Source organism: Microbacterium sp. Beta (assembly GCF_005502545.1).
Taxonomy (GTDB): domain Bacteria; phylum Actinomycetota; class Actinomycetes; order Actinomycetales; family Microbacteriaceae; genus Microbacterium; species Microbacterium oxydans.
The window spans coordinates 109924-167345 of sequence record NZ_SCOG01000001.1; the positions used below are offsets into that span (position 1 = coordinate 109924).

The window sequence follows — 57422 nt, forward strand, 5'->3', positions numbered from 1 at the left end:
GCAGCGGTGAACATCCACACGCCTCTACCGGTGTTCGCGGGCGTCCCGACGCCGGAGTTCCCCTGGCCCTGGTCGATCGTGCCCTGGCTGCCGGGGAGGCAGGCGCTCGGGCTCCCCCGCCGCGACAACACCTCGTGGGCCTCCCAACTCGCGACAGCCCTCCTCCTGCTCCACCGCGAAGCGCCCGCCGACGCACCCGTGAACCCTGTTCGCGGCGTCCCGCTGGCGGCACGCGACCAGAGCATCAGAGATCGACTCGCCGAACTGACCGCAGCGATCGCCACGCCTCTCGGGGAACTCTGGTCAGCGGGACTCGAGGCCGAGCCCGGCACGGAGCCCGTCTGGATCCACGGCGACCTGCATCCCGGAAACATCCTGATCGACGGCGACAGGCTGTCCGCCGTGATCGACTTCGGCGATGTAACCTCCGGCGACCCCGCCTACGACCTCGCAGCAGGGTGGCTCGCCTTCGACGCCGAAGGTCGACATGTCTTCCGCCGAGCCACCGGCGGAAGGTACGACGACGCGACCTGGGTCAGGGCACGAGCCTGGGCTGCGGCCATGGCCGCGATCCTCTGCCACTCGAGCGATGATCGCGCGGATCTGCGCGCGCTCGGTCATCAGACGGCCGCCGAACTGATCAGCTGACCGAAGCTGCACGCACACGGAGATCGCGCGCGAGATGGTCCCGCTGCTCCATCACGAGCCGCCGGAGGGCGGCAGGCGCTGCCGGATTCGCGGCCAGCCACGCATCCACCGGCTCCACCGACTCCGACGCGGGGAAGAGCCCGATGACCAGGCGCCGCGCGATCTCGATGCTGCGCTCTGACCAGGCTCGGCCGATCCGCAAGAAATACTCGTCGTCGAACTCGGAGATGAGATCACGGCGTCCCCCTGCACGGAAGCCGCCGATCACCGCATCGAGATGATCATTGCTGAGCGAGAGGTCGTTCCACGCGGAGTCCCATGCGTCGCGCCGCACATCCGCGTCGGGCCGTGAGGCACGGGCGCGCCGTGCAGCCGTGCGTCCGTCGCCGGTGTCGTCCCGCTCCTGCTCCGCCGTCACGTCTTCGTCATCAGCCTGCCCCACGGTCACGAGCGCGGTGAGGAGCTGCCAGCGCAGGTCGGGGTCGATCACGAGCCCCTCCGGGACATTCCCCTCCAGCAGCGCGCGCACCTCTTCGTGACGATGATCGTCGAAAGCGGACGCGGTCGCGAACGCTCGGGCCCAGGAGAGCTGCGCGTCGCTGCCGGCATCGGCGGCCTCCAGTGCGCTCCACACCGTTTCGGTCCAGCGGCGCTGCTCCTCGTCGCGACTCGCGTCCGGCAGGAAGTGACGGATCGTGTAGATCGCGTTCGGCAGCACGCCCGTCAACAGCCCGATGTTGGACTCGTCCGCCGCATGGCTGCGCACGATTCGGAGGTAGCGCAGCGCGTCGAGCTCGCCGTCGCGGGTCGCGTTCCACAGCGAGGACCACACGAGGGCACGTGCCAGCGGATCATCGATCGCGGACAGGGACTCCTCGACCGTGCGGAGGGAGCGTGCGTCCAGACGCGCCTTCACATAAGTGAGGTCGTCGTCGTTGAGCAGCACCAGATCGGCGTCGGGCAGCTCGATCGCGGTGCGCTCACCGATCACGTCGAGCTCCTGCTGCTCGCGACGGAGCACACGACCGTCGAGACGTTCGTACATGCCGATGCGGAGCCGGTGGGGCCTCGGGTCCGTCTGCACCAGGACGGAGCGTCCCTCCTCGTCCGTCTCCGTCGACAGCGTCGACACTCCGGAGGTCTGCAGCCATGCCGCCGACCAGTCGCTCATGTCGCGGCCCGAGACCGCGCTCAGCTGCACCAGGAAGTCGTTCAGCGTCGTGTTGCCGAACGCGTTGGCGGCGAAGTACCGGCGGGCGCCCTCGAAGAACGCGTCATCGCCGACGAATGCCACGAGCTGCTTCAGAACAGCCGCACCCTTGGCGTAGGTGATCCCGTCGAAGTTCAGCTTCGCCGCCTCGAGATCGGTGATGTCCGCGACGATCGGGTGGGTCGTGGGCAGCTGATCCTGCTGATAGGCCCAGGCCTTCCGTCGCGCGGCGAACGTCACCCAGGCGTCCTGGTAGCGCGTCGCCACCGCCGACGCGTGCGCGCCCATGTAGTCGGCGAACGACTCCTTCAGCCAGAGGTCGTCCCACCAGGTCATGGTGACCAGGTCTCCGAACCACATGTGCGCCATCTCGTGCAGGATCGTGTTCGCCCGCGCAGCGCGCTGTGCATCCGTGGCCGCCCCGCGGGAGAGATACGCCTCCGTGAAGGTCACGAGACCCGGATTCTCCATCGCGCCCAGGTTGTACTCCGGCACGAAGATCTGGTCGTACTTACCCCACGGGTACGGGTAGGCGAACGCCTCCGTGAAGAAGTCCAGCCCTTGCCTGGTGACCTCGAGGATCTCGTCCGCGTCGAGGTGCGAGGCGAGCGAACGCCGGACGAGCACGCCGAGGGCGATGTGCTGCTCATCGCGCCGCCACTCGCCGTCGACGCGCGAGTACGGACCGGCAGCGACCGCTGTGATGTAGCTCGAGATCGGTAGAGTCGGGGCGAACTCCACACGCTGCACGCCGACACCCAGGTCGGTGTGCGCAGGCGACTGATTCGAGAGCACCTGCCACCCGGTGGGGGCGTCCACGACGAACGTGTACTCGGCCTTCATGTCCGGCTGCTCGAAGCATGCCATCACCCTGCGCGCGTCCGCCGGCTCGTACTGCGTGTAGAGATAGGTCTCGTCGTCCACAGGGTCATGGAAACGGTGCAGTCCCTCACCGGATCGGCTGTACGCCGCGACCGCCTCGACCCGCACGACGTTGGCGGCCGCGAGACCGGAGAGCGAGATGCGCGCGCCGTCGTAGACGACCTCCTGATCGACGCCGTTCACCGAGACACTCCGGACCTCTTCGCCGATGAAGTCGAGCCAGGTGCTCTCCCCCGTCGCATCGAACTCGAGGGTCGTCACCGTCGGGAACCCGGTACGGGCGCGCTCCGGCGCACCGGTCAGGTCGAGCTCGACGCGGATGCGATGCACGGTGACGGCGGCGGATCGCGCGGCCGTCTCCTCGCGGGTGAGGTTGGCTGTGTCCATGCACCCATCCTGTCACCCGGATGCCCGACGGATCGTCCTCACGCTCACGTCGGTCGGAGCCGGTGTCCGATCGCCGAGTACACCTGTGCGGACGCGTGCGACCGGGCCGCTGCTGCGTCGTCGTCGTGACGTGCGAACGCGATGCGCGACAGGATCGCGTCGCTGCGTGCGACTTCGGCGCGGTCTCCGGTCGCCTCCGCGACGCTCCGCGCCTCTTCTGCGTGCCGCTCGGCCTCGGCGAGGAGATGCGGGGACGCGGAGTCGCTCGCCGCAGCGAGGACCAGGATCTCGGCGAGCGAATTCGCAGCCTCGGTGGCGATCAAGGGCGACCCCGCGCGCTCCGCCTCCCGGAGGATCCGCTGCGCCGTCGTCCGCGCGCGGTCGGACTGGCCGTTCCGCCCGTCGATCCGGGCGCCGAGGAGTTCGAGATCGGCCGATGTCGCGAACTCTCCTGCGGACTGCAGGGCGCCCATCGCGTCGGCGCACAGTCCACGGGCCCGCAGGTCGTCACCCCGTGCTTCCGCGATGAGCGCACGCGTCCGGCGGACGAACGGCAGCGGTTCACCGTTCGATTCGTCCATCAGCTCCTGCAGTTCCTCGTCTGCAGCATCGAGGTGTCCGATCGCGAGGAACAGCAGCGGGCGATTGCCGCGCACGACAGCCACGTTCAGCTCGTCCCTCTCCGCCTTCGCCATGCTCAGCGCAGCGGTGTAGCCCTGCAGCGCCTCCGGGTAGCGGGCGAGGATGCGAAGGGTGTCCGCATGGTTGCCGGTTGCCCGCCCTTCGACGACCCTGTCCCCCGCGTCGCGCGCGTGTGCGATCGCCCGTTCATAGGAGACCAGCGCCTGCTCGAGATGACTCATCCAGCGCTGAACGTTGCCGATCTGGTTCCAGGTGCGGGCGAGAGCCGCGCCCGAAGCGATACGACGCACGCGGTGCAGGATGATGAGCGCTTCGTCCAGCCGCCCGAGCTTCTCCGCGCAGTGCGCCACGCCGAGAGCGATGTCGGGCACCAGGTCGAGGCCGTCTCCGCGGGCTGCCAGATCGTGCAGCTGCAGCGATTCGCTCCAGAGCGACCAGCGGGACAGCACCGGGTGCGATGCGATCGCCAGCCGTTCCACTTCGGAATCGAGACCGTGCTCGCGAGCCGCCGACGCCACCGCGAGCACCGTCCCCACCTCACGCGCGGCGAAGTCGGGATCCTCTTCCATCCGGACCAGCACGGCCGACGCGGAGTCGCGGACGAAGTCCCTGCGGACGGATGACGGGCGGAGGGAGCGCGACCGCTCTGCGGCGAAGGAGAACACCGTGTCGTGCATCCGCACCCGTCCCTGGCGCAGCTCCACGAGGTGCCGGGCATACAGACGGTGCAGATCGCGTGCGGCGGCGGGGCCTCCGGCTGCGATGAGCACACCTTCCTCCACCTCTCGGTCGAGCAGCGCGGCGTTCGCGAGGAGATCGGCTTCGCCCGTCGGCAGGGATCGTGTCGCCGCCTCCAGAACAGGTCGGATGCGCACGTCGCGTGGCTCATGCTCGAACCGCGATGCCAGGTCCGCGAACGACCACCCCTCGTGTTCACGGATGATCCCGGCGAGCATCACCAGATCGAGCGGCAGGCCACCCGCCACGGTGACGATGCGCCGCAACGCCGCCGCACGCTCATTGCTCCCTCTGATCACGGTCGAGGAAGCCCCGTCGAGGGAGAGGAGGTGATCGAGCAGGCGCTCGGCTTCTGCGTGCGACATCGGCGGGACGATGACCCTCTCCACGCGCAGAGCCGTCGGGGACAGACGCTCCTCGAGGCCCCCGAGGTCGACGCGCGCCGTCACGATGAACCGCACACCGGGAACCAGCAGCGCAGCCAACCGCACCGGGTCACCCGCGTCCTCGATGACGACCGTCAACTCGCGCGCGCTGATCCGCAGCTGCTCACGAAGACGCGGCAGCTCGTAGGGAAGGGAGCGGACTCCGAGAGCCCCCAGCATCCGCCGCAGGACGTCGATCGGATCCGCCGGAGGGCGTTCGGTGTCGGATTCGCGCAGGTGCACGGTGAGCACCGGCGAACGTCCGGCCAGCGCCGAGGCGAGAGTGGTCTTCCCCGCCCCCGGCAGACCGGTGAGAACCAGCACGTCGGCATCGGGAAGAGCGGTCAGCAGCTCTTCGCGTCCGATCTCCGCGCCCGCGGGATCCCGGATTCCGAGTGCCACCTCGACGTGCACCCCCGATCGCGCACCGTTGAGAAGCCGCGCGGTCTCCCGCCACTGCGCAGCCTCCTCGTCGTCGCCCCCGAGCACGCGGACGATATCGCCCACCAGACGATGGTCCACGCGTCGCCGTCCCGGACGGAAGCAGTCGTAGACGGTCACCTTCGGCGGTTCGGCACCGTGACGCACCCCGCCGATCCGACGGGCGATCTCGGCATACGACGGCGAGCCCGCGTCCACACGCATCCGCCCGAGGCCCAGGCAGAGCTCGTCGAGGGTGCGGGGCACGGGCATGAGTCGAGCCTAGGACACGCGGTCGGCGGGTTCGGCGCCGTGCGTTCGGGCTCGTTCGGACTCCGACGGGCCCGCCCAGCGCACACCTAGGCTCTCTCGACGGAGAGGCCACCCGACCTCCCGGAAGAGGAGAGAATCCCCATGACGACACGTACAGAGATCGCGGCCAAGCTCGACGACTTCTCGTACCAGAAGCTGAATTTCGGCGGGTTCCTGATGAACAAGCGCGCCAAGATCTCGCATGCCCTGTGGACCCGCGCCGCCGACAAGGGCGTCACCGAGCTGGCGCTGCTCGCCACAAGGGACTTCGGCGAGGGGAACGTCTACGACGTCGCCGCCTTCACGCTCGAAGGGGCCATCCCGACCGAGGTCCTCGACGAGCTGAAGCAGCAGGCCGAGGCGCTCGTCGACCGCGTCAATCTGCGTGCACACGGATACGTGTACACCTGCCTGGAGCCGTGGGACGGCGGCGGCACCATCTGGATCTCCAAGAAGCCCGAGTTCCGCGAGCTCAGCCGCCTCGATCAGGGCATCCACGTCGTGCCGATCCAGCGGCTCACCGGTCCGGGCGAGCCCCGGTGGCTCGCCTGGGCGCGCGAGGGCGGACAGCTGAACATCGCCATCGTGTACAAGCCCTGACGTGGCACCCTTCTCGGCCGGTCGGGCCGCCCCACTCGCGACGGCTCGCGGATGGGGCAGCCTGACACTGGTCGCGTCATCGGTCGCAACGCTCGTCATCGCCGGAGCCCTGGCCTTCTATCTCCTGCCGGTCGGATTCGCGCTGTCCGGGACGACGCTCGTGTACGCCCAGGTCGCGACGATGCTGCTCGGCGCCGCACTCGTCGCGTGGTCGACGATGTCCATCAGTCGGCATCGTCGACGGCGCACCGCCCTCGCCGAGACCACCGCGGCTTTGGGCTGGCGGTATCGCGCTGACATCGGCGACCACCCGTGGGGCGGCTCCATCGACGAGCAGGTCGATCGCGGCGACCGCACCGCGCAGGACCACCTGGACGCCCGACACAGCGCCGTCCCCTTCGACAGCGTCGAACGCACCTTCGTGGTCGGCGATGGAGAGGGCGCGACGATGCACACCGTGCGCGCTGTCCGCATCCCGCTGCCGTCCGAGGCTCCGAGGATCATGCTCCGGTCGCGGCGCGGTGGCGGGGCGCTCAGCGTGCTCCCTCGGCGTCCGACCGGCCGAACCCGCATCCGGCTCGAGGGGGACTTCAGCGACGTGTTCGACGTGTCAGTGCCGCCGGGATACGAGACGGACGCGCTCTATGTACTCACTCCCGACCTCATGGCGATCCTCGTCGACGAGAGCGCCGACCTCGACCTGGAGATCGTGGACAGCACGTTGCATGTCTACTTCCCCGCCGTCGATCTGACCGATGGGGAGGAACTGCGGCGCTTCCTCACCGTGATCGCGGCGCTTCACGATCGCGTCGGGCGACGAACCCTGCTGTACCGCGACGAGGCCGCGACGCCTCTCGATCCGGGGACCTACCGGCGTGACGGCGACATGCTCGCCGCTCGCGCACGCCACGTCGACACGCGTACCCGGTGGTGGCCCGTGATCGCAGCCGTGGCCACGCCCCTCGTGCCGATGCTCATCGCCGTCGTCTGGCTCCGGATCGCCGGGTGACCTTCCTCGAGATCTCCGGACCACCGAGGAGTCTCCTGATGGCGCTCTCGGGCGTCACGGAGAGGTCGAGCGTCCGTCCGCGTCCGTATTGGCTGAAGACCCGAGGATCGATGTAGCTCGCTCGTGCCACCGCGGTCGTGTTGCCGAGCGCCGTCGCCGCCGCCTGCACGGCAAGGCGCTCTGCCTGACTCCGGTGGTTCCGGCTGTCGAGCTCGCCGATCCGGGCGAGGGCGTCCGCGGCGATGATCGTGCCGTGCAGCGTGCGGAAGTCCTTCGCCGTGAAGGACTCCCCCGTGACCTCCCGGAGATAGGCGTTGACCTCTGCGGGCGTGAGACGCACGCGACGCCTGCCTCGGCGGTACGCGAGCAAAAAAGCGCCCGACTTGCCCGCGGCGAAGTCGGTCAGGGCATCGGCCAGGGATTCATCCGTGATCTCGATCGACGCCGTGCGGCCGCTCTTGGCGGGGAACGACAATGCGACATCACTCCCCGCCACACGCACATCTCTTCGTCGCAGTGTCGTGAGACCGCGGCTGCCGTGTCGCACCAGGTAACGCTCCGACCCGATACGGAGGGCTGCGTCGTCGAGAAGGCGGAAGGCGATGGCGAGGGCGCGCTCCTTCGTCTGCCCCTCCTGGGCCAATGCCCGGGTCACCTGCGCTCTCGCGCGCGGCAGCGCGGCGGCCAGATCGAGGGCGCGCACGAACTTCTTGCGATCTCGGCTCACCCGCCACAGGGGGTGGTACAGGTACTGCTTGCGGTCGGCGCCGTCCACGCCCACCGCCTGAATGTGAGCGAGCGGGTCCGCGGCGATCCACACATCCCGCCATGCGGGTGGGATGACGAGGTCGTTGATCCGCTCGCGATCGGCCTCGGGCGCCGTGTTCCCTGCCGGATCGACGTACCGGAACCCCGATCCCGATCGCACGCGCCGGAACCCCGGATCCTGTCCGGGGACAACCCGGATGAGTTTCGCCATCGTGAGCCCTTCCTCGACTGCCTGCGCTCGAGGATGCCCCGTGGCACGGATCCGCGGAAGGGAGTGGCGCTGTACCCTGCCCCCGTGCTATTCGCTCCCGGCTTCCGCGCGCGGCGCCGCGAAGGCGCTGCGCATGTGGTCGCTGGTGAGGAAGTCGGCGATGCCGATCATGATCAGGCTGAAGACGATCTGCTCCGACACCATCCAGAGCGGGTAGAGCCCGGGGATCGCCGCCATGACGAGCGTGATGACGGGGAAGATCTGCGCGAACAGACGAAGGCGCTGATACGCCCACCGCCAGCCACGCTGTGCACGCCAGGCGAAGTAGAACAGCGTCGCCGTCATCGCGAGCACCACGAGCGTGCGCATCCAGACGGCGAACGAGACCGACTCGCCGTCGACCGCGAGCACCAGCGCGACGACGACGGCCCCGACGCCGATGACGAGCTCGACGATGAGGAGCCAGATGATCCAGGTGAACGCACGCACCGTCTTGGGATGCGTGCGGTCGGTCTCGCTGATGGCGACGCCGGCCTGCCGCCCACCGGCGATCCGATCCAGTCGGAGGAAGAGGGACTCCAGAGCCATGCTCGGAGCCTATTGGGTCGGGAGCCGGTCCGCCTCGTCCGTTCGATGGATGCCGGTGACGCCGTTGGCGGTCGGGGAGACGACCCGCTCGAGGACGATCGCCAGCACTCCGACGGCGAGACTGCCCGCGATCATGACGCCGATGAATCCGGCACCGAGTCCTCCTCCGAGCATCACACCCGCGACGAGCGGCCCGAGGATCGCCCCTCCCTGGAACGCGGCCGAGTTGATGGCGTTGTACCGACCACGCGTGCGATCGGTAGCCAGATCGTTGTAGATCGCGGGAACCGTCGGCTGGAGCATCGTCTCGCCGAAGGCGAAGACACCCATGTAGGCGATCACGCCGATCGCCGCGGCGAGGGTGCCAGGCACGAATCCGGTCGCCCCGAGGAGCACCCATGACAGCGCCCAGATGAGTGCCATCACCTGCATCACGCGCGTACGACGCTTGCCGGAGATGAGTCTGAGGACGGCGAACTGCAGCAGCACGATCACCGCGGTGTTGACGGCGAACGAGATGCCGACCACCTGCGTCGAGACCTCCGACACCTGTCGGGCGAAGGCAGGGAAGCCCGCCTCCATCTGCCCGTAGCCGATGAACACCGAGAGGAACGTGAGCAGCGTCAGCCAGAGCACGGCGGGGCGACGCAGGATCTCGCGATATCCACCGGCAGGCGGTGCGTCTTCTTCGGCCTCATGCTGAGTGCGCACACGTCGGAGCGGGCCCAGGAGCAGGGCGAGGGGAACGAGGCTGCTCGCGGCGTCGACGAGGAAGATCGTGGTGAACGTCGCGGGGTCGCTGACGTCGACGAAGAAGCCTCCGATCACTCCGCCGGCCCCGATGCCGAGGTTGACGAGAGCGAAGTTGACGCCGAAGTACTGCTGGCGCACCTCGCCCTCCACCACCGACGCGATCAGCGCGTTGAAACCCGGCCACGACACACCGAAGTTCACGCCGATCAGCATGACGGCGATCGCGGCGACGACAGGGTGCGTGGCGAATGCCAGAAGCGCGCACCCCACGATCATCGACAGCAGCCCGACGATCAGCACCCGGCGTGCACCGAACCGATCGATCAGTGTTCCTCCCGGGCCCGTCACCACGAGTCCGGTGATCGCGATGAGGCTCATGAGAGCGCCGGAGACCCCGAGGTCGAACCCACGGACCTCGTGGAAGTAGATGATCGTGAACGGGAGCGTCATGCCGCGTCCGAGTGTCTGGATCGCGACCGTCGACAGCAGCCAGCGCCCCTCCGTTGGCAGGGCGTTCCAGAAGCTCCTCATACCGATCACCTCGACATTCTTCCGGATGCCGGGGACATCGCGATCCACGAGCGGATTGTCCGCCGAGCGTGGTTTCTGCCATCATCGCCAGCATGGCGCTGTCTCTCGACGAATTCCGCACCTCGCTGCAGGACCCCGGTGCCCGGCCGGGCCTTGGCCTCCCCCTCACGGATGCGGAGGCGCAGCAGGTGGCCGCCGACGCGCAGGCGACCCTGAGCTGGTACGAGTACTGGCTGGCCGTGACAGCGCAGGCCGCGCCGCTCGGCACCCACGACTCGGTGCACGCTGCCGCCTTCGCTGCCGCTCCCCCGGCCTATGGCGGCACTCCGCCTGCCACGGGACCGCATGTCACGCCAGGCGTCGGGCCGGAGAAGAAGAGCCGGGTCGGGCTCTGGGTGACGCTGTCGGTGATCGGCGCACTGCTGCTCATCGCCCTCATCGTCGTGGTCGTCACCCTCACCACCGCCCGGCACTGGACGAAGGTGGATTCGCCGGAGAAGCCCGAGACCTTCCACAGCGAGGAGTACGAGACCGGCCTCTACCTCGTGGCCGACGACGGTGTGAGCCCGTGCGCCGTCGATCAGGACTGGACCGACTGCATCAACGCGATGGAGGCCCAGTACGCCGGAGCCTGCGCCGGGGTCGAGCTGGTCCCCGCCGCGGCTACCCTCTGCGGACAGCATCGTGCCGAGATCGACCGTATGCGCGCCGAGGACTCGGAGGGATCGGTCGTGGCCTCGCTCGGCGACTTCGGGCACCTCACGCGCACCCCGGAGATCGCGACGCGGCAGGTGTCCAACAACGACTACGAGGCGGCTGTCACCCACGAAGCCGTGTGCTACCTCGGCTTCCTCGGCGAGTGCGAGTAGGCAGGCGGACCCTCCTGCCTCGCACCGCCGCGCTCAGATCGCCGCGTCCGGCAGACCCACCTTCGCCTTCGCCCAGGAGCGCCCGCGGGTGTCCTTGAGGATGTCGTACTCGACGTCGACGTGCGGCTCGATCGCACTGTACTTGTCGTTCGGCGCGCCGATCACGAGCTGGAAGCCGAGTCCACGCCATGCGCCGATCGCGCGCTTCGTGAAGTGGGCATCCGCCTTGATGAGCGCTTCGTCCATGAAGACGGGGGCGTAGCGCGGCCGGGCAGCGCCCGCATCTCCGAGCTGGTAACGCAGCGCTGCTCCCACGATGAACGCGACGAGCTCCTGCGACTCCCCTCCGGACTTCTCGCCGATGTGGTCGTAGAGCGCGACATGCTCCCGCGTCGTCGCTGTGACCCGCTCGGCACTCACGCGCACGTGGTTGCGCACGTCGATGAGCTCGGCGAAGTCGGGGGCCGTACGGCGCATCCGTCCGATCAGACGGCTCATCTTGCGGTACACGGCCTCGCGCTCGGCGTCGGTCTCGGCAGCGTCGATCATTCCCCGCACCTCGCGGAGCTCGCGGCGGAACCGCTTGCGTGCCTCGCTCTGATTCTCGCGCGGGGTGATCTGCAGACGATGGTCGTCGTCGTAGAACGGCAGCTCCTCCATGATGCGGTTGATCGGGTCGATGCGATCCTTGATCTCGCGGAGCGACCGGCTGAGAGTCGAGTCGAGGCTCGTCAGGTCGTTCCCCGAGAGCTTGAGCAGACTGTCACGCCACTCGGTCTCCAGCTCGTGGAGCCCGTTGGTCTGCAACGCCTCCAGAATGCTCTCGAACTCGCCGACGGACTCGTCGGGGTCCGGCAGGATCGTGAGGTTGTCCCAGCGCTCGAGGAACCCCGTCATCAGTCGCCGCATGCCCTCGCGCTGCTGCTCGTGGGCCTCCGCGGCCTCACGACGGTCCTCGTGCAGGCGCTGAGCGGCGGTCCTGAGCGCGGTGTCCAGGTGTGTGAGCCGCTCCGACGCGGTTACGCTCGCCCCGCTCTCGGCGTGCAGGAACCGGCCGTCCAGGAACGACGCATGTGTCTCGCCGAGCGAGAGGTCCGTGGCTGCCGCGGAATCGATCACTCTCTGACAGGCGTCGACGTCGTCGGTGACCTGTCCCCAGTGCTCCTGGGTCTGGGTGAGTTCGTTGCTGAGGCGCGCCTCCTCGTCCCGGAGCGTGCTCGCGCGGGACCGCAGATCCTCCGCCTGACGCTTGAGCTGCGCGATCTCGGGGCTGGCTGTCGTGACCTCCGCTTCGACGGAGAGCCAACGTTCCCGTTCGGCCTCGACCGCATCGACATCGATTTGCTCCCATGTGAGGTCCTCGATCTTCGCGAATGCGGTCGATCGTGCCTCAATGCGGTCGAGGGCGGCTTCGGCGTCCTGCGCCGTCGATGCGTAGCCGTCGTGACGATCGGTCAGCAGCCGCAGCTGGTCATCGATCTCGCGAAGCCGACGGTCGTTGGTGAAGCCGAGCACGTTGGCGTGTCCCTGACCGCCGTGGGCTCCCCTGCTGCCCTGCGACACCTGGCCGTTGATGGTGAGCGCCTTCTGATGGGCGTCCAACTGGGACGATGAGTCGACGCACACGTATCCGAACCGGTCCTGCAGCCGCTGCTGGAGCCACCCGGTGAAGGGGGTCGGCAGGTAGTCGAGCCTCCCGGGGAGGGTCTGCGGATCGGCGTTGCGCACCTCGAGGAGTCCGGTGGGGACGCCCTCGTAGTTCAGGCGCTCCGGGGTGCGCGTGGAGTTGATCGCCGCCCGGAAGGACGACAGCTTCTCCGCGTCGACGAGGAGCGTCCTGGCGAAGCCGCCGAGGGCGAGGTTGAAGGCCTCGCGCCACGGCTCGAACTCCGTCCGCACCTCGATGAGCTCTCCCACGAAGGGAAGCTCCGAAGGGTCGAGACCAGCCGCCTCCGCGAGCATGGCGCGGGACTCGTCGAGGTGGGAGGGAATGCTGCCGCGCACCAGACCGGTGCGCTCGCGCTCCTGACGCAGGCGTGAGATCTCGAGCTCGGTCGTCCTGCGGGCGGTCTCGGCATCGGCGAAGGCCGCGCGCGCGTCCCGGATCCCCGATCTCGGCGATGAACCCCGACTGTCGGCCACGAGGGCCTCGAACTGGTCGGCGTTCTCCACTTCCGCACCGAGATCCCGCACGATGGCGTCGAACTTCGCGCGTTCCCGCCGCACGTCGTCCAGGCGACGTTCGGCGACGCGGAGCTCCCGTTGCGCTGTCTCGAGGCGGTCACCGCCGGACTGCCGCAGGACATCGAGCAGACCCTCCCGCTCGGCATCGGCGGCGTCGACGAGGGCGCGCTTCTCCCGCACGGCGAGGCTGAGGGCGCGGGAGCGGTCACCCAGCTCGACCTCGACCTCGCGCAGCAGATCCAAGCGGCGCTGAGCGTTCCAGAGCGCGGCGAGGGACGACGGATCGGTGAAGACTCCGACTTCGTCGATGATCCGCACCCGTTCGGCTGAAGCCGCGATGCGCTCCTTGATTCCGCGGATGGGTTCGAGCGCGCTGACCTGCTGCTTCGCCGTCAGCATCCGGGTGCGCGTGCTCTCCAACTCATCGAAGTGCGCCACGACGGCATCCGCTGTGGCCATCGTCTCCGGCTCTTCCAGCACGAGCTTCTTGTACAGATCGTCGACCGTGGTGATCTGCTGCCCCGCTTGGATCCTGGCCAGCAGGCTGATCGCCTTCGCCCCGGACCCGGCCGCCCCGATCCCGAGCACCGCCTGCAGCCGGGCAGAGAACTCCCGGTCCGTCGCCAGCGTCTCCAGTCCCGCTGCCCGCACCGACGCATCGGAGAGCCGCTGCGTCGCGGCCTTCTCCAGCTGTGCCAGGTCGAACGCCCCGTTCACGGTCGCTCGAACCCGGGTCGTGTCCTCCAGCACGCGGGCATCCGCCGGGATGTACCAGGCCCGCACGGCGGTGAACCGCGACCCGTCGTGGTCGAGCCAGGTCGTCGCGATGGCACTCCATGTGTCTTCGCCGTCGCCGCGGAGGACTCGCAGCTTGGTGCCGTCCTCCGTGCGGGATTCGTCGATCTTCCCTCGCCCGTACGAGAGGATGTTCCGCTGCTCCTCGCCGCGCGGTCGGCCGGTCACTCCGCCGTTCGACGCACCGTTGAACGGCGTCGTGTGAGGCATCATCAGCGCGATGTACGCGTCCATCAGCGTCGACTTGCCGGAGCCGGAGCCGCCGCACAGCAGCGTGGCGTTCGGCGAGAAGCGCACCCGGTGCGGGCCCCCGTCGTATCCACCCCAGTTGATCAGCTGCAGCTCGTCCGCGATCCACTGCTGTCCCCGAGAACCGGCAGGGATGAGCCCGAAGAGCGTGTCGACCATCGTCATCGTTGCACCGCTTCCTGCGACCGCAGCCAGTCGCGGAGTTCCTTCAGGGTCTCGGCGCTGAGGACGACCTCGACGAGCGCCGTGATCCGATAGCGCCCGCTGGTCTCCTCCTGCACGATCCCCTCGCGATCCAGTCTGTCCATCGCGTTCCTGATCGCCTTCTGCTGCCGTGCCGTTCCGCCATCGACATCGGTGAAGTAGCTCAGCACTGTCTGCTCGAGATCCTCGATGTCGATGCGCACCGACGACTCACCGGCGGCGGACTCCCGCTGGTAGACGGTGCGCAGATGCACGAGCACCAGCGTCTCCGCACGTGTGTACGGGGAGTCCTTCAGCAGCACCGGCATATCGATCTCATCGGAGCGCAGCTGCTGCTTGTAGGCGAAACCGCGACCGTGATCGACGACAAGTCGGAGGTACAGGTCGTTCAGACGCGACTCGATCACGTGCTGATGATCGAGCAGCAGCGTCCACTCCTTGCGGTTGCGCTCCGCGGCGATGAAGCGCCGCTGAAGGATGTGGGCGAGCAGACGGCGGATCTCCGGATCGAGGGTGCCGCGGTCGCCGGCGAAATGCTCCTCGATGTCTTCTTCCATGGGGACGGGAGCGATGAACGGGTCATCGACCGCTGCTTCCGGCGCGGGGCTCTCTTCAGGCATGTGCGTCTTCCTTCGTGTTGCGCGCCGTGACGGCACCGAACGCGAAGCGTCGCGTCGAGCCGTCGGGGCGCAGAGCTTCGACCACCGACACCGTCTCGCTCTCGGTCATGCCGTTGCGGTGGGCGATCTCGAGCAGTCCGACGAGGTCGACAGGGCGCCGGGTGTCGTCGTCGCTCTCGGCGAATGCGGCGGCGAGATCGAACTCGGGTCCGAGCCCCGCGACGTACTGCTCGAGCTCCGCATACCTCGGACCACCCCACGCGCGGGAGTCGACGTCGGCGAACTCGACGTCCCCGGCGTCGGCCAGAGGGGCGGGGACCGCGGGTGGACGGATGCTGCTCACGGTCTGCCTGAGGTGCCCCAGGTCGGCGAGCGGAAGACTGCGCACCGGTGCGTCGCTCGCCCCCGTCCCGTCCCACACGTGCAGCGCGGCGATGACGTCACGCAGCAGGTCGTCGATCTGACGGTCCCGCAGCGGATCGTGCGTCTTCACCTGGCCGGTGATGACGTGCGAGGCTCGACGTTGCGCAGCCAGCACCTCCTCGACCCCGAGCTCCACGCGGCGTCCGATCGCGTCGAGCTCGGCCCGCTGCGTGCTGTCGAGCATCCGGGCGAACGGCTGTCGGAGCAGACCATGCAGTTGGTCGGTGAGGGCATCGATGCGCTCCGGATCGCCGATCAGCTTGAGAGCGCCGGCGAAGGCGCGTCCTTCCGGCGTCGAGTTCATGACATCCTGCGCACGCTGCAGGTACTCGCGCAGCACCTCACCCGTCGGCCGCTCATCACGGCGCAGATGGGCGACGACGTCGCGCTGCATGAGTTTGAGGGATTCGGCGACCCGGGTGAAGTCGGCGGGAAGCTCGCGCGCCAGATGCAGCACGTTCTCCGCTTCCTCGAAGAGCTCTTCATCATCGAGTGGATCGGCTCTGCCCGACTCCTCGATCCGATCGATCTCGGCATCGAGTGCGGCGCGCTCCTCCCGGAGGCGGGCGAGTCGACGAACGGGGTCTGCCTCGGCGCTGTCGGCCAGATGCTCCACGGCCTCGAGGAGCGTGCGCACTCGGGAGTTGGATACGCGCGTGCGCCCGCCGCCCGTGCGCCCCGCGATCTCCAGAGCCTCGACAGCGTGCGCGGAGAGTCGATACACCTCGACGTCCTCGTCGATCTGCTGCACCAACCAGCCCAGGCGGACCCAGTTCCTCGCGACGTCGCGGCCGGTTCCCGAAGGGACCCGGCGATCGTCGTCATCGTCGCCCGCATCCCTGAGTTCATCGAGGATCTCCGCGAGCTCGGCCTGGGCGTCGGCGATCGGGATGGAGACCCGGTCCGCCGTGAACAGAAGAGACAGCGACGCCACGACGAAGGGGGCGAAACGGCCGTGCAGCAGGTCGAGAGTCGGAGTGCTGAAGGCGGTGACGGCGCGGGAGAATGCCGCTTCCACTCGAGTGCCTGTCACACCTTCCAGAATAGTCGGCGCCCTCGTCGTCCCTCGACGCGACGCGATGGTCTCGGAAACGAAGAAACCCCCGCCTGAGCGGGGGTTTTCATCTTGCTGGGGTACCTGGACTCGAACCAAGAATAACGGAACCAGAAACCGTCGTGTTGCCAATTACACCATACCCCAAGGGCGAAACCAGGGCCTCGCACCGAGAGTCAAGCCTACCCGAGCGGCGGCGGAACACCAAAACCGGTGGGCCGAGGACCGCCGCCCGGGCGCGTCGCGACTCAGCCGGCCAGGAACACCGAGAGCGAGCGGAGCCGACGCAACGACTCCTCCTTGCCCAGCAGCTCCATCGATTCGAACAGCGGCGGCGAGACCCGGCGGCCGGTGATGGCGACACGGGGCGGACCGTAGGCGATGCGCGGCTTGAGCTCGAGCCTCTCGACGAGCTCCGCGGCGAGGGCCTCCTGGATCTTCTCCGGGGTGAAGTCGTCGAGGGGCTCGAGAGCCACGACGCACGCGTCGAGCACCTCGGCAGCATTTGCCGGAAGTCCCTTGAGGGCGTCTTCCGCGTACGAGACCTCGTCGGTGAACAGGAAGCCCACCATGCCGGGCACCTCGCCGAGCAGCTGCACCCGCTCCTGCACGAGAGGCGCGACGCGGAATGCCGTCACCAGCTGTTCGTGCGTCGGCTCGTCGAAGAGTCCGGCTGCGGCGAGGTATGGGATCGTCCGCTCGGCGAAGTCCTTCTCGCCGAGCATCCGGATGTGGTCGCCGTTGATCGACTCGGCCTTCTTCTGGTCGAAGCGCGCCGGGTTCGGGTTCACGTCGACGATGTCGAACGCGGCGGTGAACTCGTCGAGCGAGAACACGTCGCGGTCATGTCCGATCGACCAGCCGAGCAGGGCGAGGTAGTTCAGCAGTCCCTCGGGGATGAAGCCGCGGTCGCGGTGCAGGAACAGATCCGCCTGCGGGTCGCGCTTGGAGAGCTTCTTGTTGCCGGTCTCCCCCAGCACCAACGGCATATGCGCGAACCGCGGGACGAACGTCGTCACACCCGCATCGATGAGAGCCGCATACAGCGAGAGCTGCCGGGCGGTGGACGGCATCAGGTCTTCTCCACGCAGCACGTGCGTGATGCCCATGAGCGCGTCGTCGACCGGATTCACGAACGTGTACAGCGGCACACCGTTCGGGCGCACGACCACGAAGTCGGGGAACGATCCTGCGGGGAAGGTCACCTCGCCGCGGATGAGGTCCACATACGTGACGTCTTCGTCCGGCACCCGAAGGCGCAGCGCCGGCTGACGACCCTCCGCACGGAACGCCGCCTTCTGCTCGTCGGTGAGGTCGCGGTCGAAGTTGTCGTAACCGAGCTGCTTGGCGCGCCCGGCGGCCTCGTTGCGCGCGTCGATCTCCTCGGCAGTGGAGTAGCTCTCGTAGAGGGCTCCCGTGGCGATGAGCTTGTCGATCACCTCGCGGTAGATGTCGTGGCGCTCCGACTGCCGGTACGGAGCGTGGGGTCCACCGACCTCGACACCCTCATCCCAATCGATCTTGAGCCAGGTGAGCGCGTCCACCAGCTGGCGGAAGCTCTCCTCGCTGTCACGGGCGGCATCGGTGTCCTCGATGCGGAACACCATCTTCCCGCCGTTGTGACGGGCGTACGCCCAGTTGTAGAGAGCCGTGCGGACCATGCCGACGTGCGGCAATCCGGTCGGCGAGGGGCAGAAGCGGACGCGGACGTCGGCACCACTGACGGTCGTGGTAAGGGGGTGAGGGGTAGCCATAGCCCTTCGATTCTACGGGGACCGCGCGTTCGCCCGTCGGCGGGTGCGAGGGCTCAGCCTCCTGGGCAGTCGCAATCGCCACCGCTGTGACACTGGCAGATCGGAGGCGGGTGATCCGCCGCCGTCACCGTCTCCCGCACCTGAAGGTCTGAGAACGGGACGACCTCGTCGTAGCTGGCGACATCAACGGCGTCACCGCAGGCAGCGCCCTCCGTCCGGATCTCGGCGGCAGCCTCAGGGAAGACGAAGTCGACGCACGTGACGGCGGTCGACTGCTGGTACCAGAGCCCTCCGCCGGTCTCCGCCCCGCCTTCCACCGCGAGCGTCAGGGCCACGCCGTCCCCGGCCTCCTCGACGGCCAGCAGGGTGTAGAGGTGGCTGCCGGTGTCCGCCCCGCCTCGCGCATCAACGATGAAGTCGAGTCCGGCGACGGTCGCTTCCGGATCCTCGACCATCTGGTCGCGGTACTCCCACAGCACGTCCTGCGCATCTTCCACGGAGTCGGCGAGGCTGTCCCTCATCAGGGTCCCGATGCTCGGCGCGCACCCGGCGAGAACACCGACGGTGGCGGCGAGCACGGCACCTGCGGCGATCCGTCCGGCGAGAGAGGACATGGCTCTGACCGTAGCGCAGTGCGCAACGCATCCGCCGGAACCCAGGGCGACATGCTCAGGGCGACATGCTCACGGCGACCGCCGCACGATGCTCCAGGGGCAGGTGGCCTTCGACGCTGCGCTCGTCCACGACGAGCTCGAACGCCGCACGGAATCGCCGACGATCATCGTGTCCGAGTCGGGCGTAGAGAGCACCGGCACCGGCCACGCCCCCTTCGACCGAACGCCAGAGTGCATCCGGGTCCGCGCGCCAGGTCCAGCCGTGCTCGGCGGCGGTCACGCGCTCCAGGCTCGCGTCCCGAAGCATCTGCGCGAAGCCGGCGGCGCTCCGCTCGAATTCCTCGTCGGCAGGGAGCTTCGCACCGGTGAACGGCGCCACTCCCGCGCGTTCAGTGACCTCCGCCCAGAACCATGAGGGCGACAGCGTCCAGATCGTCGCGACCACGGGGCCACGACTCACGCGCCGCAGCTCGGCCGCCGACCTGCGTGGGGAGCCGACATGGTTCAAGACGAAGTTCGCGACGACCACATCGACCGCGCCGTCGGCGAACGGCAGATCCGGCAGCCCCGCATCGATCGTGACGATCTGCGGACGGTCGCGGCGCGACACCGCGCGCATGGACGCCTCCGGCTCGCACGCCTGCACGCGCCATCCCGCGTCGGCCCATGCTGCAGCGAGCCTGCCGTCACCCGCGCCGACGTCGAGCAGACTGCGCCCTCGCGGTGCGCCGAGGGCGAGCTGCATCGCCGGGAAGGTCCCTGCGCAGAGCGCGGCGTACGATGCGGAATACGCCGCGCCGACGCCGGCCCAGTTCTTCATCGGGAGCCGGAGCGGGCGAGCGGGGACAGCGCCACGACCGCGATGACCAGGACGAAGGCCGCCACACCGAGTCCCGCGTACTGGAAGTTCGCCAGCACCACGCCCGCCAGCACCGATCCCGCCGCCGCGGACAAGCTCATCAGGGAATCGCTGCGCCCTTGCCTCCGTGTGCGGAGCTCGGGTGCGGACGACTCCGTGAGAAGGGCGGCACCGGCCACCGTCGCCGCGCTCCATCCCAGCCCGAGCAGGATGAGCGCGACCATCACGCCCCAGGCCTCCGTCCCCGTGAACACCGCGAACGCCAGAGCACCGGCGAGCAGCACCTGTCCGAGCAGCACCACCTGGAGCCTGCCCCAGCGGTCGGCCAGCACGCCGAAGACGGGCGAGAGGGCGTACATGCCGCCCACGTGCAACGCGATCGTGATCCCCACGAGCGCTGACACATCGGCGGGGGTCGCTGCCATGCCCCCGGCGCCGTGCGCCATGTGCGAGAGATGCACCGGAGTCATGGCCATGACCGAAGCCATGACCACGTGGGAGCCGGCGATCGCGAAGATCGCGTACCGGGCGACGCGCGGCCGATCCACGGCCACCGCCCCGTCCGTCGAAGCCGAGGCCTTCGCGAGACGCTGCGCCGCGAGCAGCGGATCCGGACGCAGAGCGACGACGTACAGCACAAGCGCAGCGCACTGCGCGACGAAGGAGAAGAGGTACGAACCCGTCTGCGGCGGCATCCCCACCGCCTGGCCGACGATCTCCCCCGGCCCGAGAAGCAGCGGACCGGCGACCCCGCCGATCGTGGTCGACCAGACGACGATGGACAGGTCTCGTCCGCGGTGCTGCGGCGCGGCGAGATCGGTCGCCGCGAACCGCGACTGCAGGTTTCCCGCGTTGCCGGCCCCGATCATCAGGATGCCGACGAGCAGCATCGGGAAGATCCGCAGAGACGCGGCGAGGATGACCACCGCGATGCCCACCAGCGCGAACAGGTTGCCGAGAGTGAGCGCACGACGACGCCCGACGCGGGCGGCGAGACGTGCGAGCGGGATGGCGCACGCGGCCGCTCCCAGTGTGACGGAAGCTGTCGCGAGACCGGAGAGGGCATCGTTCCCCGAGATGTCCGCCGCGAGGAGGGCGCCGAGGGAGACGGTGGCACCGAAGGCGATCCCGCCGAGCACCTGCCCCAGCGACAGGACCAGGACGGTACGTCGCTGAACCGCCTGCTGCTGCGTCGCCGTCAGGGCGACATCGGTCATGACGCGGGAACGGCGTCGCGCACGGTGTTGCGAAGGATGCCGAGTCCGGAGATCTCGACCTCGACGACGTCTCCCGCCACGAACGTGCCCACGCCCGCCGGAGTCCCCGTCATGATGACGTCGCCCGGAAGCAGCGTGAACACCGCCGACGCGTACTCGATGATCGCCGGCACCGAGTGGATCATGTCGGTGAGTGGCGCCTGCTGCCGCACCTCGCCGTTCACCCGTGTCTCGATCGTGGCCTGCGCCGGATCGAAGTCCGTCTCGATCACGGGACCGAGCGGGCAGAAGGTGTCGAAGCCTTTGGCCCGCGACCACTGACCGTCCTTGCGCTGGAGGTCACGCGCGGTGACGTCGTTGCCGATCGTGTATCCGAGCACGTAGTCGAGTGCGTTCTCTGCCTTCACGTTCTTCGCGATCTTGCCGATCACCACCACGAGCTCACCCTCGTACTCGGTGCGCTCGGAGAGCGCCGGACGCACGATCGTGTCTCCGGGCCCGATCACCGAGGTGTTCGGCTTGAGGAACAGCAGCGGCTCCTCTGGGGCCTCTCCCCCCATCTCCGCCGCGTGATCGTGGTAGTTCTTGCCGACGCAGACGACCTTGGACCGCGGGATCACCGGAGCGAGCAGAGCGGCATCCGCGAGCGGCACGCGGGCACCGGTGGTCTCGTACCCCGTGAACATCGGGTCTCCGGCGAGCACCACGAGCTCACGCTCGTCGATGATCCCGTACATGATGGCTTCGTCGTGACTGAACCGGGCGATCTTCATGGGATCAGCCTATCGAGCGCCTCGCCAGGCCTGGAGCCCCAGCAACCTCCGAGACCCCCTGCTCGCGACGAGACCCACGGCCCCGGGCGGACGACAGCATGGGTGTCGGCGGGGGACGTGGGTCTCGGCAGCAGGAAACTCAGGCGTCGAGGCGGAGGAGCCAGCCGTGCTTGTCCTCGCGGCGCCCGTACTGGATGTCGGTGAGTTCTTCGCGGAGGGACAGCGCCAGCTCACCCAGCGGCTGGGGCTCGTCGAAGCCTTCGCCCACGAGCGCGCCGATCGGGGTCACGACCGCGGCCGTGCCACAGGCGAACACCTCGACGATGTCGCCGGAGGCCACGCCCGCGCGCCACTCGTCGATCGAGATCGGACGCTTCTCGACCGTGTAGCCGCGGTCCTCGGCCAGCTGCAGCAGCGAGTCGCGGGTGATGCCCTCGAGAATGCTGTCCGACTCCGGCGTGACGACCCGGCCGTCCTTGAAGACGAACACGACGTTCATGCCGCCGAGCTCCTCCACGTCGCGGTTCTCGTTGAGGAACACGACCTGGTCGCAGCCCTTCGCACTGGCCTCGGCCTGGGGAAGGAGGCTGGAGGCGTAGTTGCCGCCCGTCTTCGCTTTGCCGGTGCCACCGCGACCCGCGCGGGCGTAGTCCTCGGAGAGCCAGATGCGCACAGGCTTCACGCCCCCGGTGAAGTAGGCACCGGCGGGGCTCGCGATCACGTAGTAGGCGACCTTCTGCGCCGCCCGCACACCGAGGAAGGCCTCCTTGGCGAACATGAACGGTCGCAGGTACAGGCTCTGGTCGGCACCGGAGGGCACCCACCGACCGTCGACGGCGATGAGCTCCCGCAGCGACTGGATGAAGTACTCGGTCGGCAGCTCCGGCAGCGCGAGGCGGCGGGCGCTGGCCTGCAGACGCGCGGCGTTCCGGTCGGGACGGAAGGTGTGGATCGAGCCGTCGGCGTGCCGGTAGGCCTTGATGCCCTCGAAGATCTCCTGTGCGTAGTGCAGCACGGAGGCGGCGGGGTCGAGCGGGATCGGACCGTAGGGCTGCACGCGCGGACGGTGCCATCCACCCTTGGCCGACCAGCAGATGTCGACCATGTGGTCGGTGAAGACGACCCCGAACCCGGGGTCCTCCAACACTTCGGCGACGCGTGCCGGCGAGGCCGCGTTCAGGTTCTTCGTCACGGCGAACTCCAGAGGAGCCACGCTCGTCTCGGCGTCGATCGTCGTCATGTCATCATCCAATCCTCGTGGGGCGGGCGCATCCTCGCGCCCTGTCAGCCTACGCCCGCTGTTCAGAGACGGGCAGCGATCGCGGAGCCGATCTCCGCGGTGGTGCGGGCACCGCTCCGGGCGGCGATGTCCGCCTCGACCGCGGCGCTCACCCGCGCCGACTCGACCATGAGGCCGAGGTGGTCGAGCAGCAGCGCGATGGAGAGGATCGCGGCGGTCGGGTCGGCCTTCTGCTGACCCGCGATGTCCGGAGCCGAGCCGTGCACGGGCTCGAACATCGACGGGAAGGCGCCATCGGGGTTGATGTTCCCCGAGGCGGCGAGGCCGATGCCGCCCGTGACGGCGCCGGCGAGGTCGGTGAGGATGTCACCGAAGAGATTGTCCGTCACGATCACGTCGAAGCGCGAGGGATCGGTGACGAGGAAGATGGTGGCGGCGTCGACGTGCAGGTAGTCGACGGCGACGTCGGGGTGTTCGGAGGCGACCTCGTTCACGACGCGCTGCCAGATGCCGCCCGCATGCACGAGCACGTTGGTCTTGTGCACGAGGGTCAGCTTCTTGCGACGACGCTCCGCGAGGGCGAATGCGTAGCGCACGACCCGCTCGACACCGAAGGCCGTGTTCACGGAGGTCTCGTTCGCCACCTCCTGCGGCGTCCCCTTCCGGATCGCCCCGCCGTTGCCGACGTAGGGACCCTCCGTGCCCTCGCGGACGACGACGAAGTCGATCTCCCCCGGGTTCGACAGCGGACCGGATGCGCCGGCGAAGAGCTTCGAGGGGCGCAGGTTCACGTAGTGGTCGAGAGTGAACCGCAACTTGAGCAGCAGTCCGCGCTCGATGTTCGCGTCCTTCAGCCGCGGGTCGCCCGGCGTGCCACCGACGGCACCCAGGAGGATCGCGTCGTGTGCGGAGATCGCGGCGAGGTCGTCATCCGTGAGCGTGTCGCCGGTCTCGAGGAACCGGCCGGCACCGAGCGAGAAGCGGGTCTTGTCGAACGTCACGTCGCTGTCGGCGGTGACGGCGTCGAGCACCTTCTCCGCCTCGGCGATGACCTCGGGACCGATGCCGTCACCCGGGATGACGGCCAGCTTCACGACACGCGACATGAGACTCCTTGCGCACTGCACGGGGGTGGACCGACTCGTTCCCGCCCGAGAGCAGGAGAGCCGGTCCCCCCAGCGTACTGGTCAGTGCGTGGGTGCCTTGCGCAGTGTGACGGCCGCGATCACTCCGGCCGCGACCACGAGGCCGGCACCGATGAGCGAGGTGACGGTGACGCCGGAGCCGAACGCGTCCGACGCGGCCTGCCACAGCGCATCGCCGAGCTGCGTCGGCAGAGCCTGCGCAGCGGTGTAGGCGCCAGCCAGAGTCTCCTCCGCTGCATGCGCCACGTCGGCGGGAAGACCCGCAGGGAGAACGAGCGCTCCGCGGTAGAAGGCCGTGATGATGCCGCCGAGCACAGCCGTTCCGAGCACCGCTCCGAGCTCGTACGCCGTCTCGGACACCGCGCTGGCCGCTCCTGCCTTGGCCGCAGGAGCGCTCGACAGGATGAGCTCGTTGGAGATCGTCTCGGCCGCGCCGATTCCGATGCCCAGCACCACGAACGCGATCACAAGCGGCAGGACGCCGTGCTCGTGCGTCGCGAGAGCGACGATCAGGTAGCCGGCGACGGAGAACGCGAGCCCGGCGGGGATCACGATGTGCGGCGGGATCCGGCGCGAGATCGGCACGACCGACAGCCCGGCCACGATCATCGCCACCATTCCCGGCACCAGCGCGAGACCTGCCGTCATCGGCGACAGCCCGAGGACGAGCTGCAGATGCTGCGACACGAAGTAGAGGAAGCCGACCAGAGCCACGACACTGAGCAGGTTGACCAGGATCGCCCCGGAGAACGACCCCCGCTTGAACAGCGCCATGTCGAGCATCGGCGTCTTGGCACGCAGCTGGCGCCGCACGAACAGGAAACCCATCGCCAGGCCGAGAAGTCCCCACGCACCGGCCTTCAGACTCGGACCATCCACGGCCAGCGACTTGATCGCGTAGACCACCGGGATCATCGTGGCCATCGACAAGACGATGCTGATCAAGTCGATGCGACCGGGGTGGGGGTCGCGGCTCTCCGGCACCAGCAACGGCGCAGCGACGAGCAGAGGGATCAGCACCGGCACCGCGATGAGGAAGACGGACCCCCAGGAGAAGTGCTCGAGGAGGAAACCGCCGACGATCGGTCCGAGCGCCGATCCTGCGGAGAAGGCCGAGGCCCACACCGCGATCGCCATGCGGCGCTGGTCGCGGTTCTGGAAGATCGAGCGCAGCAGGGACAGGGTCGACGGCATGAGCATCGCCCCGAAGAAGCCGAGCAGAGCACGAGCGGCGATCAGCAGACCGGCCGTGGGCGCGAAGGCTGCGAGGGCGGAGACCGCCGCGAAACCTGTGGCTCCGATCAGCAGCATCTTCCGACGCCCGAATCGGTCGCCCAAGGTACCCATGGTGACGAGCAGGCCCGCGAGCACCAGGGGGTACACGTCGATGATCCACAGCTGCTCGGCCCCTGTGGGCGCGAGCGCGATGGAGATCTCGGGGAGCGCGAAACTCAGCACCGTGTTGTCCACCGACACCAGCAGCACCGGCAGCATGAGGACGACGAGCGCCGCCCAGCCGCGGGCTCCGACGCGGGGAGCATCCGTCTCTGTCGTCGGGATCGACGCAGTACGGGTCATGGAACACCTCTCAGGATCTTGATCGCACGGTTAGTGAACCGTCCAGATGGTATAGTAACAGAAGTCCCGCCCCCCGAATCCGCAGAGGATCCACGATGCCCCGACCTCCGCTCGCCCGCGAGAAGGTGCTCGACGCCTTCGAAGCGATCCTCATCGAAGACGGCGAACGAGCCGCGACACTCGACGCCACGGCGAAAGCGGCCGGTGTGTCGAAGGGCGGCCTGCTCTATCACTTCGGCTCCAAGGACGAGCTCGAGGCCGGCCTCGTGGAACGGCTCGATCGCCTCACGACCATGGACCTCGAACGGATGGCCGCCGCGGAGGAAGGCCCCGTCGCCTACTACGTGCGCACCTCCGTGATGGAGGACGACGCACTCGATCGCGTGCTGATCGCGACGACACGCCTCGCCCAGGGCGGGTCCATCCCCGCAGCGGACATGCTCCGCGACACGAGGCGCCGCTGGGCGGAGACGATCCGGCCGCACGTGCGCGACAACGCGAGCCTCGATCTGGTGATGCTGGTGAGCGACGGCCTCTACTTCAACAACTCGCTCGACGTGCACGGCCCCGAGCGACTCGTGCCCCGCAGCGATGAACTCGCGGAGCTGATCACCCTGGTTCTGAAGGCGACCGCCTGAGGATCACCGCAGACACGAGAGAGGGCGGAAGCTTCACGCTCCCGCCCTCTCTCGTGCGTCCGCCGATCAGATCTCGGTGATCTCGATCTGACGGAACAGGTCGGCGTCGATGGCACCGCGCACGTCGTCGAGCAGCTCGTCCGAGACGGGCGAGTCGAGCGTCAGCACACTGAGCGCCTGAGCGCCTGCCGCCTGACGGGCGATCTGCATTCCGGCGATGTTGATGCCGGCCTCGCCGAACTTCTGGCCGTACACGGCGACGATGCCGGGGCGGTCGGTGTAGAGCATCACGACGTGGTGCTTCTCGATCGGCAGCTCGAGCCGGTGGTCGTTGATGCCGACGAGCTTCTCCGTCTGCTTCGGACCGGTGAGCGTGCCGGACACCGAGAGCTGAGTGCCGTCGGACAGCGCACCGCTGAGAGTGATGACGTTGCGGTACTCGTCGCTCACATCGTCCTTGAGCAGCCGCACCGCGATCCCGCGCTGGTCGGCGAGGAGCGGAGCGTTGACGTAGGACACCGTCTCACTGACGATGTTGGTGAACACGCCCTTGAGCGCGGCGAGCTTGAGCACGCTCACGTCGTAGTCGTTCAGCTCGCCATGCACCTCGACGTCGAGGCTGGTGAGAGGCGACGTCGCGAGCGCGGCGAAGATCTGGCCGAGCTTCTCGACGAGCGAGATGCCGGGACGCACGTAGGGGTCGATGACGCCGCCGGCCACGTTCACGGCGTCCGGGACGAGGTCACCGCCGAGGGCGAGGCGCACGGAACGAGCGACCGAGACGCCTGCCTTCTCCTGCGCCTCCTCGGTGCTCGCGCCGAGGTGGGGCGTGACGACCACGTTCGGGAGGTCGAGCAGCGGACGAGCCGTGCCGCCCTCAGCGGGCGGCTCCGAGGTGAAGACGTCGAGACCGGCTCCCGCGATCTCCCCGGCGACGAGCGCCGCGTGCAGGGCCTCCTCGTCGATGAGGCCGCCACGGGCCACGTTCACCACGAACGCGGTCGGCTTCATCGCCGCGAACTGCTCGGCGCCGATCATGCCCGTCGTCTCCGGGGTCTTGGGCATGTGGATGGTCAGGAAGTCCGACTCGGCGACGAGTTCGTCGAGGGAGAGCAGCTGCACGCCGAGCTGCTGGGCGCGTGCAGAGGTGACGTAGGGGTCATAGGCGACGACACGCATGTCGAAGGCCGCGAGGCGCGCGGCGACGAGAGCACCGATGCGACCGAGGCCGACGATGCCGACGGTCTTCTCGAAGAGCTCGGCTCCGGTGAAGGAGCTGCGCTTCCACGCTCCGGCGGAGAGAGAGGCATGCGCGGCAGGGATGCGGCGGGCGAGGCTCAGGATGTGGCCGACCGTGAGCTCGGCGGCCGAGACGATGTTCGAGGTCGGGGCGTTGACGACCATGACCCCGGCAGCCGTGGCCGCCTTGATGTCGACGTTGTCGAGGCCCACGCCGGCGCGGGCGACGACCTTGAGCTTCGGCGCGTGGCTCAGCGCCTCCTCGTCGATGCGCGTAGCCGAGCGGACCAGCACGGCGTCGGCGTCGGCGAGTGCGGCGAACAGCGCCTCGCGGTCGGTGCCGTCGACGTTGCGGACGTCGAAGTCGGGACCGAGAGCGTCGATCGTGGCGGGAGAGAGTACTTCGGCGATGAGCACGACAGGCTTCGGCACAGTGGATCCTTCGGGGCAGCGCGGCAGGGGCCGATGCGCCGCACACCATGGGGGCGCGATCGCCACAACTCTACCGGAGCGCCGACAGCGCTCCGTCCCGTGTGACGCGTCTCGACGGGCGGCTCAGGCGCTCGGCATCGTGAGGCTCAGCGCGATCAGACTCATCCAGAACACGGCGACGACGCCGAGTCCGGCGAGGAAGACGAGGGCCAGCTCGCCCACCGTGCGACGCCGTCCGATGACATACGCGAAGACGAACACGATCGCGGGGAAGACGACTCCGAACAGCAGGGTCGCCCAACCTCCCCCGGTCAGCCCCGTCTGAGCCATCGTGATCAGGTGCGCCACGGCGTTCCACACGGCGTAGGCGTAGAAGAGTCCGGCCAGTCCGGTGACGAGCCCGATGAGCCAGCGGGGAGAACCCTCCGACGTCGATGTTCCGACCGCGGAAGCCATCATGATCCGATCACCCCCACGGTGACGAAGGGCCAGGGAACGAGCAGGACGACGCCGGCGAGCAGCACGGCGACGCGGATCCAGCCTGCCTTCCCCCGCGTGAGCACCCAGCTCGCGAGGAACCAGAGGGCCGGGGCGGCGATCGCGAGGAAGAACCACGGGAGGAACATCACATCGGAGACCAGGAATGACGCGAGGGGCTGCAGCCGCAGTCCGCCGACGATCCAGCCGATCGTGTAGAGGAGATAGATGCCCCCGACGATGCCGACGAGCAGGAGCATCGGCGTGCTCAGGCCCGCCTGCTCCTCGACAGCCGCCTGCTCCTCGACAGCCGCCTGTTCGTCTGCCGGCACCTGCTCGACTGCCGGCGCCTGTTCGGCGGTGGTGTCGCCTTCCTCGATCGTCCCCACCTCGTCGCTCCCCCGTCCGACGGCCTTCCAGCCGCGCGGTAGGGCGCGCTCCTTGGGGTTCGAGGCCTCGTCGCCGTCCCAGCTGAGGGCGTCGTCGGAATCGGAAGTCATGTCCCCAGCGTAGGACACGCGGTCCACTAGGATCGGGGTTGCCTCGAGCCGGAACGGCGGGCATCGGACGTTATGGGGGAGCATCGTGGCCGACAACGACAAGACGGAAGCCAGCAGCGGATCGACACCCGCAGGCTCTGCACCCGCCACCTCTCGATCCACCACCTCGACTCCCGAGCCGCCCGCCGGCTGGGTCCCGACTCCGGAAGCCAAGGCGAAGGCCACGCGGTTCCGTTGGATCGCCGGCATCCTCTGGGCGGTCGCGATCATCGGCGAAGGCGTCGGCATCTTCTGGCTCCTGCGTCAGCGGGTCTTCGTCGGCGAGGACGGCACTCTGGTGCGCAACCCCGACACCGGACTGCTGGAGGAGCAGGGTGTCACGGCGACCTTCCCACAGTGGGCGTTCATCACACTCCTCGTGCTCCTCGTGGTCATCGCCGCTCTGTCCATCACCGGTTCCGTGCTCTGGAAGAAGGCGAATCGACTCGACCCGGCCCGCAGAGCGGACAAGACACGGTTCTTCGTGCAGAACCAGCTCGGGGCCATCATCGCCGTGGTCGCCTTCCTCCCGCTCGTCATCCTGATCTTCCTCAACAAGGACATGGACAAGGGCCAGAAGGCCACAGCCGGGATCGTCGGCGTCGTGCTCGCCGCCCTCGCGCTGTTCGTCGGCGCCGACTTCAACCCGCCGTCCGTCGAGCAGTACACGGCCGACCAGTCGGCCGTGATCCAGCTCCTCGGCAAGGACGAGGTCGTCTGGGTCGACGGCGGCAAGGTCTACCACGTCTGCGACGAGGTGCCCGCGATCCAGACGGGGAGCGAGATCCGCACCGGCACGACCGCACAGGCCGTCGAGGCCGGGAAGATCCGCCTCACCCTGCAGTTCGGCTCCGAGCTGCGAGCCTGCGGTCTCCCGGTGCCGGAGAACGATGAGGAGATCACCGAGGCTCTGCGGGCGATCCAGGCGGGCCAGGTCGACACGGTCCTCCCCGCACCGGTCTGGGCCGACCCTGCAGAGGCACCCATCGTGGTCGAGGAGGCACCGGCGCCGTGACGCCGGCTCGACGCTAGTCCGCGTCGAGCGCTTCCACGAGCCGATCCTCCGCTGACGACAGATGGGCTTCGAGGAGGGCGGCCGCTCGCTCCCCGTCCCCTGACGCCACGGCATCGAGGATGTCGGCGTGCTGCGCGGCGATATCCGCGGCATCGAGCAGACGGCGGCCCTGCACCTGCGCCATGCACAGCCGCACCTCGTCGAGGACGCTGCGGTACATGCGGCCGGTGCGCTCGCTGTCGAGCGCGTCGATGAGGGCCGTGTGGAAGCGCAGGTCGGGAGCGACGGTCGCAGGGTCGGGTCCCCCGGGCATCGCCATGATCTCCGCGTTCGCCGCGAGGGCCGCGGCAGGAACGTTCTTCGACCCGGCGAGTTCGCGAAGCGCCGCACTCTCCAGGCGGGTTCTGGTGCGATACACGTCGCGCACGGTCACGGAGTCGATGTCGACGACGCGCGCGCTCCGGTGCGCGGTGCGCACGAGCAGGCCGCTGGCGACGAGCTGCTCGATCGCCGCCTTCGCGCTCGGACGCGCGACTCCGAAGATCTGCGACACCGCGGCCTCGGTGATCGGGGAGCCGGAGCGGATCGCACCGCTCAGGATGCGACCGCGCAGCTGCGCCGTCACGGCATCGACGACGCCGACGACTCCGAGCGGCGCTTCCGAGGTGGTGCTCATCCGGTCAGCCTATCGAAGAGCCGGACAGTCGGTACACTTGTCTGACAATCTCATGACGGAGCAGAGGAGCACCGTGAAGACCACCCTCGCCGAGCCGCTGGATCCTGCCCTGCTGGGGCCGACGACGCAGGTGCACGCACGCTCGATCGACCGTTTCGCCCGCGCGCACGACGCGTCCCACTACCTGCTGATCCCCGATGCCGTCCTCTCCCCCGCTGACGCGGAGGGTGTCGCTCGTGCCTTCGGAGCGGTCAGAGCTGCCGGTCGCACGATGACGTTCCGCTCCGGAGGCACCAGCCTGTCCGGTCAGAGCGTCAGCGGAGACATCCTGGTGGACACGCGCAGCGGCTTCCGCGACATCCGTGTCGAGGACGACGGCGCTGCGGTCCGGGTGGGTCCGGGTGCGACGGTGCGCCAGGTGAACACCAGGCTCGCGAGGTACCGCCGCAAGCTCGGCCCCGATCCGGCGAGTGAGATCGCGTGCACGATCGGCGGCGTCGTCGCCAACAACTCCAGCGGCATGGCGTGCGGTATCACCGAGAACTCGTACCGGACGATCGAGTCGATGACGATCGTGCTTCCCAGCGGCACGATCCTCGACACCGGCCACCCGGATGCGAACGAGATGCTCCGCGCGGCGGAACCCGCCATCGCCGAGGGCCTGCTCTCCCTGCGGGAGCGTCTGCTGGCATCCCCCGAGCACGTCGCCTTCCTCCGTCAGCAGTTCTCGATGAAGAACACGATGGGCTACGGGCTCAATGCACTGCTCGACTTCGATGATCCGGTGCGCATCCTGGAGCATCTCGTCATCGGCTCCGAGGGCACGCTCGCCTTCGTGGCGGAAGCCCGCTTCCGCACGATCGAGGTGCTCCCCTCGATCGCGACCGGCCTCCTGGTCTTCGACACGCTGTCCGCCGCGATGACGGCTCTGCCTGATCTCACGCGACTCGGTCTCGCCACGATCGAGCTGATGGACGCCGCCTCGCTGCGAGTCGCGCAGGGGTTGAGCGACGTGCCGGACGCCATCGCCGAGATCGAGGTGCAGGGACACGCCGCTCTGCTGGTCGAAGTCCATGCTCAGGACGCAGACACCCTCGTCGCGTCGAGCTACGCCGCCCAGACGCACTTCGAAGCCCTCCCGCTCGCCGTCGCCCCGCGCCTCACCACGGATGCGGCCGAACGCGCCGCGCTGTGGCACGTTCGCAAGGGGCTCTACACGGCGGTCGCGGGCGCCCGACCGTCCGGAACGACCGCCCTGCTGGAGGACATCGTGGTCCCGGTGCCGCGTCTCCTCCACACCTGCGAGCGCCTCATCGAGCTCTTCTCCGAGCACGGCTACGAGGGCTCGGTCATCTTCGGACACGCCAAGGACGGCAACATCCACTTCCTCCTCAACGAGCGGTTCGACGATGCGGAAAGCGTCGCGCGCTATCGGCGCTTCACCGACGACCTCGTCGAGCTCGTGCTCTCGCAGCAGGGGTCGCTGAAGGCGGAGCACGGCACCGGTCGGATCATGGCGCCGTTCGTCCGCCGACAGTACGGCGACCAGCTCACCGACATGATGTGGGAGATCAAGAACCTCCTCGACCCGCACGGCATCCTGAACCCGGGCGTTGTGCTCTCCGACGACCCCGACTCCTACCTGCACGACCTCAAACGGGTGCCGACGGTGGAGAAGGAAGTCGACCGCTGCGTCGAGTGCGGGTACTGCGAGCCGACCTGTCCCAGCAAGAGCATCACGCTCACGCCTCGACAGCGCATCGTGATCCGTCGCGATATGGCGTGGGCCGAGGAACAAGGCCACACCGAGCTGCTGCGCGATCTGCAGAAGGACTACGACTACGACGGCGTGCAGACCTGCGCGGTCGACGGCATGTGCGGTGTGGCCTGCCCGGTCGACATCAACACGGGCGACCTGGTGCGTCGACTTCGCGCGGAGCAGTCGAACGCGATCGAGGGGGCCGTGTGGGGCACGGCGGCCAAGCACTGGGGTACGGTCACCCGCGCCGGCGGCGTCGCGCTCACCGTCGCGGACGCCCTCCCCGCCCCCCTGGTGCGCGGGGTCACGCACCTCGGCCGCGCGGTGCTGGGGGCCGACACCGTACCGCTGTACGACGGAGGACTCCCCCACGGCGGCTCGAAGCCACCGCGTCCGGAGGCGCCGACCGATGCGCAGGCCGTCTTCTTCGGCGCGTGCATCGGCACCATGTTCGGCGCGGAGGGCGACGGCGAGGGGTCACGGAATGCGCTGCGAGCGCTCCTGGACCGCGCGGGTATCCCCGTCGTGATCCCGGAGGAGAACGGCGGCCTCTGCTGCGGGACACCCTGGAAGTCGAAGGGGCATCTCCACGGCTATGCCCTGATGTCGGACCGGGTGCTCGATTCGCTGTGGGAGGCCAGTCGCGCGGGCGAGCTTCCCGTGGTGTGCGACGCGGCCTCCTGCACCGAGGGCCTGGACGTCATGCTCGCACAGGCCGTCGCGAAGAGCCCTCGATACGCCGGGCTGCGGATCGAGGATGCGACCACCTTCGTGGCACGCGAAGTACTGCCGAAGCTGACCGTGCCCGCGAAGCTGCCCACCGTCGCCGTGCATCCGACATGCTCCACGACGGCGCTCGGAGCGACGGGAGCGTTGACCGCGATCGCCGCCGCCGTCGCGGATGACGTGTTCGTTCCCGAGGGGTGGGGCTGCTGCGCATTCGCGGGCGACCGCGGCATGCTGCATCCGGAGCTCACCGCCAGCGCGACGGCACAGGAGTCCGCGGAGATCGCAGCGGCCGAGCGCGCTCAGGGCGGCTTCGACGCCTTCGTCTCGGCGAACCGCACCTGCGAGATCGGAATGTCCCGCGCCACCGGCCGGCCGTACCGTCACGTGATCGAGGTGCTCGAGGAGCTCACGCGGGGCTGACTCCGTGCGAAGACGCCGAGGGCCCTTCCGACGCCGTCGGAGGGGCCCTCGTCTCGTCGCGAACCGTCCGTCTCAGCCTGCGGACAGCACCGCGACGGCCTCTCCACGCAGACGCGCGGGGATCACCACGACCGCATGATCACCGTCGGCCTTCTCGACCGCACTGCCGTCGGTCCACCGCAGGTCGGACTGCACGAGCTCGTCCGGCAGATCGAGCGTCCCGATGCTCGGGTCGAGAGCATGCACGTGCACGGTCGACCCGGTGGTGGTGTAGCGACGCGGGGCACCGCTGCGCTCCCCCATCCGGATCCACGGGCGCGTGCCGTAGACCGTGTCGCCGTTCGTCTGCAGCCATGCACCCAGCTCGCGCATCGCACGACGCTGGAGCTCGGGGATGGAGCCGTCCGCTGCGGGGCCGACGTTGATCAGCAGGTTGCCGTTCTTCGCCACGACGTCGACGAGCAGACGGATCAGCGCCGCGCCGGACAGCGAGTGGCGTTCGTCCTCTGCCTGATTGAAGCCGAAGGAGTAGCCGAGTCCACGCGTCGACTCCCACGGATCCGGGATGATCTCGGGGATGTCCGTGTATTCGCGTGTGAGGAAGCCGTGGTACGGGACACCCCAACGGTCGTTGACGACACCGTCGGGCACCGCGTCGAAGTACCGCTGCAGGAGGGCGGCGACCGCATACTCGTCGTGCCCCTTGCCACCGTCGGGCCACTCGATGTCGTTCCACAGGACGTCCGGCGAGAAGCGGGACACGAGCTCTTCGAGCTGGGCAGCCGAGTAGCGGGCGAAGTGCGCATCGTTGCGACGGAAGCGGAACAGCTCGGTGTCGGACTCGATCGGCGGGAAGTCGCTCACGTGCCAGTCGAGCGCACCGGAGTAGTACACCCCGAACTTCGCCCCCGCGCGACGGGTGGCGTCGTGGAACTCGGAGATCAGGTCGCGGCGCGGACCACGAGCGACCGCGTTGAAACCGGTGGTCGCCGTGTCCCAGAGGCAGAAACCCTCGTGGTGCTTGGTCGTGGGGACGATGTACTTGGCCCCGGCACCGACCAACTCGCCCACGAAGGCATCCGCATCGAACGCCGAGGCGTCCCACCGATCGGCCAGGTCCTCGTACGAGGTGCCGGGGCCGAACAACTGCTGGTGGCGCTCCCAGGTGGGGCTGCCCGCGATCCGCACCGTGTTGCCGTACCACTCGGCGTACTGATGCCAGGCGTACGCATCCTCGGTCGGGATGTTCACGCCATCGCCGTGCTGCACCGCCCACGCCGGCACCGAGTACAGCCCCCAGTGGACGAAGAACCCGAGCTTCGCGTCCCGATACCAGTCGGGCACACCCTGAGTCGGGTACACCGGGGCGTCAGCGCCGAAGTCGGGTCCTGTCCGCTTCTCGAAGTTCATCATGCGTTCTGCTCCTCTGCGGTTCCGCGGCGGACGACGGCGGCGGTCAGGTCCGGATCGCCGTCGGCGTCGAACGGGTAGACACCCGGCTGCAGACGGTGGTGGCCCAGCCGCAGCAGGTCCTGGTCGACGCCACCAGGGGTCAGCGCGAGAGTCCACCCCGCGGCGAGTTCGTAGAGCTCGGGTTCGAGATAGCCGATCTTCACGACGACGATGTCCGCGGTGGTGGGCTCGAGGCCCAGCATCCGGAAGTCAGAGAGGTGGTGGAAAGGCTTGCGGCGCTCGGTGATGATCGCGTGCAGACCGCCCACGGCGATGACGACTTGCGTACCCGCATCCGGGTCGCCGTCGCTGATGGAGAACACGGTCCCGGTGATCGTGACAGGTCCGTGTGGACCCGAATCCACCCGGGCTCCGGCATCGAGCGACACCGTGGCTCCGACGCCGGCCGCGACAGCCCGTGCGACGGCTTCGCGGTCGAAGATCGAGGCCACCAGTGTGGTGCGGCTGGAGTCGGTGAGCTCGGCGCGTCCCAGCAGGTGCCCGAGCGTCCAGGTCACGTCGCCGGCGCCACCGGCCGTCGGGTTGTCCCCCGAGTCCGAGATCAGGTACGGCCGCGGTGCTCCCGGAGCGAGGGCCTTGTCGAGGGCGTCGTCGAGCGAGCCGGTCTCGGCCACGAAGACGAAGTCCTCGCGCGCGTCCCAGAACATCCGCGCGACACGCTCGGCTTCCCGTGCGATCACCTGCTCGTCGTCCCCGGTGACGACCACGTAGGCCTGGCACCGCGGCTCGTCCGCCCAGGCGTAGCCGATCCAGACGGAGGCGTCGACCACCCCGGTGAGGGCTTCGATCTCGGGCAGCTGGGCGTAGATGCTGCGCGCCGGCTCCAGCCGCGTGCTGGTCTTCTCCCCCGGCAGCAGCACGGGCACGGGTACCCAGGCGGAGAAGGGGCGCCGCCGCAGTGGGTCGGAGCCGTGCGGTCCCCTCAGCCGGGCGAGCAGGTTCCACACCGCACGCTCCTTGGTGTTCATCCAATCCTCGTGCGGCGCCATGCGGTAACACGTCAGCAGGTCTACCGCGTCACGCAGCACCTCCGAGACGTTGCCGTGCAGATCCATCGAGGTCGAGACCAGCGTGTCGGGACCGAGGGCGGCGCGCACCGCGAGCGCGAGATCGCCCTCGGCGTCGTCCATGCCGACCACGCTCATGGCGCCGTGGATGTCGAAGAAGAACCCGTCGAAGGGACCGTGCTCCCGGATGCCGGCGACGATCGCATCCTTCATCCGGCGATAGGTCTCCGGCGCGACGGCTCCGCCAGGAAGAGAGCGTCCGTGGGTCAGCGGCACCCAGTCCGCGGCGGAGGCGAGTTCGCGTCCATCGTCCAGGAACGGGTAATACCCCCGCAACGTCGGGCCGGTACGAACCGTGAACGCCTCGTCACCGGAGATGTGAGGCGAGAAGGTGCTCGACTCGATGGAGATCCCGGCGATGCCGATGCGTGGCAGGGCGAGACCGCCGTCGGCGACGGTGGGAAGCGGGCCCATCCAGATCTCGTGGGCTTCAGGACGTGGGGTCACGTGAGGTGCTCCTTGTGGTGCGAGGGTCGTGCGTGGGGTCGTCTCTCAGCGTGCGCCTGCCGGCACGAGCGCACGGCGGGCCGTCTCGATCGCGCCGAGAGCGACCGCGTCGGAACCGAGGACGGCCGGAATGATGCGCAGCGGGATACCCGACACCGGCGAGTCGGTGGCGAGCGTGCGCGCGATGGCCGGCTCGAGGAGGTCCCATGCGGCCGTGACCCCGCCCCCGACGATCGCGCAGGGCAGGTCGAGGATCGTGGCCGCGGTCGCGCAGGCGAGGGCGAGCGCCCGACCCGCAGCGTCGAACGCCGCAATCCCCTCCGTGTCGCCGCGGCGCGCACGGTCGGCGACCTCGCGAGCGTCGCGCACCGAGGCGCCCGTGCTCTCCTGGTAGCGCAGCGCGATGGAAGTGCCGGAGGCCAGCGTCTCGAGATGCCCGATCTGGCCGCAGGTGCAGACGAGGTCGCTGTACCCGGGTGTGTGTCCGATCTCACCGGCGGCACCGTGCGGTCCGTGGTGAAGTTCGCCGTCGATGAGGACGGCGCCGCCCACCCCCGTGCCGAGCATGACACCGAGCACGTCCCGATCCGTGCGCCCTTCCGCCGCGGCCTCACCGAGCAGGAAGGCGTTCACGTCGTTCTCTACCCGCACGGGGACGCCGAGGCGTGACTCCAGTTCATGCCCGAGGGCGAACCCCGTCCAGCCGACGAAGGTCGCCGACGCCGCACGGATCGTGCCCGTCTCGTGGTCGATGACTCCGGCCGCCCCTACTCCGGCTGCGGCCAGCGATACTCCCGCTTCCGCTGCCAGCGACATGGCGAGGGTCGCTGCCGCATCCGCCATCGCTGCACCGCCGAGCGCGGCCGGTGCGCCGACGCTGCCCCGGCCGAGCACGGCACCGTCACCGTCCACCAGAAGGGCGGCGATCTTGGTGCCGCCGATGTCGATCCCGACGAGAGCCGCACCGGGTCCGGCTGCGCCACCGATGAGCGTGCTGGTCCCCTGTTCCTGACTGATCATGTTCAGCGACCACCCAGCCCGGCCATCGCGATCCCCTTGACGAGGTGCTTCTGCAGCACGATCACGAGGATCGTGGTCGGCACCATCGAGATGATCGCGGCTGCCATCTGCAGGTCCCACCGCGTGCCGGTGAGCCCGGCGAAGCTCGCGAGGCCGACCGGAAGCGTGCCGTGCGCGTTGTAGTCGACCGTCACGATCAGCGGCCACAGGTAGCTGTTCCAGAACGAGAGGAACGTGAACACCGCGAGCACCGCCACCGCCGACTTCGACAGCGGAAGGATGATCTGCAGGAACGATCGCACGGGGCCTGCGCCGTCGACACGGGCCGCCTCCTCCAGCTCGTAGGGGATGCCGCGGAAGAACTGCCGCATCAGGAACGTGCCGAAGGCGCCGAACGCGAAGGGAAGGATGAGCGCCTGGTATGTGTCGACCCAGTTGAACCACTGCATGACCTGGAACATGGGGATGACGAGCACCTCGGCGGGAACCATCAGGGTGGCCAGGAACAGCACGAACACCGCGTCCCGGCCCTTCCACCGCAGGCGCCCGAAGGCGTATCCGGCTGTGGTCGAGACGATCAGCACGACGAGCGTTCCGCCGATCGCGACGATGAAGGAGTTCATGATGTACGTCAGGAACGGCCCGTAGGCGAACACGTCGACGAAGTTGCTCCACCGCAGTTCGGAGCCCACCAGGGTCGGTGGCATCGAGAACATCTCCGCGTTCGGCTTGAGAGCCGAGAAGAACGCGTAGATCAACGGCGAGATGAAGATCAGCGCAGCCACGTAGATCGCGACGTGCGCGAGGATCAGACGGGCGCGGGCGCCGGGGGTCGTCGCCGCACCGCGTGCGCGCTCGCGTTCGCGGTCGGCGCGGCCGGTGCGTCCGGCGGGCCGGACGAGGGTCTCAGTGCTCATAGTGCACCCACTTCTTCTGTGCGGCGAACTGGAGCCCGGTGATCGCGATGATGATCGCGAACAGGATCCACGCGGCTGCAGCGGCGAGGCCGAGATCGCCGAAGGTGAATCCCTGCTCCCAGATGTACATGACGAGCGGCTTCGTGGCATTGCCCGGACCGCCGCCGGTGAGCATCTGCGGCTGCACGAACACCTGCAGCGACGTGATCATCGTCATGATGGTGGCGAAGAAGATCGATGGCGAGATCATCGGGACGATGATGCTCCACACCCGCCGGATCCCCTGTGCGCCGTCGATGCTCGCCGCCTCCAGCACGCTCTCGGGGAGCTGCTCGAGGGCGGCCGAGAAGATCAGCATGTTGTAGCCGAGTCCCTGCCAGACGCTCATGACGACGACCATGATCATGGCCCACGACGGATCGGCGAGGAAGTTGGGCAGCTCGATGCCGAACCAGGTCTGCGAGAGGCCGTTGAAGAGTCCCTGCGGCTGGAGCATCATCTTCCAGACCAGCACGTTGGCGACCATCGGCGTGACGACGGGGATGAAGAACAGCACCCTCAGTGCGCCGCGACCGCGGATCCGGGAGTTCAGACCGAGAGCGAGCACGAGCGAGAGAGCGACGCTCAACGGCACGTACAGCAGGGTGTACACCGCCGAGTTGCGCAGCGCCGGCCAGAAGTCGGGGCTGCTGGTGAACAGCTTGACGTAGTTGTCCACGCCGTTGAAGGTCCGCTCGCCGAAGGTCGGCCAGTCGAAGACGCTCATCACGATCGACAGCCCGACGGGCACGATCGTGAACAGGGCGAGCCCGATCAGGGCTGGGCTTGCGAATCCCAGCGCCTGACCGGCCTCCACCTTGGCGAGCGATCGTCGACGTCTCGTCGTGATCGTCATCTCAGTTTCTTCCTCTATTACTGCATTGCTGCTGTGGTGGCCGAGGCCCGATCACTCGCCGAACTGCGCCTGCGCGTTCGACAGCAGCTCTTCCATCGTCATCTGGCCGTTGTAGACGCTGACGAGGTTGGGCTGGATGTAGCTGTCGAGCTTCTGCCAGTTCTTCGTCATGTAGAGGGGGACGGTGTCACCGAACGCAGCCTCGAAGACGGACTTCACCTGGTCGCGGTACTTCTCGTCGATCGACTCGAAGTACAGCGGCTGCGACGACGTGCGTGCCGGGTAGGAGCGGCCGGACGACGCGATGTAGTCCTGCGCGTCCTCGCCGAGCAGCGAGCCCATGACCTTGAGCGCGGCCTCGGGATTCTTGCAGTTGGCCGAGATGCCGTAGCCCGAGCCGAGGATCGGACCGGGGTTGCCGTCGACTCCGGCGGGCAGCGGGACCATGCCGGCGGCGAAGCCCGACTCGTTGTCGAGGTAGCTCACCGCGTTCCAGGTGCCGTCGACGGCCATGGCCGCGTTGGCGCCGGTGTACTGGTTCTCTCCCCACCCCGTGTCGGAAGCGGAGGCCACGGGTGCGGCGACCTTCTTCTCGGTCACGAGCTCGGCGTACCAGGTCGACGCGTCGACGAAGGCCTTCTCATCGATGTGCAACGTGCCGTCCTCGGAGGCCGGCTGCGTGGCGGAGTAGGCGATCGGCATCGACATCCACTGGTAGCCGCCCATACCCATGCCGAAGCCGTACTTGCCGTCCTTGGTGGCGTCGGCGGCGATCTTGTCGAAGTCGTCGAACGTCCACCCGATCTCAGGGGTTGCGGCGCCGGCGGCGGTCAGCATGTCCTGGTTGTAGTAGACGAGCATGGTGGCGACGTCGAACGGCACGCCGTACGTCTTGCCCTCGAAGCTAAGGATCCCGTCGGCGCTCGGATTGAAGTCGGCCCAGTCGATTCCCGCCGTCTTCAGGTCGGCATCGCTCAGCTCGCGGAAGCCGCCGGTGTAGCCTCCCAGCTGCGCGCCGCTCATGCCCGTGACGCACGCCATGTTGCCGCTGGCCATGTTGGTGGTCAGCTTCGTGAAGAAGTCGCTCCACGGCGACGTCTGCAGCTTGATCTTGATGTCGGGGTTCTGCTCCTGCGCGAACGCGACCTGCGCCTCGAGGGCGTCCACGTCCGACTCGCTCCCGGCCCACATGTCCACCACGATGGTGTCGCCGTCTGCCGAACCACCCGTGCCGCTGCCGCTCGCGCAGCCGGTCATCGCGACCGCGACGCCGGCGACGGCGACCACAGCCCCTACACGCAACTTCTTCATTGAATGCCTCCTGGAAAGGGAACCGGTTAATTCGCGGGTCGAAGTAACCTAGTAAGATTTCGTATGAAGTTACCGTTTCATACTTCGCAAGTGGCCGCAAGCCGAACATCCGATGTTTATCGGAGCTTGATAATTCGTAACTCCCGGGAAACACGACGAACCCCCGCTACGCTGACGATGCTCCGACAGGAAAGTGCTCTCATGACGAACTCCGCTGACACCGCCGTCGACGATCCGCACACGCGACGCATCCTCGACCTCGTCGCCCGCGGTGAGGCGCGATCGCGCTCCGAGCTCGCCGCCTCGCTCGGCGTGGCCGCATCGACGGTCGGTCTCCGCGTGCAGTCCCTGCTGGATGCCGGCATGCTCAGAGAAGCCGGAGACGGCACGTCACGCGGAGGGCGGCGCCCACGTGTCCTTCAGATCGCGGCGGACGGCTTCGTCCTGTCCGCTGACCTCGGCGGCGGACACGCCCGCATCGGCAGGCACTCCCTCAGTGGTGCCCTCCTGGACAGTGAATCCATCGCCGTCGATGTCACCGAGGGACCGCAGGCCACCCTGGATCGCCTGGCGGTCGTGTTCGACCGTCTCCTGTCCTCGGGGAGGATCCATGCGATCGGGATCAGCCTCCCCGGTCCGGTCGACATCTCCACGGGATCCGTCGACCAACCCTCGCGGATGCCCGGATGGCCGGGGTTCCGCGTCGGCGAGCACCTCTCCGCGCGCTACGGGGTCCCTGTCGCCGTCGACAACGACGCGAACCTCGCCGCGCTCGGCGAGCACCGTGAGCGTTTCGGCCACACCGGTCACAGCATCACGGTGAAGGCGGGAACCGCCATCGGCAGCGGCATCATCGTGGACGGGCACGTGCACCGCGGCGCCACGTCGGCCGCGGGCGACATCACCCACACGCGCATCGACGGCAGCGGCGACATCCCCTGCTCCTGCGGAAACACCGGATGCCTGGAAACCGTGGCGAGCGGGGCGAGTCTGGTGCGACAGATGCGCGAGCGCGGGAACGACGCCGTGCGCACGACGACCGACGTGCTGAGCCTGGCGCGCGACGCCGATCCCCTCGCCACGACTCTGGTCCGAACCGCCGGCACCCACCTGGGCCAGGCACTCTCCGGGGTCGTGAACTTCTTCAATCCGCACGCCGTGTTCCTCACCGGCAGCATGAGCGCATCCGAACCGTTCATCGCGGCCGTCCGCAGCCGCGTCTACGAGGCCTGCCACCCGCTCGCCACCCAACGACTGCGCATCGAGTCCGCGGCGACGGGCGCCGACGCCATCCTGCACGGCGCGGCCCGACTCGCGCTCGAGGGCATGGACATCCCCGTGGCGGCCGCCTGAGCCACCGCCACGGTGCGGATCAGTCCTCGATCAGGGTCAGCTCGATCACGGGGACCAGCACATCGGGTCGACGCACCGGGAGGTGGACGGTCAGAGTCCCCTCGGCCTCGCCTGCGGGTGTCATGAGATCCGCCTCGCGATCGGGGTCGGACACGCTCGTCTGGAGCCAGGATCCGTCGTTGAGAAGCCGGACGTACGACACCTTGCCCGCGAGCTCCGGGAGGTGGACGAAACCCATGGGCCAGCTGAAGAGGCTCAGGTAGAGCCGGTTTCCCCTGCGCGTGTAGACGCCCTCACGCGGTGGGGTGAAGGCCGCGTACCCCGCGCCGACCACCGCGTTCCGGTGCAGGCGCATCCACTCCCCGATCTCCGCCAACGTGCTCGCATCCCGCGGAGCGATCGCCCCACGCCCGTCCGGGCCGATGTTCAGCAGCATGTTGCCGTCCATCGAGACAGAGTCGACGAGCATCTGCACGAGCAACGTCGACGACTTCTGGTCCATGTTGTCGCGGTGGTAACCCCACGATCCGTTCAGCGTCTGGCACGCCTCCCACGTGAGGGGAACGCCGTCTCGCACGATCGGCGCGGTGGGCTGATACTGCTCTGGCGTGACGAAGTCCGCGGGGATACCCAGACGATCGTTGACCAGCATGTTCGGCTGCAGCTCCCGACACAGAGCGAGCAGTGCCTCCGCATCCCAGTCCCCGGGGCCCTTGCCTGCCCACCCGTCCTTCTCCTCCGGGTAGGTGAAATCGAAGAAGAGGTAGTCGATGTCGCCGTACTCCGTGAGGAGCTCGCGCACCTGACCGTGGAGGTAGGCGCGGTATGCGGCCATGTCGCGGCCGGCGTTCAGCTCATGAGCGTTCTCATCGTCGCGACGCGGGTGGTTCCAGTCGATCGTGAAGTCGGGGTGATGCCAGTCGATGACCGAGTGGTACAGGCCGACTTTCAGGCCTTCCGCCCGCAGCGCGTCGACGTACTCGCGCACCAGGTCACGTCCGGTGTTCGCGACCGAGGTGAAGTCGGTCAGCTTCGAATCCCAGAGGCAGAAACCGTCGTGGTGCTTCGTGGTGAGCACGACATACCCCATGCCCGTCGCCTTCGCCGTGCGCGCGAGTGCTGCGGCATCGAAGAGATCCGGATCGAAGTGCTCGAAGTACTGACGGTAGTCCTCTTCCGTGAGCCGCTCGTAGTTCTGCACCCACTCGTGCCGTGCGGCGGTGCTGTAGAGGCCGAAGTGGACGAACATGCCGAACCGAGCCCGGTCAAACCATCCCTGTCGCATACCTCCCATCCTGGCACAAACATCCGATGTTTAGAGAGTGGATGGACCTGCTCGACGCAGAACGGGCGTCCCCGAAGGGACGCCCGTTCGTTCGAAGATCGAATCAGCGCGCGGCGCTGCCGTCGATGTAGTCCTCGTCCTGCTGCTTCCATGCGAAGAGCGAGCGCAGCTCCTTGCCGGTGACCTCGATGGGGTGCTGCTCCTCCTTGGCACGCAGCGCCAGGAACTCCTCGGCCCCGTTGTCCTGGTCGTCGATGAAGCGCTTGGCGAAGGCGCCGGACTGGATGTCGGCCAGCACGCCCTTCATGCTCTCCTTGACGCGCTCGTCGATGACGCGCGGGCCCGAGACGTAGTCGCCGAACTCGGCGGTGTCGGAGATCGACCAACGCTGCTTGGCGATGCCGCCCTCCCACATCAGGTCGACGATGAGCTTGAGCTCGTGCAGCACCTCGAAGTAGGCGATCTGCGGCTGGTAGCCCGCTTCGGTGAGGGTCTCGAAACCGGCCTGCACCAGGTGGCTCACACCACCGCAGAGCACGGCCTGCTCGCCGAACAGGTCGGTCTCGGTCTCTTCGGTGAACGTCGTCTTGATGACGCCGGCCCTGGTGCCGCCGATGGCCTTCGCGTAGGAGAGCGCCAGGTCCCAGGCCTTGCCCGATGCGTCGCGCTCGACGGCGATGATGTCGGGGATGCCGCGGCCCGCGACGAACTCACGACGCACGGTGTGGCCCGGAGCCTTCGGGGCGACCAGGATCACGTCGACGCCCTCGGGAGCGTCGATGTAGCCGAAGCGGATGTTGAAGCCGTGGGCGAACGCGAGCGTCTTGCCGGCCGTGAGGTTCGGCGCGATGGACTCGCTGTAGATCGTGCGCTGGTGCTGGTCCGGCGCGAGGATCATGATGACGTCGGCCCACTCGGTGGCCTCGGCGACGGTCTTGACCGGGAAGCCTGCCTCCTCGGCCTTGGCCGCCGACTTCGAGCCCTCCTTGAGGGCGATCGCGACCTCGACACCCGAGTCGCGAAGGTTCTGCGCATGGGCGTGGCCCTGCGAGCCGTAACCGACGATGGCAACCTTCTTGCCCTGGATCAGGGACAGGTCTGCATCGGCGTCGTAGAAGATCTCGGTGCTCACTTTGTGTTTCTCCTTGATTGTGGTTCGTGTAGGTAGAGGGGGCGCATCAACCGCGCAGCACGCGTTCCGTGATGCTCTTGCCACCGCGTCCGATGGCGAGAAGACCGGACTGCGCGATCTCCTTGATGCCGAAGGACTCGAGCGCGCGGAGCATGGCATCGACCTTGCCCTTGTCGCCGGTGACCTCGATCACGAGCGCGTCGGAGGCGTAGTCGACCACGGAAGCGCGGAAGAGGTTGACGACCTCGATCACGTTCGAGCGGGTGGCGTTGTCGGTGCGGACCTTCACGAGCATGTGCTCGCGCTGCACCGACGTGGCGAAGTCGAGCTCGACGATCTTGATCACGTTGATCAGCTTGTTGAGCTGCTTGGTGACCTGCTCGAGCGGGAGCTCATCGACATCGACGACGACGGTGATCCGGGAGATGCCAGGCACCTCCGTCACGCCGACGGCGAGGGAATCGATGTTGAAGCCGCGGCGGGCGAAGAGGCCGGCCACACGGGTCAGAAGGCCGGGGGTGTTCTCCACCAGCAGGCTCAGCACATGGGTCGACATGGATCAGTCCTCCTCGTCGAATGCGGGCGCGTGCTCGCGGGCGTACTGGACGTAGCTGTTGCTGACTCCCTGCGGCACCATCGGCCACACCATGGAATCGGCACTCACCACGAAGTCGATCACCACAGGCCGATCGTTCGTCTCGAGTGCGAGCTTGATGGCGGCGTCGACCTCTTCCTCCTTCTCCACGCGGATCGCGAGGCAGCCGTAGGCTTCGGCGAGCTTCACGAAGTCGGGGATGCGGATCGTTCCGTGACCGGTGTTGAGATCGGTGTTCGAGTGACGTCCGTCGTAGAACAGCGTCTGCCACTGGCGCACCATGCCCAGCGAGGAATTGTTGATGATCGCGACCTTGATCGGGATGTTGTTGATCGTGCAGGTCGCGAGCTCCTGATTGGTCATCTGGAAGCAGCCGTCGCCGTCGATCGCCCAGACCGGACGATCGGGCTCGGCGACCTTGGCGCCCATGGCCGCCGGCACCGAGTAGCCCATCGTTCCGGCACCGCCGGAGTTCAGCCAGGCGTTCGGACGCTCGTATTTGATGAACTGCGCAGCCCACATCTGGTGCTGGCCGACTCCGGAGGCGAAGATGCCCTCCGGCCCGGTGAGCTCGCCGATGCGCTGGATCACGTGCTGAGGAGCGAGCAGACCGTCGGTCGTGGGCGCGAATCCCAGCGGGAACTCGGTACGCAGACCGTCGAGGTAAGACCACCACTCCTCGATGTCGGGCTTCGTGTCGGCCGTCGCGCCACGGAACGCCGCGTCGAGGTCGGTGAGCACGTCGCGCACATCGCCGACGATCGGCACGTCGGCCGTGCGGATCTTGGAGATCTCCGCCGGGTCGATGTCGACGTGGACGACCTTCGCGTTGGGTGCGAACAGCGCCGCCTTACCCGTGACACGGTCGTCGAACCGCGCACCGAGCGAGACGAGGAGATCGGCCTCCTGCAGAGCGAGCACAGCGGGAACCGTGCCGTGCATGCCGGGCATGCCGAGGTGCTGCGGGTGCGAGTCCGGGAAAGCACCACGGGCCATCAGCGTCGTGACGACCGGGGCGCCGGTGGACTCGGCGAGTTCGAGGAGTTCTGCGGACGCCTTGCCGCGGATCACGCCGCCACCCACGTACAGCACCGGCTTCTTGGCTTCGGCGAGAAGGGCCGCCGCGGCCTGGATCTGCTTCCCGTGCGCCTTGGTCACAGGACGGTAGCCGGGCAGGTCGATCTTGGGCGGCCACACGAAGGGCGCGGTCGCCTGCTGCGCGTCCTTGGTGATGTCGACCAGCACCGGACCGGGGCGCCCGGTGCCGGCGATCTCGTACGCCGCAGCGATCGCGCCCGGGATGTCCGCCGCGTCCTTCACGAGGAATGAGTGCTTGGTGATCGGCATCGTGATGCCCACGATGTCGGCCTCCTGGAACGCATCCGTCCCCATGAGGGTCGAGAACACCTGACCGGTGATCGCGAGCATCGGCACCGAATCCATGTAGGCGTCGGCGATCGCGGTCACGAGGTTGGTCGCGCCGGGACCGGAGGTCGCGATGCACACGCCCACCTTGCCGGATGCGGACGCGTACCCCTCGGCCGCGTGCCCGGCTCCCTGCTCGTGACGAACCAGGATGTGACGGAGCTCGGAAGCGTCCATCAGCGGGTCGTAGACGGGGAGGATAGCCCCGCCAGGAAGCCCGAACACGTCGGTGACACCGAGCAGCTCGAGCGAGCGGACCACGGCCTCAGCGCCCGTGATCTCCGGTGCGGCAGGTTGACGGGCGGGCGGCCTCGGCACGGCCGGGGCGGAATCAGCAGTCATGACTTTCCTTCTGATGATCTGTGGAGGACGCCGGATGTCCGATCGGCTGGGTTCCTGAGCCTGTCGATGGATCAGCCGGTGGTCGCTCCCTCGGCGGCGGACCGCACGAGGCGCGAGTACTTGGCAAGAACGCCTCGGGTGTAGCGCGGGGGAAGCGGCTCCCAGCCAGAGCGGCGGGAGGCGAGCTCTGCCTCGTCGACGAGTAGATCGAGAGAGCGAGCTGCGATATCGACCCGTATCAGATCACCATCGCGCACGAAGGCGATAGGACCTGCGTCCACCGCTTCGGGTGCTATGTGGCCGATGCACAGGCCGGTTGTGCCGCCTGAGAATCGTCCGTCCGTCAAGAGTAGTACATCTTTTCCGAGTCCAGCGCCCTTGATGGCCGCGGTGATCGCGAGCATCTCCCGCATGCCCGGTCCACCCTTGGGTCCCTCGTAGCGGATCACGATCACCGTGCCGGGTTCGATCTCGCCCTCGGCCACGGCATCCATGGCCGCGCGCTCGCGCTCGAACACGCGGGCCGGTCCCTCGAACACCGCCGCGTCGAAACCCGCCGTCTTGACGACGGCACCCTCCGGGGCGAGCGAGCCGTGCAGGATCGTGAGCCCGCCCGTGGCGTGGATCGGGTTGTCGAACGTGTGGATGACCTCGCCGTCGATCGGCTGCGGGTCGAGGTCCGCGAGGTTCTCGGCGAGCGTCTTGCCGGTGACCGTGAGCGCGTCGCCGTGCAGGAGGCCCTCGTCGAGCATGGCCTTCATGATCACGGGGATGCCGCCGTGGCGGTCGACGTCGTTCATGACGTACTTGCCGAACGGCTTCATGTCGGCCACGTGCGGGACCTTGTCGCCGATGCGATTGAAGTCGTGAAGACTCAGCTCGACCTCGGCCTCTCGCGCGATGGCGAGGAGGTGGAGGACGACGTTGGTCGAGCCGCCGAGGGCCATCGCGAGGGCGATCGCGTTCTCGAACGCCTCCTTGGTGAGGATGTCGCGCGTCGTGATGCCCTGACGGAGCAGGTTGACGACGGCCTCGCCCGACCGATGCGCGAAGTAGTCGCGACGGCGGTCGGCAGCGGGCGGCGCGGCGGAGCCCGGCAGGCTGAGCCCGAGTGCCTCGGCGACGGAGGCCATGGTGTTGGCGGTGTACATGCCGCCGCACGCTCCCTCACCGGGAGCGATGGCGCACTCGATGCGCTTGAGGTCTTCCTCGCTCATCAGGCCGGCACGGCAGGCGCCGACCGCCTCGAACGAGTCGATGATCGTGACGTCCTTCTCGGTGCCGTCGGAGAGCTTGACCCAGCCCGGCGCGATCGACCCGGCGTAGAGGAAGACGCTCGACAGGTCGAGGCGGGCGCTGGCCATGAGCATGCCGGGGATCGACTTGTCGCAGCCGGCGAGCAGGACGGAGCCGTCCAGGCGCTCGGCCATCATCACGGTCTCGACCGAGTCGGCGATGACCTCGCGGGAGACGAGTGAGAAGTGCATCCCCTCGTGGCCCATCGAGATGCCGTCCGAGACGGAGATGGTTCCGAACTGCAGCGGGTACCCGCCGCCGGAGTGCACGCCCTCCTTCGCCCCCTGAGCAAGACGGTCGAGGCTCAGGTTGCAGGGAGTGATCTCGTTCCAGCTGGACGCGATGCCGATCTGCGGCTTGTCCCAGTCGGCGTCGCCCATGCCGACGGCACGGAGCATACCGCGGGAGGTCGTGGCCTCGATGCCGTCGGTGACGACGCGGCTGCGGGGCTTGATGTCGATGGGCGCGCTGCTGGAGGGATCATGCGAGGACATGACGGAAGTCTATTGCCGCCGAGAGGCACGTTCGTCCGCCAACGCCTCCAGAAGCTCGGCGATCTGTTGTGGAGAGTCCACACGAAGGGTCGCGGCGCTCTCCCCCGGTCCGACCCGGACGCCGAGATCACCGGGCTGCAGCACACGCATCGCATCCTCGTCCGTCACATCGTCGCCGGCGAAGAGGATCCCGGTGGCGTCGAACCTCTCGCGGAGAGCGGCCATCGCCGCGTCCTTGCCCTCCGTTCGCGACGAGAACTCGAGCACCCTGTGGCCCGAACGCCGTCTCCAGTGCGGGAACCGCTCCGCGACGAGGGCATCGATCTCGGCGAAGACGCGCTCCTCGGTCTCGCGGTCGGCACGACGGGTGTGCACGCCCATGCCGAAGGTCTTGGGCTCGAACTCGGCGCCTTCATATCGGTCGATGATCGGCTTCGCCGCCGCCCACAGCTCCTCACGAGCACCATCGTCCGTCGGTTCGCCGGGAGCATCAGCGTCGCCCTCCCCCGGGAACCAGTACTGGGCGCCGTGCGATCCGGCCAAGGCGATCGCGGAGTCGTCGGTGTGCTCCGTGATGACACGGAGGTCGTGCATGCTGCGTCCGGAGACGTAGGCGACGACGGTGTCCGGAAGAGCGGCGAGGCGGTCGACCTGGACGGCGACTTCGGGAAGGGCTCTGGCTGCCATCGGATCCGGGACCAGCGGCGATGCCGTGCCGTCGAAGTCGAGCGCGACCACAAGCCGTGCAGTGCCGGCCAGAGCGCTCAGGTCGTCATCGGCTGTTCCAGGGGTCCAAGGGCGCGTCACGGATTCTCCAATCGAAGGGGGCTCTCCCAGTATCGCGGGCCGTGCGCGGGCTCAGCGACCGCGCACCTCCGCCAACGCGGCGAGGAACGACGACGACCACGCGGTCACGTCGTTGTCGAGCACCCGGCGCCGGAGCGAGCGCATGCGACGCGACTGCTCGCCCGCCGGCATGTCCACGGCGGTCATGATCGCGTCCTTGAGACCTTCGATGTCGTGCGGGTTGACGCGCACGGCCTGGCGCAGCTCGTCCGCCGCTCCCGTGAACTCGCTCAGCACGAGTACGCCGCGATTGTCGGCCCTGGTGGCGACGTACTCCTTGGCCACGAGGTTCATACCGTCGCGGAGCGCGGTCACGAGCATGACATCCGCCGCCAGGTAGAGCGCGACCATCTCCTCGCGCGGATACCCCTGGTGCAGGTACCGGATGGCGGAGTGCCCCATGGTGTCGTTGTCGCCGTTGATGCGGCTCACGGCGAGCTCGATCTCGTCCCGCAGGTGCACGTAGGCATCGACCCGCTCGCGGCTGGGACTCGCGACCTGCACCAGTGTCACGTCCTCGACGTTCAGTCGCCCGTCCTCGAGCAGTTCGCCATAGGCCTTGATGCGGTGCCGGATGCCCTTCGTGTAGTCGAGTCTGTCGACGCCGAGCAGGATGCGCTTGGGGTTGCCGAGGCTGGCTCTGATCTCGGCGGCTCTGGCCTGGATGTCCTCCCTGGCCGCGAGCTCGAGGTAGGGCTCGGTGTCGATGGAGATCGGGAAGGCTCTCGCCACCGCCGTCCTGGTCTGCTCGCCCTCCGGCACCGAGACGTGCGAGCCCTTGACCTCGTAGCGCAAGCGGCGGCGTACGGCGGTCAGGAAGTACGTGGCGTCCTGCGCGCGCTGGAAGCCGATGACGTCGGCGCCGAGGAGTCCGCGCAGCACCTGGTCGCGCCAGGGCAGCTGCGCGTACAGACCGTGAGCGGGGAACGGGATGTGGTGGAAGTAGCCGATGGTGACGTCGGGCCGCAGTTCCCGCACCATCTGCGGCACGAGCTGGAGCTGGTAGTCGTGCACCCAGACGGTGCCGTCCTTCGCGACCGCGGCGGCAGCAGCCTCGGCGAAGCGGCGGTTCACCGTCACGTATGCCTCCCACCATTCCCGGTGGTACTGCGGCGGCGCGATCACATCGTGATAGAGCGGCCAGATGGTGTCGTTCGCGAAGCCTTCGTAGTACTCGGCGACCTCCTGAGCGCTGAGCGTCACCGGTATCAGGTCGATGCCGTCGGCCGCGAACGGCTCCAGCTCGACGTCGGCCTGGCCGGGCCAGCCCACCCAGGCCCCGTGCACACTGCGCATCATCGGCTCGAGCGCGGCGACGAGACCACCGGGAGACGTGCGCCAGGTTTCCTCACCTCCGGGACCCACCACCCGATCGACGGGCAGGCGGTTGGCGACGACGACGAAATCTGCTGCGGCCACGAGGGCTCCTCCCGGGGTTTCCTCCAGGCTATCGAGGAACGTCGATCTCCGCGGATCGCGCGTCAGGGGTTGACGCGGGCCTCGCGTCCCCTCTACCGCTGAGGAACCAGTTCGCCACACCCGCGATGAAGGCGATCAGTGCCGCGATCATCGGCAGCAACAGCGCAGCGGGCGTGCCGACGTTCTCGGCGATCTCACCCGCGAAGGCGGCTCCGATGGACTGCCCGACGACGACGCCGGAGCCGAGCATCGTCATGACGGTGGCGGAGCGTCCCCGGGGACTGCGGGCCGCACCGAAGCTGTACTGCGTGACGAGAGTGGGACCGATGCCGATGCCCATGATCGCGAGCGCCAGCATCATGGTGCCGGGGGTGTCGACGAATCCGAGCAGCAGCGTGCCCGCCAGCAGGATCCCGGAGAACACGAGCCACCGCGCGCGCATCGAGAATCGCGGGGGAAGCCAGGCGACACCGAGTGCGAGGATGGCGGACCCCACGCCCATGACCCCGTAGAGGAGGCCGGCCTGCTCCGGCGCCCCTCGGTCGGCCATGAACGACGTCAGCGAGGTGAGCATCGTGCCGAAGAAGATGCCGACGCCGAGGATGCCGACCACTACGATCAGCAGCTGGGGCCGGAACAGCTCGGAGACGGCCGAAGGCGCCTTCCCGTCGGCGTCGCGATCCTGCGAGACGTGTCGACCGCTGGGATGCAGTGCGAAGGCACCCACGAAGACCACGGTGAGGACGGCCGCACCGACCAGCGGAGCCCACGGCGCGATCGCCGACGCCAGGATCCCGACCAGGAACGGCCCGAACACGAACACCGTCTCGTCCGCCGCCGACTCGTACGCCATCGTGCCCGATACCGTCTTCGCACGGCGGGACTCCGCCATCCGTTCACTGATGATCGTGACGAGCCGCGAGCGCGACAGCGGAGCGACCTGCGGGGCGCTCGCCCCGATGCCGACGGCGGCGAGCAGAACGAATCCGTCCGGCGCCGTTCCGTAGACGACCACGGTGAACAGCAGAAGCATGGCCGCGTTCGCGACAGCGAGCACCATCAGCACGACCCGCTGCCCGAAGCGATCGGCTGCTGCCCCGAGCAGAGGCCCGAAGCATGCGGTGCCGAGACCCACGGCCGCAGAGGTGAGACCTCCGAGCGAGAGGGAGCCCCGCGCGGAGACGACGACCGTCAGCACGCCGACGACCATCATCGCGAACGGCAGCCGGGCGATGAAGGCGATGAGGAAGTAGGGAAGGCCGGCGAGACGGAGAAGGGTCGGCTCGGCGATGTGCTGCGATGCTGTTGCGCGTGTCATGGCTCTCGCGCGTCGAAGACGCGATGTCGGGTGCCGCCGCTGTCCGCCGGAATGCCGACGGCCGGTAGATACACGGTTGTGCGGCCGCGGGCGAGCCGCGACCAGGCCATGATAGCGGGTGCGCCCGAGTGCCGTCCGTCAGCTCGTGCCCTGCCGGATCCACCGGGGGCTTGTCAAGGCTCCATGCGACCACGGGTGCGGGAAGGTAGCGTGGGGGAATGCGCTACCTCTTCAGCACCGGACTTGTCGCTGCGATCTCCGCCGGAGTCTCCCTGCTGCGCGGCACCCGCGAGCAGCCCGTCACCTGGCGTGCCGTGCTGTCCTGGGTGAGCTGGGGCATCACGATGGCCCTCGCCGTCGGCGCCGTGATCGACATGAACCGCGAACGTCGCGGTGTGCTGGTGGACGCCGACTCCCCGCAGTCGGTCAAGAAGGCGAAGAAGGCCCAGCGACTGCAGTTCCGCTCGCAGAAGGCCCTCGCCGACACGCAGGACCACGCTAAAGACTCACGTCCCTGATCGGCCGCTGGCCGGGACCGTCGTCATCGGGTGAGGATGAGCGCCTCTCCCTGACCGCCGCCGCCGCACAGTCCGACCGCCGCGGTCCCCGCGCCCCGACGTGCCAGCTCGTGCGCGAGGTGCACGACGAGCCTGTTGCCTGAGGCTCCGATGGGGTGACCGATCGCGATGCCACCACCATGGATGTTCACGATGCTCTCGTCGATGCCCAGCTCGTCCTGAGAGCGTGCGACGACGGCGCCGAAGGCCTCGTTGATCTCGACCAGATCGAGATCGGACGGCGAGATGCCCTGTTTGGCGCACGCACGCTCGATCGCCCGCGCCGGTTGCGCCTGGAGCGAGTTGTCCGGTCCTGCCGTCTGCCCGCTCGCACCGACGGTCGCCAGCACGGGCCAGTTCTTCGCCGTCGCGACGCCGCGGGTCGTCAGGACGACCGCGGAGGCACCGTCGGAGATCGGCGATGAGTTACCGGCGGTGATCGAGCCGCCTTCCGCGAACGCCGCTCTGAGTCCCGAAAGCGTCTGCACGGTCGTGTCGGGTCGTACGCCCTCGTCCTTCGTCACGCGCACGGGCTCACCCCGTCGTTGAGGAACGTCCACGGCGACGATCTCCGCGTCGAAAACTCCCGACTCCTGCGCAGCCGTCGCGCGCTGGTGGGAGAGAGCCGCGACCTGGTCCTGCGCCGCCCTGGTGAGTCCGAAACGCGCGTTGTGCCGTTCCGTCGATGCTCCCATGCTCTCCTGGTCGTACGCGTCGGTGAGCCCGTCGTAGGCCATGTGGTCGAGCACCTCGACGCTTCCGTATGTCCAGCCGTCGCGGGAACCCATCAGCAGGTGCGGGGCGCGCGTCATGGACTCCATGCCCGCGGCGACGACCACTTCGGCATCACCCGTGCGGATCATGCGTGCGGCGTCGATGATCGCCGTCAGCCCCGACAGACAGACCTTGTTCACCGAGTGCGCCGGCACGTCCCATCCGATGCCCGCGCCGATCGCCGCCTGCCGCGCCGCGTTCTGTCCCGACCCGGCCGCGAGCACCTGACCGACGATGACGGCGTCGACATCGTCGGGATCGATCGTGGCCTGTTCGAGCGCGCCGCGGATCGCCAGTGATCCGAGCTGAGGCGCTGTGAACGCGGAGAGCTGCCCCTTGAGGCGTCCCTGTGGGGTGCGAGCAGCGGCGACGATGACGACGTCGTTCTCAGTCATGGTGCGTTGTCCTTCCGTTGTGCAGTGCGCGGGAGACGATGAGGGGTGGCTCCGTCGCGGCGACGACGTCATCGACCGTGACGTCCGGCGCGGTCTCGACGAGCACGAGTCCCTCCGATGTCACGTCGATCACGGCGAGGTCGGTGATGATCCGGTCGACGACACCTTGACCCGTCAACGGCAGGGAGCACTCCTCGACGATCTTCGCGGAGCCGTCTTTCGCGACATGCTCCATGAGCACGATGACCCGGCCGGCACCGTGGACCAGATCCATGGCACCGCCAGGGCCCTTGACCATCTTGCCGGGGATCATCCAGTTCGCGAGGTCTCCCGCTGACGAGACCTGCATCGCCCCGAGGATCGCGGCATCGATCTTGCCGCCTCGGATCATGCCGAAACTGGTCGCCGAGTCGAAGAAAGCCGCCCCGGGGAGAGCGGTCACCGTCTCCTTTCCCGCATTGATCAGGTCGGGATCGACCGCGTCCTCCCGCGGATAGGGGCCGACGCCGAGGATTCCGTTCTCCGACTGCAGGACCACGGTGACACCGGGCGGCACGTGATTGGGCACCAGAGTGGGGAGACCGATGCCGAGGTTCACGTAGGCGCCGTCCTGCAGCTCGGCCGCAGCGCGGGCGGCCATCTGCTCGCGGGTCAGTGCCATGTCAGGCTCCTTCCACGGCGACGGTGCGCCGTTCGATGCGCTTGGGGATGTCGGTGCCGACCTCGACGACGCGGTGCACGAAGACGCCGGGAAGGTGGATGCCATCGGGGTCGAGCTCCCCCGGTTCCACCAGCTGTTCGACCTGAGCGATGCAGACCCGTCCCGCCATGGCTGCGAGCGGGTTGAAGTTGCGCGCAGCCTTGTTGAACACGAGGTTGCCGTGTCGGTCGCCGCGGGCGGCGTGCACGAGCGCGAAGTCGGTGGTGATCGCCTCCTCGAGGACGAACTCACGCGGGGCCCCGTCGACCTCGAAGGTGCGCACGTCTTTGGGGGCCGAGGCGACGGCGATCGTGCCGTCGGGGTTGTACCTGCGCGGCAGTCCCCCCTCTGCCACCTGTGTGCCGACCCCGGTCTGGGTGTAGAAGGCGGCGATCCCCGACCCGCCGGCGCGGAGCTTCTCGGCGAGGGTTCCCTGCGGTGTGAGCTCGAGCTCGAGTTCCCCGCTCAAGAACTGACGCTCGAACTCCTTGTTCTCGCCCACATAAGACGAGGTCATCTTGCGGATCCGACGCGCGCCCAACAGCACACCCAGACCCCAGTCGTCGACCCCGCAGTTGTTGCTCACGACGCTCAGGCCCGTGGTGCCCTGTGCGAGGAGCGCCTCGATGAGTGCGATCGGGTTACCGGAGAGACCGAAGCCGCCGACCGCCAGCGACGCCCCATCCCTGATGTCGGCGACAGCTGCCTCGGCAGACTCCCAGTGCTTGTCGATCACGTCGGCTCCTTCGATCCCGTGCTCTCCCCAGCATCCGTCCAGAGCACCTGCCCGGAGAAGAAGGATCTTGTGATGTGGCAGAACCTAGAGGTAGCGTCCACATCATGGAACCTCTTGCAGCCGTGCCCGGCGCTCAGGCCATCGCCAGAGCCGCACGCCTGCTGCGTCTGGTGACGGCCGCCGGCGCCGAGGGCGCCTCGCTGCAGGAGCTGGCGCGCGGCGCAGACCTCTCGCGCTCCACAGCGCACCGCCTGCTGAGTGCTCTCCGCGCCGAGGGCCTGGTCGACCGTGATGGCGAGAGCACCCGGTGGATGCCCGGTCCTGAGCTCTTCCTGATGGGATCCGTCGCGGCCGCTCGGTACGACGTGACTGCTCTCGCCCGCGACGTGGTCCGCTCACTCGCCGTCAAGACCGAGGAAAGCGCGTTCCTCTCCGTACGTCGAGCGGACGAGACGGTCTGCCTCCTCCGCGAGGAAGGCTCGTTCCCCATCCGTTCCTTCGTGCTGAGCGAGGGCGTCCGGTTCCCTTTGGGCGTCGCGAGCGCCGGCCTCGCTATTCTCGCCTTCCTTCCGGACCACGATGTGGATGCCTACCTCGAGCGTCACCCGGACCTCGAGAGCTCGTGGGGACGGGCCCACGGCATGCGCCCCCTTCGCGCGCGCCTCGCGGAGACCAAGGAACGGGGATACGCGGTGAACCCCGGATTGATCGTCGAAGGCAGCTGGGGACTCGGCGCCGCCGTGTTCGATCGCTCGGGCCGCCCCGAATGGGCATTGAGCCTCACCGGTGTGGAGTTCCGCTTCGGCCCTGACCGGATGGCCGAGCTCGGCCGCACCCTCCTGGCACACGCACATCAACTCTCCGCGCGCATCGCCACCGCCCGACGCTGACCGTTATTCATACCAGTGGGTATATACTTATTGGTATGAATCGCACGGACGTCATCCCCTCCCTGGTGCTCTCGGCGTACGCGCTCGGCCGTATCGCCGCGCAGGACGCCGGAAACGACGCGCCAGCGGCGCAGTGGCGTGTGCTGAGCCTGCTCGAGCAGGCAGGCTCCCGGCGCGTCGGCGAACTGGCTGCCGCCGCACGGACGACCCAACCCGGAATGACGCGTCTCCTCGGCGGCCTGGAGCGAGAAGGACTCATCCTCCGCTCCCCCGACCCGGACGATTCCCGCGCGACCGTCGTCGACATCACCGCGCAGGGGACCTCGGCGCTCGCCGCCTGGCGAGCCGAGTTCCGCGACACTCTCGCTCCACGCTTCGCCGCTCTGGACGACGAGGAGTGGGCCGCCCTCACACGTGCGGCGGAGATCCTCGCCGCGCATACCGCCACTGATCGAACAGGAGAACCTCGGTGAACACCGCCGCCACCCCATCGGTGTGGAAACAACCGGCCCAGGTCTGGGCCGTCGCATTCGCGTGCGTCGTCGCCTTCATGGGCATCGGACTCGTCGACCCGATCCTGCCCGCGATCGCCGAATCGCTGCAGGCCTCTCCCGTCGAGACCGAGCTGCTCTTCACCAGCTATCTCCTCGTGACCGGTCTCGCGATGCTCGTGACCAGCTGGATCTCCAGCCGCATCGGGGCCAAGGCGACGCTGCTCATCGGACTCGCGCTGATCGTGGTGTTCGCACTGCTCTGCGCACTGAGCGGCAGCGTCGACGCCGTCATCGGCTTCCGTGCTGGGTGGGGCCTGGGTAACGCGCTCTTCATCTCGACGGCCCTCGCCACGATCGTCGGTGCCGCGTCAGGCGGCAGCAGCGCGGCCATCGTCCTCTATGAGGCCGCCCTCGGCCTGGGCATCGCCGTCGGTCCGCTCCTCGGTGGCCTCCTCGGCGAGCAGAGCTGGCGTGGACCGTTCTTCGGAGTGGTCGCGCTGATGGCGATCGCCTTCGTCGCCGTGCTGGTCCTGCTGCGCGGCCCGGGAGAGAAGCGCGAGCCCGTCAAATTCTCCGCACCGTTCAGCGCCTTGCGCCGCCCGGCACTCGCGCTGC

General features: G+C 68.3%; 49 protein-coding genes and 1 tRNA gene (2 of these 50 only partly in view). 12 read left to right on the forward strand and 38 right to left on the reverse strand.

Annotated elements, in window-relative coordinates; translation table 11 throughout:
- A protein-coding gene (locus FFS56_RS00605) for an aminoglycoside phosphotransferase family protein (protein ID WP_127012240.1) crosses the window boundary here: on the forward strand, nt 1-648 show its 3' portion. The gene continues 234 nt to the left of window position 1, outside the view; the window shows 648 of its 882 coding nt (coding positions 235-882); its start codon lies beyond the left edge, outside the window; its stop codon occupies nt 646-648.
- On the opposite strand, the gene pepN is transcribed toward FFS56_RS00605, so the two are convergent.
- Both pepN and FFS56_RS00615 read right to left on the reverse strand, forming a co-directional pair.
- Nucleotides 641-3127, reverse strand: a complete 2487-nt coding sequence (gene pepN / locus FFS56_RS00610) for an aminopeptidase N (protein WP_127012241.1) — start codon at nt 3125-3127, stop codon at nt 641-643. The two genes, FFS56_RS00605 and pepN, sit on opposite strands and share 8 nt — an antisense overlap.
- A gap of 44 nt (nt 3128-3171) precedes the next feature.
- On the reverse strand, nt 3172-5625 hold the full coding sequence (locus FFS56_RS00615) for a hypothetical protein (RefSeq protein WP_127012242.1): 2454 nt from the start codon (nt 5623-5625) through the stop codon (nt 3172-3174).
- Nucleotides 5626-5766: 141 nt separating this feature from the next.
- On the opposite strand from FFS56_RS00615, the gene FFS56_RS00620 reads away from it, so the two are divergent.
- On the forward strand, nt 5767-6264 hold the full coding sequence (locus tag FFS56_RS00620) for a hypothetical protein (protein ID WP_127012243.1): 498 nt from the start codon (nt 5767-5769) through the stop codon (nt 6262-6264).
- Between the two features lies 1 nt (nt 6265).
- Nucleotides 6266-7273, forward strand: a complete 1008-nt coding sequence (locus tag FFS56_RS00625) for a hypothetical protein (protein ID WP_233437287.1) — start codon at nt 6266-6268, stop codon at nt 7271-7273.
- On the opposite strand, the gene FFS56_RS00630 is transcribed toward FFS56_RS00625, so the two are convergent.
- From FFS56_RS00630 to FFS56_RS00640, 3 genes are all read right to left on the reverse strand, one after another.
- A complete protein-coding gene (locus FFS56_RS00630; protein ID WP_127012244.1) occupies nt 7239-8252 on the reverse strand; it encodes a DNA topoisomerase IB in 1014 nt (337 codons plus the stop codon). The genes FFS56_RS00625 and FFS56_RS00630 overlap by 35 nt on opposite strands.
- 87 nt (nt 8253-8339) lie before the next feature.
- The gene (locus FFS56_RS00635) at nt 8340-8840 is read right to left on the reverse strand and encodes a hypothetical protein (protein WP_046748425.1); all 501 of its coding nucleotides are present in this window, start codon (nt 8838-8840) and stop codon (nt 8340-8342) included.
- 9 nt (nt 8841-8849) lie between these two features.
- A complete protein-coding gene (locus FFS56_RS00640) occupies nt 8850-10172 on the reverse strand; it encodes an MFS transporter (RefSeq protein ID WP_233437288.1) in 1323 nt (440 codons plus the stop codon).
- A 44-nt stretch (nt 10173-10216) separates the two neighbouring features.
- Here FFS56_RS00640 and FFS56_RS00645 point away from each other — a divergent pair, with 44 nt between their 5' ends.
- Complete coding sequence (locus tag FFS56_RS00645; RefSeq protein WP_127012245.1) at nt 10217-10993, forward strand: hypothetical protein; 777 nt, start codon at nt 10217-10219, stop codon at nt 10991-10993.
- A gap of 33 nt (nt 10994-11026) precedes the next feature.
- On the opposite strand, the gene FFS56_RS00650 is transcribed toward FFS56_RS00645, so the two are convergent.
- From FFS56_RS00650 to FFS56_RS00705, 12 genes are all read right to left on the reverse strand, one after another.
- Nucleotides 11027-14386 carry an SbcC/MukB-like Walker B domain-containing protein gene (locus tag FFS56_RS00650; protein ID WP_137771846.1) on the reverse strand — a complete coding sequence of 1120 codons (3360 nt, stop codon included), beginning with the start codon at nt 14384-14386 and terminating at the stop codon, nt 11027-11029.
- Complete coding sequence (locus FFS56_RS00655; RefSeq protein WP_046748422.1) at nt 14383-15045, reverse strand: DUF4194 domain-containing protein; 663 nt, start codon at nt 15043-15045, stop codon at nt 14383-14385. Before FFS56_RS00655 ends, FFS56_RS00650 begins: the two co-directional genes overlap by 4 nt.
- Nucleotides 15038-16501: a DUF3375 domain-containing protein gene (locus FFS56_RS00660; protein ID WP_061017605.1), complete on the reverse strand. Its 1464-nt coding sequence runs from the start codon at nt 16499-16501 to the stop codon at nt 15038-15040. The genes FFS56_RS00655 and FFS56_RS00660 overlap by 8 nt, the downstream gene beginning before the upstream one ends.
- A gap of 96 nt (nt 16502-16597) precedes the next feature.
- Nucleotides 16598-16669, reverse strand: a tRNA-Gln gene (locus FFS56_RS00665).
- A 101-nt stretch (nt 16670-16770) separates the two neighbouring features.
- Entirely contained in the window at nt 16771-18276 is a 1506-nt protein-coding gene (gene gltX, locus FFS56_RS00670; RefSeq protein ID WP_046748420.1) for a glutamate--tRNA ligase, read from the reverse strand.
- 53 nt (nt 18277-18329) lie between these two features.
- Nucleotides 18330-18890 carry a hypothetical protein gene (locus FFS56_RS00675; RefSeq protein WP_127012247.1) on the reverse strand — a complete coding sequence of 187 codons (561 nt, stop codon included), beginning with the start codon at nt 18888-18890 and terminating at the stop codon, nt 18330-18332.
- Nucleotides 18891-18945: 55 nt separating this feature from the next.
- Complete coding sequence (locus tag FFS56_RS00680) at nt 18946-19710, reverse strand: class I SAM-dependent methyltransferase (protein ID WP_127012248.1); 765 nt, start codon at nt 19708-19710, stop codon at nt 18946-18948.
- Nucleotides 19707-20966, reverse strand: coding sequence for an MFS transporter (locus tag FFS56_RS00685; RefSeq protein WP_127012249.1), 1260 nt, complete (start codon nt 20964-20966; stop codon nt 19707-19709). The genes FFS56_RS00680 and FFS56_RS00685 overlap by 4 nt, the downstream gene beginning before the upstream one ends.
- Nucleotides 20963-21739, reverse strand: coding sequence for a fumarylacetoacetate hydrolase family protein (locus tag FFS56_RS00690; RefSeq protein WP_127012250.1), 777 nt, complete (start codon nt 21737-21739; stop codon nt 20963-20965). The genes FFS56_RS00685 and FFS56_RS00690 overlap by 4 nt, the downstream gene beginning before the upstream one ends.
- Before the next feature lie 139 nt (nt 21740-21878).
- Nucleotides 21879-22979, reverse strand: a complete 1101-nt coding sequence (locus FFS56_RS00695) for a branched-chain amino acid aminotransferase (protein ID WP_046748415.1) — start codon at nt 22977-22979, stop codon at nt 21879-21881.
- A 62-nt stretch (nt 22980-23041) separates the two neighbouring features.
- Nucleotides 23042-24085 (reverse strand): 3-isopropylmalate dehydrogenase, encoded by a 1044-nt coding sequence (locus FFS56_RS00700; RefSeq protein WP_127012251.1) that lies wholly within the window; start codon nt 24083-24085, stop codon nt 23042-23044.
- 81 nt (nt 24086-24166) lie between these two features.
- Complete coding sequence (locus tag FFS56_RS00705) at nt 24167-25702, reverse strand: MFS transporter (RefSeq protein WP_137771845.1); 1536 nt, start codon at nt 25700-25702, stop codon at nt 24167-24169.
- A 95-nt stretch (nt 25703-25797) separates the two neighbouring features.
- Here FFS56_RS00705 and FFS56_RS00710 point away from each other — a divergent pair, with 95 nt between their 5' ends.
- Nucleotides 25798-26340, forward strand: coding sequence for a TetR/AcrR family transcriptional regulator (locus FFS56_RS00710; protein WP_046748412.1), 543 nt, complete (start codon nt 25798-25800; stop codon nt 26338-26340).
- Between the two features lie 66 nt (nt 26341-26406).
- Here FFS56_RS00710 and serA read toward each other — a convergent pair whose 3' ends face one another.
- From serA to FFS56_RS00725, 3 genes are all read right to left on the reverse strand, one after another.
- Nucleotides 26407-28011 carry a phosphoglycerate dehydrogenase gene (gene serA / locus FFS56_RS00715; protein ID WP_127012253.1) on the reverse strand — a complete coding sequence of 535 codons (1605 nt, stop codon included), beginning with the start codon at nt 28009-28011 and terminating at the stop codon, nt 26407-26409.
- A 123-nt stretch (nt 28012-28134) separates the two neighbouring features.
- On the reverse strand, nt 28135-28470 hold the full coding sequence (locus tag FFS56_RS00720) for a hypothetical protein (RefSeq protein ID WP_046748410.1): 336 nt from the start codon (nt 28468-28470) through the stop codon (nt 28135-28137).
- Nucleotides 28467-28988, reverse strand: a complete 522-nt coding sequence (locus FFS56_RS00725; RefSeq protein WP_127012254.1) for a hypothetical protein — start codon at nt 28986-28988, stop codon at nt 28467-28469. The genes FFS56_RS00720 and FFS56_RS00725 overlap by 4 nt, the downstream gene beginning before the upstream one ends.
- Nucleotides 28989-29073: 85 nt before the next feature.
- On the opposite strand from FFS56_RS00725, the gene FFS56_RS00730 reads away from it, so the two are divergent.
- A complete protein-coding gene (locus FFS56_RS00730) occupies nt 29074-30042 on the forward strand; it encodes a hypothetical protein (protein ID WP_233437289.1) in 969 nt (322 codons plus the stop codon).
- Between the two features lie 13 nt (nt 30043-30055).
- Here FFS56_RS00730 and FFS56_RS00735 read toward each other — a convergent pair whose 3' ends face one another.
- Complete coding sequence (locus FFS56_RS00735; protein ID WP_127012255.1) at nt 30056-30718, reverse strand: GntR family transcriptional regulator; 663 nt, start codon at nt 30716-30718, stop codon at nt 30056-30058.
- A gap of 52 nt (nt 30719-30770) precedes the next feature.
- On the opposite strand from FFS56_RS00735, the gene FFS56_RS00740 reads away from it, so the two are divergent.
- On the forward strand, nt 30771-33626 hold the full coding sequence (locus tag FFS56_RS00740) for an FAD-binding and (Fe-S)-binding domain-containing protein (protein ID WP_249352921.1): 2856 nt from the start codon (nt 30771-30773) through the stop codon (nt 33624-33626).
- Between the two features lie 72 nt (nt 33627-33698).
- On the opposite strand, the gene FFS56_RS00745 is transcribed toward FFS56_RS00740, so the two are convergent.
- The 6 genes from FFS56_RS00745 to FFS56_RS00770 form a co-directional block, all read right to left on the reverse strand.
- Complete coding sequence (locus FFS56_RS00745; protein ID WP_127012256.1) at nt 33699-35039, reverse strand: alpha-L-fucosidase; 1341 nt, start codon at nt 35037-35039, stop codon at nt 33699-33701.
- Nucleotides 35036-36580, reverse strand: coding sequence for a M81 family metallopeptidase (locus FFS56_RS00750; RefSeq protein ID WP_338068265.1), 1545 nt, complete (start codon nt 36578-36580; stop codon nt 35036-35038). The genes FFS56_RS00745 and FFS56_RS00750 overlap by 4 nt, the downstream gene beginning before the upstream one ends.
- A gap of 78 nt (nt 36581-36658) precedes the next feature.
- A complete protein-coding gene (locus tag FFS56_RS00755) occupies nt 36659-37633 on the reverse strand; it encodes an ROK family protein (protein ID WP_127012258.1) in 975 nt (324 codons plus the stop codon).
- 2 nt (nt 37634-37635) lie between these two features.
- Nucleotides 37636-38550, reverse strand: coding sequence for a carbohydrate ABC transporter permease (locus FFS56_RS00760; RefSeq protein WP_046748404.1), 915 nt, complete (start codon nt 38548-38550; stop codon nt 37636-37638).
- Nucleotides 38540-39445 carry a sugar ABC transporter permease gene (locus FFS56_RS00765; RefSeq protein ID WP_045265140.1) on the reverse strand — a complete coding sequence of 302 codons (906 nt, stop codon included), beginning with the start codon at nt 39443-39445 and terminating at the stop codon, nt 38540-38542. Before FFS56_RS00765 ends, FFS56_RS00760 begins: the two co-directional genes overlap by 11 nt.
- A 51-nt stretch (nt 39446-39496) precedes the next feature.
- Nucleotides 39497-40756 carry a sugar ABC transporter substrate-binding protein gene (locus FFS56_RS00770; protein WP_218867345.1) on the reverse strand — a complete coding sequence of 420 codons (1260 nt, stop codon included), beginning with the start codon at nt 40754-40756 and terminating at the stop codon, nt 39497-39499.
- A gap of 201 nt (nt 40757-40957) precedes the next feature.
- Here FFS56_RS00770 and FFS56_RS00775 point away from each other — a divergent pair, with 201 nt between their 5' ends.
- Complete coding sequence (locus tag FFS56_RS00775; RefSeq protein ID WP_046748402.1) at nt 40958-42109, forward strand: ROK family transcriptional regulator; 1152 nt, start codon at nt 40958-40960, stop codon at nt 42107-42109.
- 19 nt (nt 42110-42128) lie between these two features.
- On the opposite strand, the gene FFS56_RS00780 is transcribed toward FFS56_RS00775, so the two are convergent.
- The 8 genes from FFS56_RS00780 to FFS56_RS00815 all read right to left on the reverse strand — a co-directional run bounded on the left by FFS56_RS00780 (nt 42129) and on the right by FFS56_RS00815 (nt 52261).
- Nucleotides 42129-43394, reverse strand: a complete 1266-nt coding sequence (locus FFS56_RS00780; protein WP_137771844.1) for an alpha-L-fucosidase — start codon at nt 43392-43394, stop codon at nt 42129-42131.
- Between the two features lie 103 nt (nt 43395-43497).
- Complete coding sequence (gene ilvC, locus FFS56_RS00785) at nt 43498-44685, reverse strand: ketol-acid reductoisomerase (protein WP_338068252.1); 1188 nt, start codon at nt 44683-44685, stop codon at nt 43498-43500.
- Entirely contained in the window at nt 44573-45082 is a 510-nt protein-coding gene (gene ilvN, locus FFS56_RS00790; RefSeq protein ID WP_127012260.1) for an acetolactate synthase small subunit, read from the reverse strand. The genes ilvC and ilvN overlap by 113 nt, the downstream gene beginning before the upstream one ends.
- Before the next feature lie 3 nt (nt 45083-45085).
- Complete coding sequence (locus tag FFS56_RS00795) at nt 45086-46888, reverse strand: acetolactate synthase large subunit (protein WP_058630554.1); 1803 nt, start codon at nt 46886-46888, stop codon at nt 45086-45088.
- A gap of 71 nt (nt 46889-46959) precedes the next feature.
- A complete protein-coding gene (gene ilvD, locus FFS56_RS00800; RefSeq protein WP_046748398.1) occupies nt 46960-48678 on the reverse strand; it encodes a dihydroxy-acid dehydratase in 1719 nt (572 codons plus the stop codon).
- Between the two features lie 9 nt (nt 48679-48687).
- Nucleotides 48688-49485 carry a trehalose-phosphatase gene (gene otsB, locus FFS56_RS00805; protein WP_046748397.1) on the reverse strand — a complete coding sequence of 266 codons (798 nt, stop codon included), beginning with the start codon at nt 49483-49485 and terminating at the stop codon, nt 48688-48690.
- Between the two features lie 51 nt (nt 49486-49536).
- A complete protein-coding gene (locus tag FFS56_RS00810; RefSeq protein WP_127012261.1) occupies nt 49537-50943 on the reverse strand; it encodes a trehalose-6-phosphate synthase in 1407 nt (468 codons plus the stop codon).
- Nucleotides 50944-50971: 28 nt separating this feature from the next.
- A complete protein-coding gene (locus FFS56_RS00815) occupies nt 50972-52261 on the reverse strand; it encodes an MFS transporter (protein WP_127012262.1) in 1290 nt (429 codons plus the stop codon).
- A 218-nt stretch (nt 52262-52479) separates the two neighbouring features.
- Between FFS56_RS00815 and FFS56_RS00820 the strand changes: the two genes are divergently transcribed.
- Nucleotides 52480-52779 carry a hypothetical protein gene (locus FFS56_RS00820; RefSeq protein ID WP_046748394.1) on the forward strand — a complete coding sequence of 100 codons (300 nt, stop codon included), beginning with the start codon at nt 52480-52482 and terminating at the stop codon, nt 52777-52779.
- Between the two features lie 23 nt (nt 52780-52802).
- Here FFS56_RS00820 and FFS56_RS00825 read toward each other — a convergent pair whose 3' ends face one another.
- From FFS56_RS00825 to FFS56_RS00835, 3 genes are read right to left on the reverse strand one after another with little or no spacing between them, the layout of a single operon-like run.
- Nucleotides 52803-53987 (reverse strand): acetyl-CoA C-acetyltransferase, encoded by a 1185-nt coding sequence (locus FFS56_RS00825; protein ID WP_046748393.1) that lies wholly within the window; start codon nt 53985-53987, stop codon nt 52803-52805.
- On the reverse strand, nt 53980-54648 hold the full coding sequence (locus FFS56_RS00830) for a CoA transferase subunit B (RefSeq protein ID WP_171010955.1): 669 nt from the start codon (nt 54646-54648) through the stop codon (nt 53980-53982). Before FFS56_RS00830 ends, FFS56_RS00825 begins: the two co-directional genes overlap by 8 nt.
- 1 nt (nt 54649) lies before the next feature.
- Complete coding sequence (locus FFS56_RS00835; RefSeq protein ID WP_046748392.1) at nt 54650-55423, reverse strand: CoA transferase subunit A; 774 nt, start codon at nt 55421-55423, stop codon at nt 54650-54652.
- A 104-nt stretch (nt 55424-55527) separates the two neighbouring features.
- On the opposite strand from FFS56_RS00835, the gene FFS56_RS00840 reads away from it, so the two are divergent.
- The 3 genes in view from FFS56_RS00840 to FFS56_RS00850 are tightly spaced (at most 35 nt apart) and all read left to right on the forward strand, a layout consistent with a single transcriptional unit that may run on beyond the window.
- Entirely contained in the window at nt 55528-56313 is a 786-nt protein-coding gene (locus FFS56_RS00840; RefSeq protein ID WP_127012263.1) for an IclR family transcriptional regulator, read from the forward strand.
- A gap of 35 nt (nt 56314-56348) precedes the next feature.
- Nucleotides 56349-56786, forward strand: a complete 438-nt coding sequence (locus FFS56_RS00845; protein WP_046748390.1) for a MarR family transcriptional regulator — start codon at nt 56349-56351, stop codon at nt 56784-56786.
- Nucleotides 56783-57422 carry the 5' portion of an MFS transporter gene (locus FFS56_RS00850; RefSeq protein ID WP_046748389.1) on the forward strand. It continues 590 nt past the right edge of the window, so the window shows 640 of its 1230 coding nt (coding positions 1-640); it begins with the start codon at nt 56783-56785; its stop codon lies beyond the right edge, outside the window. The genes FFS56_RS00845 and FFS56_RS00850 overlap by 4 nt, the downstream gene beginning before the upstream one ends.

What these genes read in the sequence shown, in the direction of transcription:
- pepN (WP_127012241.1), bottom strand. Translation starts at nt 3,127, where the DNA reads ATGGACACAGCCAACCTCACCCGCGAGGAGACGGCCGCGCGATCCGCC.
- FFS56_RS00615 (WP_127012242.1), bottom strand. Translation starts at nt 5,625, where the DNA reads ATGCCCGTGCCCCGCACCCTCGACGAGCTCTGCCTGGGCCTCGGGCGG.
- FFS56_RS00620 (WP_127012243.1), top strand. Translation starts at nt 5,767, where the DNA reads ATGACGACACGTACAGAGATCGCGGCCAAGCTCGACGACTTCTCGTAC.
- FFS56_RS00630 (WP_127012244.1), bottom strand. Translation starts at nt 8,252, where the DNA reads ATGGCGAAACTCATCCGGGTTGTCCCCGGACAGGATCCGGGGTTCCGG.
- FFS56_RS00635 (WP_046748425.1), bottom strand. Translation starts at nt 8,840, where the DNA reads ATGGCTCTGGAGTCCCTCTTCCTCCGACTGGATCGGATCGCCGGTGGG.
- FFS56_RS00645 (WP_127012245.1), top strand. Translation starts at nt 10,217, where the DNA reads ATGGCGCTGTCTCTCGACGAATTCCGCACCTCGCTGCAGGACCCCGGT.
- FFS56_RS00650 (WP_137771846.1), bottom strand. Translation starts at nt 14,386, where the DNA reads ATGACGATGGTCGACACGCTCTTCGGGCTCATCCCTGCCGGTTCTCGG.
- FFS56_RS00655 (WP_046748422.1), bottom strand. Translation starts at nt 15,045, where the DNA reads ATGCCTGAAGAGAGCCCCGCGCCGGAAGCAGCGGTCGATGACCCGTTC.
- gltX (WP_046748420.1), bottom strand. Translation starts at nt 18,276, where the DNA reads ATGGCTACCCCTCACCCCCTTACCACGACCGTCAGTGGTGCCGACGTC.
- FFS56_RS00675 (WP_127012247.1), bottom strand. Translation starts at nt 18,890, where the DNA reads ATGTCCTCTCTCGCCGGACGGATCGCCGCAGGTGCCGTGCTCGCCGCC.
- FFS56_RS00680 (WP_127012248.1), bottom strand. Translation starts at nt 19,710, where the DNA reads ATGAAGAACTGGGCCGGCGTCGGCGCGGCGTATTCCGCATCGTACGCC.
- FFS56_RS00685 (WP_127012249.1), bottom strand. Translation starts at nt 20,966, where the DNA reads ATGACCGATGTCGCCCTGACGGCGACGCAGCAGCAGGCGGTTCAGCGA.
- FFS56_RS00690 (WP_127012250.1), bottom strand. Translation starts at nt 21,739, where the DNA reads ATGAAGATCGCCCGGTTCAGTCACGACGAAGCCATCATGTACGGGATC.
- FFS56_RS00695 (WP_046748415.1), bottom strand. Translation starts at nt 22,979, where the DNA reads ATGACGACGATCGACGCCGAGACGAGCGTGGCTCCTCTGGAGTTCGCC.
- FFS56_RS00700 (WP_127012251.1), bottom strand. Translation starts at nt 24,085, where the DNA reads ATGTCGCGTGTCGTGAAGCTGGCCGTCATCCCGGGTGACGGCATCGGT.
- FFS56_RS00705 (WP_137771845.1), bottom strand. Translation starts at nt 25,702, where the DNA reads ATGACCCGTACTGCGTCGATCCCGACGACAGAGACGGATGCTCCCCGC.
- FFS56_RS00710 (WP_046748412.1), top strand. Translation starts at nt 25,798, where the DNA reads ATGCCCCGACCTCCGCTCGCCCGCGAGAAGGTGCTCGACGCCTTCGAA.
- FFS56_RS00720 (WP_046748410.1), bottom strand. Translation starts at nt 28,470, where the DNA reads ATGATGGCTTCCGCGGTCGGAACATCGACGTCGGAGGGTTCTCCCCGC.
- FFS56_RS00725 (WP_127012254.1), bottom strand. Translation starts at nt 28,988, where the DNA reads ATGACTTCCGATTCCGACGACGCCCTCAGCTGGGACGGCGACGAGGCC.
- FFS56_RS00735 (WP_127012255.1), bottom strand. Translation starts at nt 30,718, where the DNA reads ATGAGCACCACCTCGGAAGCGCCGCTCGGAGTCGTCGGCGTCGTCGAT.
- FFS56_RS00740 (WP_249352921.1), top strand. Translation starts at nt 30,771, where the DNA reads ATGACGGAGCAGAGGAGCACCGTGAAGACCACCCTCGCCGAGCCGCTG.
- FFS56_RS00745 (WP_127012256.1), bottom strand. Translation starts at nt 35,039, where the DNA reads ATGATGAACTTCGAGAAGCGGACAGGACCCGACTTCGGCGCTGACGCC.
- FFS56_RS00750 (WP_338068265.1), bottom strand. Translation starts at nt 36,580, where the DNA reads ATGGGCCCGCTTCCCACCGTCGCCGACGGCGGTCTCGCCCTGCCACGC.
- FFS56_RS00755 (WP_127012258.1), bottom strand. Translation starts at nt 37,633, where the DNA reads ATGATCAGTCAGGAACAGGGGACCAGCACGCTCATCGGTGGCGCAGCC.
- FFS56_RS00760 (WP_046748404.1), bottom strand. Translation starts at nt 38,550, where the DNA reads ATGAGCACTGAGACCCTCGTCCGGCCCGCCGGACGCACCGGCCGCGCC.
- FFS56_RS00765 (WP_045265140.1), bottom strand. Translation starts at nt 39,445, where the DNA reads ATGACGATCACGACGAGACGTCGACGATCGCTCGCCAAGGTGGAGGCC.
- FFS56_RS00770 (WP_218867345.1), bottom strand. Translation starts at nt 40,756, where the DNA reads ATGAAGAAGTTGCGTGTAGGGGCTGTGGTCGCCGTCGCCGGCGTCGCG.
- FFS56_RS00775 (WP_046748402.1), top strand. Translation starts at nt 40,958, where the DNA reads ATGACGAACTCCGCTGACACCGCCGTCGACGATCCGCACACGCGACGC.
- FFS56_RS00780 (WP_137771844.1), bottom strand. Translation starts at nt 43,394, where the DNA reads ATGCGACAGGGATGGTTTGACCGGGCTCGGTTCGGCATGTTCGTCCAC.
- ilvC (WP_338068252.1), bottom strand. Translation starts at nt 44,685, where the DNA reads ATGCCATGCTCCGCGCGCTCGAGTCCTTCGGCATCAAGGAGATCGCGC.
- ilvN (WP_127012260.1), bottom strand. Translation starts at nt 45,082, where the DNA reads ATGTCGACCCATGTGCTGAGCCTGCTGGTGGAGAACACCCCCGGCCTT.
- FFS56_RS00795 (WP_058630554.1), bottom strand. Translation starts at nt 46,888, where the DNA reads ATGACTGCTGATTCCGCCCCGGCCGTGCCGAGGCCGCCCGCCCGTCAA.
- ilvD (WP_046748398.1), bottom strand. Translation starts at nt 48,678, where the DNA reads ATGTCCTCGCATGATCCCTCCAGCAGCGCGCCCATCGACATCAAGCCC.
- FFS56_RS00815 (WP_127012262.1), bottom strand. Translation starts at nt 52,261, where the DNA reads ATGACACGCGCAACAGCATCGCAGCACATCGCCGAGCCGACCCTTCTC.
- FFS56_RS00820 (WP_046748394.1), top strand. Translation starts at nt 52,480, where the DNA reads ATGCGCTACCTCTTCAGCACCGGACTTGTCGCTGCGATCTCCGCCGGA.
- FFS56_RS00825 (WP_046748393.1), bottom strand. Translation starts at nt 53,987, where the DNA reads ATGACTGAGAACGACGTCGTCATCGTCGCCGCTGCTCGCACCCCACAG.
- FFS56_RS00830 (WP_171010955.1), bottom strand. Translation starts at nt 54,648, where the DNA reads ATGGCACTGACCCGCGAGCAGATGGCCGCCCGCGCTGCGGCCGAGCTG.
- FFS56_RS00840 (WP_127012263.1), top strand. Translation starts at nt 55,528, where the DNA reads ATGGAACCTCTTGCAGCCGTGCCCGGCGCTCAGGCCATCGCCAGAGCC.
- FFS56_RS00845 (WP_046748390.1), top strand. Translation starts at nt 56,349, where the DNA reads ATGAATCGCACGGACGTCATCCCCTCCCTGGTGCTCTCGGCGTACGCG.